General features: G+C 63.1%; 53 protein-coding genes and 1 pseudogene (1 of these 54 only partly in view). 25 read left to right on the forward strand and 29 right to left on the reverse strand.

Annotated elements, in window-relative coordinates; genetic code table 11:
- Positions 1-686: 686 nt before the first annotated feature.
- Positions 687-2,282 (reverse strand): S10 family serine carboxypeptidase-like protein, encoded by a 1,596-nt coding sequence (locus tag JQ609_RS05635; RefSeq protein WP_212272320.1) that lies wholly within the window; start codon positions 2,280-2,282, stop codon positions 687-689.
- A 320-nt stretch (positions 2,283-2,602) separates the two neighbouring features.
- Here JQ609_RS05635 and JQ609_RS05640 point away from each other — a divergent pair, with 320 nt between their 5' ends.
- The 5 genes from JQ609_RS05640 to JQ609_RS05660 all read left to right on the forward strand — a co-directional run bounded on the left by JQ609_RS05640 (position 2,603) and on the right by JQ609_RS05660 (position 7,776).
- Positions 2,603-3,265 (forward strand): hypothetical protein, encoded by a 663-nt coding sequence (locus JQ609_RS05640; RefSeq protein WP_212204936.1) that lies wholly within the window; start codon positions 2,603-2,605, stop codon positions 3,263-3,265.
- 25 nt (positions 3,266-3,290) lie between these two features.
- Positions 3,291-5,444: an adenylate/guanylate cyclase domain-containing protein gene (locus JQ609_RS05645; protein WP_409411167.1), complete on the forward strand. Its 2,154-nt coding sequence runs from the start codon at positions 3,291-3,293 to the stop codon at positions 5,442-5,444.
- A 122-nt stretch (positions 5,445-5,566) separates the two neighbouring features.
- Complete coding sequence (locus JQ609_RS05650; protein ID WP_212204934.1) at positions 5,567-6,346, forward strand: NAD kinase; 780 nt, start codon at positions 5,567-5,569, stop codon at positions 6,344-6,346.
- Between the two features lie 280 nt (positions 6,347-6,626).
- The gene (locus tag JQ609_RS05655) at positions 6,627-7,172 is read left to right on the forward strand and encodes a response regulator (protein ID WP_212036134.1); all 546 of its coding nucleotides are present in this window, start codon (positions 6,627-6,629) and stop codon (positions 7,170-7,172) included.
- Positions 7,173-7,197: 25 nt separating this feature from the next.
- On the forward strand, positions 7,198-7,776 hold the full coding sequence (locus tag JQ609_RS05660) for an Hpt domain-containing protein (protein ID WP_212204932.1): 579 nt from the start codon (positions 7,198-7,200) through the stop codon (positions 7,774-7,776).
- 106 nt (positions 7,777-7,882) lie between these two features.
- On the opposite strand, the gene JQ609_RS05665 is transcribed toward JQ609_RS05660, so the two are convergent.
- Positions 7,883-9,049, reverse strand: a complete 1,167-nt coding sequence (locus JQ609_RS05665) for a DUF2336 domain-containing protein (RefSeq protein WP_212272322.1) — start codon at positions 9,047-9,049, stop codon at positions 7,883-7,885.
- A 261-nt stretch (positions 9,050-9,310) separates the two neighbouring features.
- Here JQ609_RS05665 and JQ609_RS34905 point away from each other — a divergent pair.
- Positions 9,311-9,451, forward strand: a pseudogene (locus JQ609_RS34905) (caspase family protein); the annotation flags it as partial.
- A gap of 294 nt (positions 9,452-9,745) precedes the next feature.
- On the opposite strand, the gene JQ609_RS05675 reads toward JQ609_RS34905, so the two are convergent.
- Positions 9,746-10,774, reverse strand: a complete 1,029-nt coding sequence (locus JQ609_RS05675) for a transglycosylase SLT domain-containing protein (RefSeq protein WP_212272323.1) — start codon at positions 10,772-10,774, stop codon at positions 9,746-9,748.
- 124 nt (positions 10,775-10,898) lie between these two features.
- Positions 10,899-12,086: a CaiB/BaiF CoA-transferase family protein gene (locus JQ609_RS05680; RefSeq protein ID WP_212272325.1), complete on the reverse strand. Its 1,188-nt coding sequence runs from the start codon at positions 12,084-12,086 to the stop codon at positions 10,899-10,901.
- Positions 12,087-12,343: 257 nt separating this feature from the next.
- On the opposite strand from JQ609_RS05680, the gene JQ609_RS05685 reads away from it, so the two are divergent.
- Positions 12,344-13,327: a tripartite tricarboxylate transporter substrate binding protein gene (locus tag JQ609_RS05685; protein WP_212272328.1), complete on the forward strand. Its 984-nt coding sequence runs from the start codon at positions 12,344-12,346 to the stop codon at positions 13,325-13,327.
- A gap of 76 nt (positions 13,328-13,403) precedes the next feature.
- Here JQ609_RS05685 and JQ609_RS05690 read toward each other — a convergent pair whose 3' ends face one another.
- Positions 13,404-13,709: a DUF1330 domain-containing protein gene (locus JQ609_RS05690; protein ID WP_212272330.1), complete on the reverse strand. Its 306-nt coding sequence runs from the start codon at positions 13,707-13,709 to the stop codon at positions 13,404-13,406.
- Between the two features lie 1,561 nt (positions 13,710-15,270).
- Between JQ609_RS05690 and JQ609_RS05695 the strand changes: the two genes are divergently transcribed.
- Positions 15,271-15,714, forward strand: coding sequence for an SgcJ/EcaC family oxidoreductase (locus JQ609_RS05695; RefSeq protein WP_212272332.1), 444 nt, complete (start codon positions 15,271-15,273; stop codon positions 15,712-15,714).
- A 74-nt stretch (positions 15,715-15,788) separates the two neighbouring features.
- Here the strand turns inward: JQ609_RS05695 and hisI are convergent, their stop codons facing one another.
- A complete protein-coding gene (gene hisI, locus JQ609_RS05700) occupies positions 15,789-16,238 on the reverse strand; it encodes a phosphoribosyl-AMP cyclohydrolase (RefSeq protein WP_212272334.1) in 450 nt (149 codons plus the stop codon).
- A 67-nt stretch (positions 16,239-16,305) separates the two neighbouring features.
- Positions 16,306-17,010 (reverse strand): GTP cyclohydrolase I FolE, encoded by a 705-nt coding sequence (gene folE / locus JQ609_RS05705; RefSeq protein ID WP_212272337.1) that lies wholly within the window; start codon positions 17,008-17,010, stop codon positions 16,306-16,308.
- A 234-nt stretch (positions 17,011-17,244) separates the two neighbouring features.
- Between folE and JQ609_RS05710 the strand changes: the two genes are divergently transcribed.
- The 3 genes from JQ609_RS05710 (at position 17,245) to JQ609_RS05720 (ending at position 18,602) form a co-directional block, all read left to right on the forward strand.
- Positions 17,245-17,688 (forward strand): iron-sulfur cluster assembly scaffold protein, encoded by a 444-nt coding sequence (locus JQ609_RS05710; RefSeq protein WP_212204895.1) that lies wholly within the window; start codon positions 17,245-17,247, stop codon positions 17,686-17,688.
- A gap of 230 nt (positions 17,689-17,918) precedes the next feature.
- Positions 17,919-18,176, forward strand: a complete 258-nt coding sequence (locus tag JQ609_RS05715) for a type II toxin-antitoxin system prevent-host-death family antitoxin (protein ID WP_212272339.1) — start codon at positions 17,919-17,921, stop codon at positions 18,174-18,176.
- A 111-nt stretch (positions 18,177-18,287) separates the two neighbouring features.
- The gene (locus tag JQ609_RS05720; RefSeq protein ID WP_409411168.1) at positions 18,288-18,602 is read left to right on the forward strand and encodes a type II toxin-antitoxin system VapC family toxin; all 315 of its coding nucleotides are present in this window, start codon (positions 18,288-18,290) and stop codon (positions 18,600-18,602) included.
- 16 nt (positions 18,603-18,618) lie between these two features.
- On the opposite strand, the gene JQ609_RS05725 is transcribed toward JQ609_RS05720, so the two are convergent.
- A complete protein-coding gene (locus tag JQ609_RS05725) occupies positions 18,619-19,533 on the reverse strand; it encodes a hypothetical protein (RefSeq protein WP_212272340.1) in 915 nt (304 codons plus the stop codon).
- Positions 19,534-19,829: 296 nt separating this feature from the next.
- Between JQ609_RS05725 and yidD the strand changes: the two genes are divergently transcribed.
- Positions 19,830-20,219: a membrane protein insertion efficiency factor YidD gene (gene yidD, locus JQ609_RS05730; RefSeq protein ID WP_249127688.1), complete on the forward strand. Its 390-nt coding sequence runs from the start codon at positions 19,830-19,832 to the stop codon at positions 20,217-20,219.
- Between the two features lie 16 nt (positions 20,220-20,235).
- Here yidD and JQ609_RS05735 read toward each other — a convergent pair whose 3' ends face one another.
- A complete protein-coding gene (locus JQ609_RS05735) occupies positions 20,236-21,417 on the reverse strand; it encodes a hypothetical protein (RefSeq protein ID WP_212272748.1) in 1,182 nt (393 codons plus the stop codon).
- 86 nt (positions 21,418-21,503) lie between these two features.
- Positions 21,504-22,877 (reverse strand): APC family permease, encoded by a 1,374-nt coding sequence (locus JQ609_RS05740; RefSeq protein ID WP_212204889.1) that lies wholly within the window; start codon positions 22,875-22,877, stop codon positions 21,504-21,506.
- 331 nt (positions 22,878-23,208) lie between these two features.
- On the opposite strand from JQ609_RS05740, the gene JQ609_RS05745 reads away from it, so the two are divergent.
- Both JQ609_RS05745 and JQ609_RS05750 read left to right on the forward strand, forming a co-directional pair.
- Positions 23,209-24,510: an alpha/beta hydrolase gene (locus JQ609_RS05745; RefSeq protein WP_212272342.1), complete on the forward strand. Its 1,302-nt coding sequence runs from the start codon at positions 23,209-23,211 to the stop codon at positions 24,508-24,510.
- Positions 24,511-24,667: 157 nt separating this feature from the next.
- Positions 24,668-25,006, forward strand: a complete 339-nt coding sequence (locus tag JQ609_RS05750; RefSeq protein WP_249127689.1) for a GrlR family regulatory protein — start codon at positions 24,668-24,670, stop codon at positions 25,004-25,006.
- Between the two features lie 4 nt (positions 25,007-25,010).
- Here JQ609_RS05750 and JQ609_RS05755 read toward each other — a convergent pair whose 3' ends face one another.
- Positions 25,011-26,918: a caspase family protein gene (locus JQ609_RS05755; protein WP_212272344.1), complete on the reverse strand. Its 1,908-nt coding sequence runs from the start codon at positions 26,916-26,918 to the stop codon at positions 25,011-25,013.
- Positions 26,821-27,762, reverse strand: coding sequence for a hypothetical protein (locus JQ609_RS35725; protein ID WP_312014805.1), 942 nt, complete (start codon positions 27,760-27,762; stop codon positions 26,821-26,823). The genes JQ609_RS05755 and JQ609_RS35725 overlap by 98 nt, the downstream gene beginning before the upstream one ends.
- A gap of 156 nt (positions 27,763-27,918) precedes the next feature.
- Between JQ609_RS35725 and thrS the strand changes: the two genes are divergently transcribed.
- A complete protein-coding gene (gene thrS / locus JQ609_RS05765; protein ID WP_212272346.1) occupies positions 27,919-29,964 on the forward strand; it encodes a threonine--tRNA ligase in 2,046 nt (681 codons plus the stop codon).
- Positions 29,964-30,173, forward strand: coding sequence for a hypothetical protein (locus tag JQ609_RS05770; RefSeq protein ID WP_212272348.1), 210 nt, complete (start codon positions 29,964-29,966; stop codon positions 30,171-30,173). The genes thrS and JQ609_RS05770 overlap by 1 nt, the downstream gene beginning before the upstream one ends.
- Here JQ609_RS05770 and JQ609_RS05775 read toward each other — a convergent pair.
- Positions 30,170-30,541 carry a type II toxin-antitoxin system HigA family antitoxin gene (locus JQ609_RS05775; RefSeq protein WP_212204872.1) on the reverse strand — a complete coding sequence of 124 codons (372 nt, stop codon included), beginning with the start codon at positions 30,539-30,541 and terminating at the stop codon, positions 30,170-30,172. The two genes, JQ609_RS05770 and JQ609_RS05775, sit on opposite strands and share 4 nt — an antisense overlap.
- 11 nt (positions 30,542-30,552) lie before the next feature.
- Positions 30,553-30,855: a type II toxin-antitoxin system HigB family toxin gene (locus tag JQ609_RS05780; protein WP_409363364.1), complete on the reverse strand. Its 303-nt coding sequence runs from the start codon at positions 30,853-30,855 to the stop codon at positions 30,553-30,555.
- A 172-nt stretch (positions 30,856-31,027) separates the two neighbouring features.
- On the opposite strand from JQ609_RS05780, the gene JQ609_RS05785 reads away from it, so the two are divergent.
- Positions 31,028-31,591 (forward strand): nitroreductase, encoded by a 564-nt coding sequence (locus JQ609_RS05785; RefSeq protein ID WP_212204870.1) that lies wholly within the window; start codon positions 31,028-31,030, stop codon positions 31,589-31,591.
- Between the two features lie 4 nt (positions 31,592-31,595).
- On the opposite strand, the gene JQ609_RS05790 is transcribed toward JQ609_RS05785, so the two are convergent.
- The 4 genes from JQ609_RS05790 to JQ609_RS05805 all read right to left on the reverse strand — a co-directional run bounded on the left by JQ609_RS05790 (position 31,596) and on the right by JQ609_RS05805 (position 36,008).
- Positions 31,596-34,082: a bifunctional diguanylate cyclase/phosphodiesterase gene (locus tag JQ609_RS05790; protein WP_212272350.1), complete on the reverse strand. Its 2,487-nt coding sequence runs from the start codon at positions 34,080-34,082 to the stop codon at positions 31,596-31,598.
- Positions 34,083-35,129: 1,047 nt separating this feature from the next.
- A complete protein-coding gene (locus tag JQ609_RS05795) occupies positions 35,130-35,519 on the reverse strand; it encodes a response regulator (protein WP_312014806.1) in 390 nt (129 codons plus the stop codon).
- Between the two features lie 43 nt (positions 35,520-35,562).
- Complete coding sequence (locus JQ609_RS05800) at positions 35,563-35,757, reverse strand: hypothetical protein (protein ID WP_212214325.1); 195 nt, start codon at positions 35,755-35,757, stop codon at positions 35,563-35,565.
- Between the two features lie 62 nt (positions 35,758-35,819).
- Positions 35,820-36,008, reverse strand: coding sequence for a hypothetical protein (locus tag JQ609_RS05805; RefSeq protein WP_212214328.1), 189 nt, complete (start codon positions 36,006-36,008; stop codon positions 35,820-35,822).
- Between the two features lie 288 nt (positions 36,009-36,296).
- On the opposite strand from JQ609_RS05805, the gene JQ609_RS05810 reads away from it, so the two are divergent.
- Positions 36,297-36,461, forward strand: a complete 165-nt coding sequence (locus tag JQ609_RS05810; protein WP_212272352.1) for a hypothetical protein — start codon at positions 36,297-36,299, stop codon at positions 36,459-36,461.
- Positions 36,462-36,635: 174 nt separating this feature from the next.
- A complete protein-coding gene (locus JQ609_RS05815; protein ID WP_212272354.1) occupies positions 36,636-38,906 on the forward strand; it encodes a lytic transglycosylase domain-containing protein in 2,271 nt (756 codons plus the stop codon).
- 46 nt (positions 38,907-38,952) lie between these two features.
- Here JQ609_RS05815 and JQ609_RS05820 read toward each other — a convergent pair whose 3' ends face one another.
- The 9 genes from JQ609_RS05820 to JQ609_RS05860 all read right to left on the reverse strand — a co-directional run bounded on the left by JQ609_RS05820 (position 38,953) and on the right by JQ609_RS05860 (position 48,440).
- The gene (locus tag JQ609_RS05820; protein ID WP_212272355.1) at positions 38,953-39,924 is read right to left on the reverse strand and encodes a tripartite tricarboxylate transporter substrate binding protein BugD; all 972 of its coding nucleotides are present in this window, start codon (positions 39,922-39,924) and stop codon (positions 38,953-38,955) included.
- Between the two features lie 129 nt (positions 39,925-40,053).
- Positions 40,054-41,295 carry a threonine synthase gene (locus JQ609_RS05825; protein WP_212272357.1) on the reverse strand — a complete coding sequence of 414 codons (1,242 nt, stop codon included), beginning with the start codon at positions 41,293-41,295 and terminating at the stop codon, positions 40,054-40,056.
- 136 nt (positions 41,296-41,431) lie between these two features.
- Complete coding sequence (gene lpdA, locus JQ609_RS05830; protein ID WP_212272358.1) at positions 41,432-42,853, reverse strand: dihydrolipoyl dehydrogenase; 1,422 nt, start codon at positions 42,851-42,853, stop codon at positions 41,432-41,434.
- Between the two features lie 123 nt (positions 42,854-42,976).
- The gene (locus tag JQ609_RS05835) at positions 42,977-44,347 is read right to left on the reverse strand and encodes a pyruvate dehydrogenase complex dihydrolipoamide acetyltransferase (protein ID WP_212272360.1); all 1,371 of its coding nucleotides are present in this window, start codon (positions 44,345-44,347) and stop codon (positions 42,977-42,979) included.
- Between the two features lie 2 nt (positions 44,348-44,349).
- Entirely contained in the window at positions 44,350-44,655 is a 306-nt protein-coding gene (locus JQ609_RS05840) for a DUF5076 domain-containing protein (RefSeq protein WP_192739539.1), read from the reverse strand.
- A gap of 6 nt (positions 44,656-44,661) precedes the next feature.
- The gene (locus tag JQ609_RS05845) at positions 44,662-46,062 is read right to left on the reverse strand and encodes a pyruvate dehydrogenase complex E1 component subunit beta (protein ID WP_212272361.1); all 1,401 of its coding nucleotides are present in this window, start codon (positions 46,060-46,062) and stop codon (positions 44,662-44,664) included.
- A 50-nt stretch (positions 46,063-46,112) separates the two neighbouring features.
- Positions 46,113-47,159, reverse strand: a complete 1,047-nt coding sequence (gene pdhA, locus JQ609_RS05850) for a pyruvate dehydrogenase (acetyl-transferring) E1 component subunit alpha (RefSeq protein WP_212272363.1) — start codon at positions 47,157-47,159, stop codon at positions 46,113-46,115.
- A 216-nt stretch (positions 47,160-47,375) separates the two neighbouring features.
- Complete coding sequence (locus tag JQ609_RS05855; RefSeq protein ID WP_192739542.1) at positions 47,376-47,693, reverse strand: septum formation initiator family protein; 318 nt, start codon at positions 47,691-47,693, stop codon at positions 47,376-47,378.
- 195 nt (positions 47,694-47,888) lie between these two features.
- Positions 47,889-48,440 (reverse strand): NADPH-dependent FMN reductase, encoded by a 552-nt coding sequence (locus tag JQ609_RS05860; RefSeq protein ID WP_212214354.1) that lies wholly within the window; start codon positions 48,438-48,440, stop codon positions 47,889-47,891.
- 262 nt (positions 48,441-48,702) lie between these two features.
- Between JQ609_RS05860 and JQ609_RS05865 the strand changes: the two genes are divergently transcribed.
- Positions 48,703-49,803, forward strand: a complete 1,101-nt coding sequence (locus JQ609_RS05865) for a S1C family serine protease (protein ID WP_212214356.1) — start codon at positions 48,703-48,705, stop codon at positions 49,801-49,803.
- 63 nt (positions 49,804-49,866) lie between these two features.
- Here the strand turns inward: JQ609_RS05865 and JQ609_RS05870 are convergent, their stop codons facing one another.
- Entirely contained in the window at positions 49,867-51,003 is a 1,137-nt protein-coding gene (locus JQ609_RS05870) for a zinc-binding dehydrogenase (RefSeq protein ID WP_212272364.1), read from the reverse strand.
- 275 nt (positions 51,004-51,278) lie between these two features.
- On the opposite strand from JQ609_RS05870, the gene JQ609_RS05875 reads away from it, so the two are divergent.
- Positions 51,279-52,715 (forward strand): hypothetical protein, encoded by a 1,437-nt coding sequence (locus tag JQ609_RS05875; RefSeq protein ID WP_409411165.1) that lies wholly within the window; start codon positions 51,279-51,281, stop codon positions 52,713-52,715.
- Positions 52,716-52,717: 2 nt separating this feature from the next.
- Here the strand turns inward: JQ609_RS05875 and eno are convergent, their stop codons facing one another.
- Positions 52,718-54,001, reverse strand: coding sequence for a phosphopyruvate hydratase (eno, locus tag JQ609_RS05880; RefSeq protein WP_212272365.1), 1,284 nt, complete (start codon positions 53,999-54,001; stop codon positions 52,718-52,720).
- A gap of 178 nt (positions 54,002-54,179) precedes the next feature.
- Here eno and JQ609_RS05885 point away from each other — a divergent pair, with 178 nt between their 5' ends.
- The 4 genes in view from JQ609_RS05885 to JQ609_RS05900 are tightly spaced (at most 56 nt apart) and all read left to right on the forward strand, a layout consistent with a single transcriptional unit that may run on beyond the window.
- Entirely contained in the window at positions 54,180-55,172 is a 993-nt protein-coding gene (locus JQ609_RS05885) for a lyase (protein ID WP_212272367.1), read from the forward strand.
- Positions 55,169-55,543 carry a cytochrome c family protein gene (locus JQ609_RS05890; RefSeq protein ID WP_212214364.1) on the forward strand — a complete coding sequence of 125 codons (375 nt, stop codon included), beginning with the start codon at positions 55,169-55,171 and terminating at the stop codon, positions 55,541-55,543. The genes JQ609_RS05885 and JQ609_RS05890 overlap by 4 nt, the downstream gene beginning before the upstream one ends.
- Before the next feature lie 56 nt (positions 55,544-55,599).
- Positions 55,600-56,052 carry a preQ(1) synthase gene (gene queF, locus JQ609_RS05895; RefSeq protein WP_212272368.1) on the forward strand — a complete coding sequence of 151 codons (453 nt, stop codon included), beginning with the start codon at positions 55,600-55,602 and terminating at the stop codon, positions 56,050-56,052.
- 31 nt (positions 56,053-56,083) lie between these two features.
- Positions 56,084-56,394, forward strand: the 5' portion of a protein-coding gene (locus JQ609_RS05900; RefSeq protein ID WP_212272370.1) for a hypothetical protein. Its footprint extends 658 nt past the window's final position; the window shows 311 of its 969 coding nt (coding positions 1-311); it begins with the start codon at positions 56,084-56,086; its stop codon lies off the right edge, out of view.

Consider the following 56,394-nt stretch of genomic DNA (forward strand, 5'->3'; position numbering starts at 1 on the left):
CTTATGCCGTGATCTCCCCGGAGACGAGTTCTTGGTTGACTCCGTCGCTGCCGTTCCCGCTTGCGCTTCTCCGACAGCTTGACGCCTGCAACGGGCGCCAGGACCACACGGTTTTGCCGTACGCTTATCCACGCCGTCGTCTCAGCGTAAACCAGCGTCCACCGCAACCCGTCCAACGTCCGTGACGACGGCCGACGCCCTTCTGACCAGGACGGGATGGCGATAGATGCGCACTGATTTGGGTCGGCCGACAACAGAAATATTTTTGATTTGCAGAATTTTTCTACTTGACACGGTTTCCGTAAATCGGAAGTGATTTGCCCGTCGGGTTGTTTTGTCGCATACCCATGCATAAACGAAAAAAGGGCCGCTTGAATGAACAAGCGGCCCAAGTCTAGGGAGGAAACGCCCCAAAAGAGGGCAGCGACAGCGCGAGGCGCCGCCGCACAGTGCATGTAGGTACTAAAATGCGCCGATCAAGATCGGGGACTCACGCTTCGTGCGGATTGTCCACTCGGTCTCTCAAGAAGAATTATGGTGACGCACAGGCGTCATTGCGAACGAAGCGAAGCAATCCATACCGCGCCAAGCCGGCCCATGGATTGCTTCCTCCTTCGCTCTTCGAGCTACGGCGGACAAGTCGTCGCTTTCGCTCCTCGCAATGACGGCAAGTGGCGAAGGTCCCCTCACTTCATCACCGCCTGCACCTCGCTGCGAAACGCCTGCCGTGCCGCATCGCGTGAATAGAACATGTGGCCGCCGGGATAGACCACGAGTTTGACACGGTTCGGACTGGCGAAGGCCGGCAACCCGTCGAGGATGATCTTCGAGGCAAAATACGGCGTGGCGAGATCGAACAGGCCGTGCCCGACCAGCAATTTCATCTTCGGGTCGAGCGCGAGAATCTGCCGCAATTGGGAAACCGACTCGGCAGGTCCGCGGCCGAAATCCCAGGAACTGAGGACGCTGCCGTTGAGCAGATGGTACGAGCCGTCCGGCCGCCAGTTCAGCTTGCGCGTGGTGAGATCGACGGCGGCGCTGGTCAGGGGCGCCATCAGCGAATCCCCGGACGGATCGCCGAAGTGCGAGGAGTCCGAATCCGGATAGGGATCGAAGCCCGACACCGACGCGTCATAGCGTCCGGTCACCCGGCCGTTGCGGCGGTCGAACTCCCGGCGGAATTCGCCGACCTCGAAGCGTCCGGCAAGCCGGCGGCTCACGGCCTGATCGATGCCGGTCAACGACGCGACCTTGTCGGCGAGCCGGTTGGTGGCCTCGGTGTCCGCCTGCCCCTTGAGCAGGTCGCTGACAAATTCGCTGCGCGCGTAGCGTTCAACATCGGCGAGATCGGCCCATTTCACCGGACCCTTCGCTTCGCGCGCCACCGCGGCCATGGTGGGAAGCCGGTGGACATATTGGAGCTGGCTGGAGCCGGAAAATTCGCGGTAGTCGAGCAAGGGAGAGACGAGGATCAGCCCGCGCACGCCGACGCCCTGCTGGGTCTGCAGGTTGCGGACGATCTTCGGGCCGCGGATGCCGCCATAGCTTTCGCCGGTGACATATTTCGGCGACAGCAGCCGGTCGTATTTTTCGAGCCAGCGCCGGATCACCAGCGCGATCGAACTGACGTCGCCATCCAGGCTGAAGAACCGCTTGCGCGCGTCCTCACCCGTCGCGACGAAGCGGCTATAGCCGGTGCTCACGGGATCGATGAAGACCAAATCAGTAAAGTCGAGCCAGGTCTCGGCATTGGGCACAAGCTCGGGCGAAGCGGAAGCAATCGCGCCATCTCCTGTAATCGACAGCCGCCACGGTCCGGCAGTGCCGAACTGCAGCCACGCCGATGATGCGCCCGGCCCGCCATTGAACAGGAACGTGACTGGCCGCGTGCCGCGATCGGTGCCGTCGAGCTGGTAGGAGGTGTAGGCGATGTCGGCCTGCGGCTCGCCTTTTTCGTCGAACAGCCGGATCGAACCTGCGGTCGCGGTGAAAGCCAGCGTGCGCCCGGGCAGCGCCAGCGTCTGTTTGGTGGTGGAATCCGGCGGTAGCCGGTGCTGATCGGAAACCGGTTGCGGCGTGGCGGCGTCGCCGCGCCGTCCGCCGCCCTTCTGTCCCTGCGGCGGTTGCGGCGGGAGCGTTGGCCCCGGCGTCGGCGTCGCGGCGGGTTGTTGCTGCGCGGCCGTCGGGCTTGCGTCCTGGGCGCGCACGCCGGCCACGCAAGACAGCATGACAAGCGTGATGGCGAGTTGCATATGACGCCGCGCGGTGAAGCGAAAAGCCATGACGTCCAGCTCCCTCTCACTTGCTCCCGGCCACTTGCTCCCTGCGCCGCGCGGTTGCGCCGCGGATTTCAGCCTGGGATGGCGACAGAAGAGCTGTGCTACAACAGGACGAAACCCGCTGGCATCACAATCCCGACAGTATTGCGTGAAAGCAATCCGCATGGGGCTTGATCCGCCGCATCGCCATGGTTGTCCTCGCCAACCGTTAGGTGATATCGGTCGGTTCCGCCCGCGGACCCGGCCAATTATTTTGATTCATCCATGAAACCATTTTGGCGCTGGCGAGACTAAAGAACCTGCGCTTTCCAATGGGGACCAAAATGAAACGTGCGATTGTTGCCTGCCTCGGCCTGCTGACGCTGGCTTCTCCCGCCGCGGCGGATTCACCGGTTGCGGTGGTCGAGGACATCAAGGGCAAGGTGACCGGCGCCGAATTCATGGACTATGTGACGGCCAGGTCCGTCATCAAGATCGCCGACGGCGGCTCCGTCGTGCTCAGCTATTTGAAGTCCTGCCGGCGCGAGACCATCAGCGGCGCCGGCACCGTTGTCGTCGGCAACGAGGAGAGCATGGTCGATCAAGCCGTCCTCAAGGCAGAGAAGACGAACTGCGATTCCAACCAGGCCAACGCCACCACCAAGGACACCAGCGCCGTCGCCGCCACCCTGCTCCGCAGCGCCAAAACCGCTTCGCTGCCCGAGCCGCAGCTGACGATCTACGGCGCCTCACCGTTCGTGCAGGCCAAGGGCCGCGGCACGCTGGTGGTGCGCCGGCTCGACCTCGCCGGCGAGCGTCACCAGATCGCGCTCGGCGGCACCCAGCTCAAGGGCAAGTTCGTCGATTTCGCCGGCGAGAACGTCGCCCTGGTCCCCGGCGGTCTCTACGCCGCCTCGTTCAAATCGTCGGAAATCGTGTTCCGGGTCGACGCGCAGGCAAAGCCCGGCGCGACGCCGATCGTCGGCCGGCTGCTGCGGCTGGAATAGTCGTGCCGGACCTCCGCGCTTGAGAATCAGGCGCAGCACGCGCAACCAGATGGTGATCGCCGCCATCGCGCTGGTCTGCGCGGCGGCCTCGGTTTCTCCGGCGGTCAGGCCGATCCGCGGGCTCTCGCTCGATATCCTCACGGCGCTGCGCTGGGAGGTGTTTGGCCGCAGGCAGGATCCGGCGGCCTCTCCGACGGTCGTCATCGCGATGGACGAGGAAAGCCTGCGCACCGCCCCGTTCAAGGGCTCGCCGATGCTGACCTGGACCGGGGAGATCGGCCGCGTGCTGACCGCGACCCTGGAAGGCGGCGCCAAGGTCGCCGGCTTCGACGTGGTGATCCCGACATCGATCGAGCAGTCGGAGATCCCGTTCGGCGAGAACATGCTGGGCACGAGGGTGCGCGGCTTCGACCGCGATTTCCTGCGCGCGCTGGCCGGCGCGACAGTCAATGGCAAGGTGGTGCTGGGGGAAACGCTCGGCGGCAACCAGCCGGTCAGGCCCTCGGCCGGACAGCGCATCGCGGTGCGGCAGCAGCAGAACATCCGCCCCCTCAACGTTCATACCGACCATGACGACGTGGTGCGGCGCATGCCGCTGACGTTCCCCATCAACGGCGCGAAGGTGCCTTCGATGGCGGTCGAGCTGGCGGCGCGCGCGATGGGCGCGGCTCCCGAATTCGACAAGAATGGCCGGATGACACTCGGTGGTTACCGGATCCCGGGCCGGGTGCCGAATACGCTGACGCTGAATTTCGAGGGCGGCGCGGCCGACATTCCGACGTTCTCGTTCGCCGACCTGCGCAACTGCGCGGTCAAGGACGACAAGGACTATTTTCGGCGCTGGTTCGACGGCAAGGTCGTCATCTTCGGCACCGTTCTCGATATCGAGGACCGGCGCATGACGTCGAAGCGCTTTGCAACCGGCATCGAGGGCGCGCGCACGCCGCGCTGCGCGGAGGGGAGCACGCCGGTCTCCGCCGCCTTCAGGACCAGCACGATCGCCGGCGTCTATATCCACGCCACCGCGGTCAACAACCTGATCTCGCGCAATGCAGTGGTTGAACCGGGGCCGCTGTCGCGCTTCCTGATCGCGGCTGTATTCGCGGCGCTGGCCGCCATTGCCGCGTGGCAGCTCAGACCGCTCGTCGCGGCGACGGCCTGGGCGGTCATGGTCGTGGCCGGCATCGCCGGCGCCACCCTCGCCTTCAACCACGCGCTGGCGCTCCCGGTCGCCGAGCCGTTGCTCGCCAGCCTGTTGGCGCTGGCCTCGACGATCGGTTTCCGCTTTGTCGTCGCCGACAAGGATCGCCGCCTGCTGCAAAAGAGCTTTGCGCTGTACCTTGCCCCGCACGTCATCAACCGGATGCTGTCGTCGAACAAACTGCCGGAGCTCGGCGGCGAGACCCGCGAGGTGACGGTGTTCTTCTCCGACATCGAAGGGTTTTCGCTGATCGCCGAAAAGATGTCGCCGGACAGCCTGATGGAGCTGATGAACGAATATCTCTCCGCGATGACCGACGTCATCGAAAGCCATGGCGGCTATGTCGACAAATATATCGGCGACTCCGTCGTGGCCGTGTTTGGCGCGCCGGCCGACGATCCCGACCATGCCGCCAATGCGGCGCGCGCCGCGCTGGACTGCTGCACAAGGTTGGCCGAGCTCAACGCTTCCTCGGCGCTCTTTCACGAACACAGACTGGCGCAGCGGATCGGCATCAATTCCGGCGAGGCGCTGGTCGGCAATTTCGGATCGCGGCGCCGCTTCAATTACTCGGTCATGAGCGATGCGGTGAACCTCGCCTCGCGGCTGGAGGGGGCTAACAAATTCTACGGCACGACCGTCATCGCTTCGGAGACGACGGTTGCCCTTGCCGGCGACGCTTTCGCCTGGCGCGAACTCGACGCTATCAGAGTCAAGGGACGCAACCAGGCGCTGAAAATCTACGAACTGCTGGCGCTCTCGACCGGGCTTGGCGCATCCCGGCAGGCGCTGATCGCCCATTACGCCGACGGACTTGCGCATTGGCGGGCCCGGGAATTCGAGCTTGCCGCAACATGCTTCGAGCGTTCGGCTGAGATCGACCGGCCGGCAGCGCTGTTCAGGCAGCGCGCCCGGGAGTTGGCTGAAAATCCGCCTGACAAGGATTGGGACCCGATCCGAACCCTGCAGGAGAAATAACCGCTCCGGCCCTTCGGTTCAGGTTACCATCCCGGGCGTGGCGCCCTTCCATCTCGACAAGCGCCGCCAAGGTGTATAGACGAGCGCGGCGCAATCCGGCGCCACCATGAGCCCGTAATCCGATGGCCAGCCCCAAGCGATATGACCGCATCGCCTTCGTTGCGAGCGCTTCCGCCGAGGCGCAGGCGGCACTGGCGGAGTTGGTCAGCCTTTATGGCAATCACGACCCGGATACGGCCAATATCCTGGTGGCGATCGGCGGCGACGGATTGATGCTGGAAACGCTGCACCGGTACATGCGGACCGGCAAGCCGATCTACGGCATGCATCGTGGCACCGTCGGTTTTCTGATGAATGAATTCTCCACGCACGATCTGCATGCGCGGCTGGCCGCGGCGCGCGAGTCGCTGATCAACCCGCTGTTGATGCGCGCGACCGATATTCACGATCAGGTGCATCTGCATCACGCCATCAATGAAGTGTACCTGTTTCGCCAGACCTATCAGGCCGCGCATGTGCGCATCCTGATCGACGAGCACGAACGCATGGCCGAACTGATCGCCGACGGCATTCTGGTGGCGACGCCGGCCGGCTCCACCGCCTATAACCTCTCGGCGCAGGGACCGATCCTCCCCATCAATGCGGCGCTGCTGGCGCTGACCCCGATCAGCGCGTTCCGGCCGCGGCGCTGGCGCGGCGCCCTGCTCCCCAATACCGCCTTCGTGGTCATCGAAGTGCTCGAGGGCGGCAAGCGTCCGGTCGCAGCCGTGGCCGACCATGACGAAGTGCGCGACGTCCGCCGCGTCGAGGTGCTGTCCGACAAGTCGATCTCGATGCGCATGCTGTTCGACCCCGGCCACAGCCTGGAAGAGCGCATCCTGCGCGAGCAGTTCGGGCATTAGCTGTCGTCCCGGCCTTGAGCACAGATGCGCAATTGCGCATCGGGGGACCCATACCGCGTTGTGCTATCGGTTGAAGCGAGGTGGCTCACGCCTTCCGCAACAACAACGTTCGGTGGCTATGGGTCCCGGCTCAAGGCCGGGACGACGTGCTGATAGAGCGGTGACTAAGCTGCCGCCAGATCCCCCGCCGCCCCCTTTCGCAACCATTCGTTAACCGGCCCCGCGATATGGTTAACGCCGGGTGTACCGTGTTGCCCGGTATGCGCTTTAGGGCCGGACCATGTATCGCATCGACTTCAACAAGCTGCGGTTTCTGATTTGCGACGACAACCCGCATATGCGCCGCATCCTGCGGACGCTGCTGCACTCGTTCGGCGCGCGCGAGGCTTATGAATCCGAGGACGGCGCCACCGCGCTCGAAATGTACACCCATTACGTCCCCGATATCGTCATCACCGACTGGGCGATGCCGATCTTCGACGGACTCGAACTGGCACAGATGATCCGGCAGCCGGACTCCAAGGGCAACCCCTACGCGCCGATCATCATGCTGACCGGCCATTCCGACAAGCGCCGCGTGACGGTCGCGCGCGACGCCGGCGTCACCGAATTCCTGGCCAAGCCGATCTCGGCGAAGGGGCTTTATCAGCGCATCCTCAACGTCGTCGCCAACCCGCGGCCGTTCATCAAGACCAAGACCTATTTCGGACCGGACCGCCGGCGCAACACCAACAATGCCTATATCGGCCCCGAGCGCCGCATCGGCGGCGAGATGGAAGTGATGCAGCAGCCGTCGCTGCTCGACAAGGCGCGATCCAGCGTCTAACGCGCGAAACCGCTAAGGAACCGTCATGGCGAAGGAAAAACCCGGGAAGCTGGAGGTCACGAGCTTCGCCGATCACCACGTGATCACGCAGCCAAATCCCTTGCGCAAGGTGCTGCTGCGCGTTCCCGAATCCGACCTCGACGATCCGGTCGGACGTGCCGAGAAAGCGCTGGCCGGGCTGTCGGGTGAATTCAAGAACTGGATGACGATCGAGGCCGACCGGCTTTCCGCCGCGCACGCCGCCATCCTGCGCAGCGGCTTCACCGACGACGCCCGCGAAGAACTGTTTCGCGCCGCCCACGACATCAAGGGGGATGCTGCGACATTCGGCTTTCCTTCCGCGGGCGCCGCTGCCGAGAGCCTGTGCCGCATCATCGAACACGCGCCCGATCTCGACCAGGTGCCGTCGGATCTCATTCGGCATCACATCAACGCCATTCAGGCCATCGTCCGCGAGCGCACCAAGCTCGACACCGCCGCCACCGCCGGCGTGCTCAGCCGTTCGCTGCGCGGCATCGCCGACGAATTCTTGACCCACGCCAACCGCGACCGGCCCGAGCATCTCGAAGCGATTTTGGCGCCGAGCATTATTCCGGTGGAGTGAGGCTTCCCGTCATTACGAGCGAAGCGAAGCAATCCATCGGGCCGCATACGCGGAAAGATGGATTGCTTCGTCGCTTACGCTCCTCGCCATGACGGTGAGGCGCAGCCTACGCCGCAATCAGATCGTGCGTGATCGCGTCCTCGGCAACGAGCTCGTCGCAGAACATGCGGGCTTCCTCGCGCGCCGATTCCGTCGCAAAACGGCGCAGCAGGATCAAGAGCGGTTCGGCGGCCTTGCGGTCGGTCTCGCAATGGGTCAGCACGCGCTCGACCATGCGGCGGCGCAGGCGCGCCGCACCACCTGGCGTGTCGACAAAGCCGGTCTCGTGGCAGACCTCGAGTGCGATCCGGAAGGCGGCGAAGGTGGATTCCGGCAGGCCCGCGCGGATCAGCAGCGCCTGCACGCTGGCGCCGCCGCGATCGTGCAGCAGCGCGGTGACGCGGGCATGCGGCAGGCCGGACAGTTCGGCCAATGATGCGTCGAACAGTTCGAGATTACCTGACAATAGCGCGCGCAGGATCAGGCCCGCGGTGAGCTGGCCGGTGGCGCGCAGATGCTGCACCAGGCCCTGCATGTCCTCGCCGCGCGAACGCGCCGCGATGTTCACGGTCGAACGCTCGCGCGCTTCGCTGGCGAGCCGCCCTGCCCGGTCCGGGCTCAGCCAGTTTTTCGCGACGACGAATTGCGCCAGCGTGTCGGACAGCTTGGCGACCAGCGCCATGCGCGTGGCGGAGGGCAGTCCCTCCAGCACCAGCATCGATTCACGTATCGCGGCGAGATGGCCGTGACGCTCGACGATGCGGTCCCAGGAAAAAGGCGCCAGCTCCGCATAGGCGTTCTCGATCAGCTCGAGGGCGGCGGCCGGCGAGCCGACTTCGGCGATCGCGGCGGATACCGATGGCGGCAGATTGACCCGGCGGGCGATCGCGCATTGCGTGTCGCTGTTGCCGGTCGCGACGATGTCGACGAGGTCGGCGTCGATCAGTAGCGGGGAATGTTCGAGCACCGGCAGCGCGATTGAAGCCTGGTCGAGCGCGAGCGCCTGCACGATCGCGGCGGGCGCTTCGGCGCTGCGCGAAAACACCTGCGACATCGCCTGGCGTACCAGCGGGGATGGATCGTCGAGCAGCATCAGCAGCGCGCCTTCAGCGGCGGCGCGGTCGTCCTCGGTGAGATCGGAAATCAACCAGGCCCGCGCCAAAGACCGCGTCGCCTCTGCCCGCTCGCCTGCCGGAGCGGTACGTATCCAACTGATGAACTGCCGAACGATCATGGTCTAGCCGGCCTACGCAACCCGAAACGACACCGTGACGCGGTGCCACTGTCATAGAAAATAAACCATGACGCTTAACAAAGGGTTCACCATAAACGTTTGGGATTATTGACGTTTCGTTAAGGGAACTCGCGCGCGCGGCCGGACTGTAGATGATCGGCACCGCTGGCGCTACCGTCGAAACCGCCCGGGTGCCGCGTTCTCTTGATGCGAACCATCTCGACACCAGGCGCCAATCCTTGCCTAACTACTCCCTCGTAGGCGCAAATCGATCTCGACAAGTCGGCGTTCGATCGCGCGATCCAGACTTTTGGTAACGAGCTCACCGGCGCCGATGTCGCGCTGTTCTATTACGCCGGCCACGGCGTGCAGGTCCGCAATGTCAATTATCTGGTGCCGATTTAGGCCAATGCGCCGCAAGGACAAGGAGAGATACGTCAAGAACTGGCCGAACCGATCGTACCGGCTGTTGATGGATACGATACGAACTTCGTGCGACTCCACGCGATCAGTTTGCCAGATCAGCGGCGCGCTGGAATTCAGCCATTCCAATCCATCGAACGGCAAGAAGTCCTCAGGCACCGCGTCGTTCGAATACGGCATCAGGTTTAGCCCCGATGGCGGCAAGATATTTTATGAGCAGGGCAAGGCGCTGTCGGCGCAGAGGTAGCTCAGCGGTCTGTGTGCTGAGCAGCCTTAGCTGCTGAACGTGCCGTTGCGATCGCTGAACAGATCAAGCCGGCCGGGCGCGCGGACTTCCGGCTTCTGTCCCGATATCGACGGTGTCGCTGACGCCACCGTCGTCAGCGAAGAACCCCTGCCCCACAATTCCTGCACCGCCGGCGAAATCGGTTCGCTGCGTGCGCCGGCCTGGAACAGCGAGCGGAAGATCGGCTCGGGCTGCGCTGATGCGGTCTGCGAGGTCGCGGCGACCGGCGCCACGCTGCGCGAATCCGGGAAGCTCGACAGGTAGGCCGCGTTATCGATCGCAGGCGCAGCCGGCATCGCTTGCGAGGCGCTCGCGACGGTGATGCGACGCGGCAGGTCACCGCCGACCGCCGCCATCGCGGTGCGGGTGGCCGGCGAACTGGCCGCGCTGGCGTAGCGCGAGTTCAGCACCGAATAGACTTCGGAGACACTGCGGCCGCGGCCCGAACGATCGTAGAAGATCGAGCGGTTGGCCTCGGCGGCGGCCGGAAACATCTGCACCGCGGAAGCCCGCGGATTGTCCTCGGCGCTCGAGATCAGTTTTCCCGCGCCGCCGACGCCCATGAAATGCGCCATATAGAGTTCGGCGTCGCTCGGGCGGCGGCCGATCTTGCCGGTGAGCTTGAAGCTGTTCGACTGGGTCAGCACCCCCGCCATCGACGAAGCGGCTTGCGGATCGTCGCGCAGCTTCATGATCGCGGCACGCGCGGTCGGGTCGCTGACCGAATAGCTGCCGGACGGATTCCTGGTGATGGCGTCGGCATATTTGCCGTAGCCGAACTGGCTGCCGGCTTCCTTGACGGTGCCGAGCCAGGTCTGGTCGATGAACTGAAACAGCCCGCGTGCCGACGAGGTAGTCGCCGCCGCCTTCGGGTTGAAGTTGGATTCCATCTTGGCGGTGGTGAGCAGGTATTCGAAGCTCGCACCGGTGGTCGAGGCGGCCTGCTTGATCGAGCCCGCGATCTTCGTGCGCGTGGGATCGACACCTGCCGTGGCGTTCAATGTGTCGACCGACATGTTTCCTGGTGCCCCGCTCCCCGCGAAACGACCGCGCGGCCTAAAGCGAAAATCGCAATCAGCGCCCAATACGGCGCCACACTGGAACAGTTATGGTTAATGGGAGGTTAAGGCGACCTATCCGCTAAATGACACCGCCTTGTCGAAGCGCCGCAATTGCCGCCGGGTCATAGCCGAGCTCGGCCAGGACCAGATCGGTATGCTCGCCAAGCATCGGCGGGCGCGCCGCGATTTCCCCCGGCGTTTCCGACAGCCGGACGGCAGCCCGTACGACCGGTGCGGGCACCGGCAGGCCCGGATAATCGACGTCCTGCATGAAGCCGGCGGCGCGGATATGCGGATGATCCAGCGCCTGTTGCGGGCTGAGCACCGGTCCTGCCGGAATCATCGCATCCCCCAGCGTGTCGACGGCTTCCTGCGTGGTGCGCTCGGCGCACCAGCGCGCCATCCGTTCGCTGATGACAGCGCCGTTGTCGCCGCGCTTGATGTCGTCCGCAAAGCGCGGATCGCTTAGCCACTGGTCCTCTTCGCCCATCAACCTTGCCCAGCGGATGAACAGCGGATGACCGGTGACCTGGCACAGCACCCAGCCGTCCCGGGTGCGGTAAATGTCGGCCGGCGCAGCGGTCTGGCCGAGATTGCCGGTCGGAACGCGATTGGCCTTGATCACGGCCTGCTCGATCAACGTTGCGTTGGTGAACGACAACGCGGTTGCAAGCAACGCGCCCTCGACGATCTGCCCGCGCCCGGATTTACCGCGCTCGATCAGAGCGGCAAGCGTGCCGAACGCACAGTGCAGCGCGGTTCCGAAATCGACCCAATTCACCGCGGCCCGGTAAGGCGGGTCGCCGGCGCCGGTCATGTATACCGAACCCGACATGACCTGCCCGACACCGTCGAAGCCGACGCGGTCGGACCAAGGCCCCGGCCCGCCGAATGCAGTTGCCGTCGTAAGGATGATGTCGGACTTGATCGCTTTCAATGAATCGTAATCGAGCTTCATCGCGCGCAGCGTCTGCGGCGGCAGGTTGGCGACGACCACGTCCGCAGTTGTAACCAGCCGACGCATCACCTCCTGCCCCTCCGGCTTCATCGGATTGAGCGTGATGCACTTCTTGTTTCGGTTGATCTGCAGAAACAGTGCGCCTTCGCCACCTTCGCCGACCGGTGCCACAAACCGATCTTCGCTGCCGTCACGCTTCTCCACGCGAATGACCTCGGCGCCAAACTCGGCCAGCAGTGTCGCGCAATACGGTCCCGCGATATAGCGACCGAAATCCAGGACGCGCACGCCCTCCAGAACTCCCCTCATCGAACTTTTCCCTTATGTTTGCGCCAGATTACAGGGAATGATTTCCGCGACAAGGCGGCCAGCCGGTACGTCAACTTTTGATTCTAAGCAGACACAATCCACGGTGCGGAATATCAGTGCGACATCCACGACCTTCGCTTGATTTACATCGCCGCTATACTCGGCCGCCAGGCCAAAGCGGGGAGTTCTGAGCTACTTCTCAACCCCGCTTAGTCTTCGCATTCGAACGATAGAAAAGAAAACAACAGGGCAGGAAAATGAAAAAGCTGACGCGGCGAACGTTCGTGACTGGTTCGGCGGCGATATTGTGCGCCCCGTCCGTGAAGACCGAGGCGCAAACCGCGTGGCCCGCACGCCAGATTCGTATTCTCGTGCCGTATCCGGCGGGCGGCCAGACGGATGGCATCGCGCGGGCCTTCGGTGACTATCTGGCGCGGCAGGTGGGAAAGACGGTCATCATCGAAAACAAGGCCGGCGCAGGCGGCGTCATTGGCGTGTCGGAAGCGAAACGCGCAGAACCGGACGGCACCACCATCCTGTGCACGATCTCCTCGTCACTCATCCAGAACCGGCTTACGGTGAAGGACCTTCCCTACGATCCCGAGAGAGACTTCATTTATCTGACGATGGTCAGCGGCGCCGGGGGTCCGGTGGTGGCGGCGAAGAAGACGGGAGCAAAAAATCTTCGAGAGTTCATTGAATATGGAAAAAAAGTCGGCAGCCTGAACTGGGGATCGTACGGCGTGGGTTCGACGCCGCACGTCCTCATAGCGACAATGGCGAAGCAATACGGCATTCAATTTCAGGTCGTCCAATACCGCGGCGAGGCGCCGATGTGGAATGACATCGCGGGACAGACGCTGGATGGCGCCGCAGGAAGCTATGCCGCGGCAGCCCCCGTCATACAGGCGGGAACCGGAAACCTGATCGGCGTGGTAGGCAGCCGCCTGCCACCCTATCCGGACACGCCTACAATGACTGAACAGGGCGCCGTCGGCGACTTCTACGACCTTCGCGCATTCACCACTTTTGCCGTACCAACCGGCACACCGCAGGATATCGTCCAGCGGATCTCGGAGCTATTGATCCAGGCCGGATCCGACTCCAAGGTCCAGCAGATGCTGAACAACTTTCTGCTGAGTTCCCCAGCCAATCTCGAAACGACGGCTCGCATTTTCAAGCGCGACAGTGATGTGATGCTCGGTATCCTGCGCGACCTTGGCGTCAAGCCATCGGAGTAATTGCCGACTGGTCGACGAGACCGCCTGAGCGCCTGTCGTGTCCGCTTCGGGCACCAACAGCGGACATGAGCACAGTTCATGTAGGCTGGGGTCCTTCGTAGCCTTCGGTAATCACCATATCCCAAACTGACCGGCCTTCGCGTTCCTTCATCGCGGCGACATACTCGGGCGATCTGTAGCAGTCCAATGCCGCGCTGTAGGTCGGAAATTCCACGACTACCACGCGGGACCTAGGTTTGCCCTCTTTTGGTTTGACCTTGCCGCCGCGCGCAAGGAAACGTGCGCCATACTTGGCCAGCGCCTTGGCGTTCGCTGATATGTATCCCTTGTAGCCTTCAGCATCGGTTACATCCGCGAATACAACCCAGTAGCCCTTTGGCATATCGCCCTCCATTAGCAGTAGCGCGGCATTTCAAGGCAGTTCCTCGTTACTTTCAAGATCGATCACCGGGACGATCGGATCTCTTGACGCCCCATGTCCGCTCTGGGGCACGAAGCGGACATGATCCGAGTCCGACTTGAGTCCGGTTACGGACGAAGTTCGGAAATCGAATTTCGGGGCGGTTATGTCCGTTGATGACCCGAACCGGACATTCCACAATTCGCAGTGGCCTGCTATGAATGTTGGATGCGTGAGTACTTAATATGGCTGCTCTTGATATCGAGCTGCGCACTAGCGCGCGCCGACGACCTAAAGACTGGCAGGCCGACGCCGCCGCCCGTCGTATGCGAGGAGCCACAAACTTCAATCTCGCTCTGCACCAAGCCTTGCAATACTTGGGCAAAATCCCAGCCCGACTTTCGATACTCGTTCGAAACCTGCGTTGCTGATTGCCGGAAGCAAAAACCCTGCGTCGGTCGATGAGGCGTAGGTCCGCTCTTGGCACATCGCGTCGCTTAGTGCGGTGCAGCGCGACGTCCGGAGTTGGGGCTAAAGCCGACTTGCCGGTTGAACGCCCGGACTTCTCAGTTTGACCCGAAGCGGACATCGACCAACAATCCGTTAACGGCGGGAGGATGTTTGCGACCATTAACGCGAATGATTTTTCAAGCATGGCGTGTCAATCATGCTCGGCCGGGTATGCTCACAAATAACGAGTGACGGAGCACGAAGTTGCGAAAGTGGCTCGGATTGTCAGTCATGCTGTGCGTTGCGGGAGTATACTGCGTACCCGTTTTGCTCACGTATATCACGAATGGCGAACAGGACCAATGCACGTTCGGTCCAGTGTCGAACGCACGGTATCGCGCCTACCTACAGCAGGCAACGGTGCTGTCATCAGAGACGCCCGGTAGGTTTTCGTGGGATGACCTGAAAGCTTCGGCCCGTTTCGATGGGCTGTTTGAAAAGATGATAGATGGCAACCCTTCTGTCTATGAGAGGGTGGCTGCATCGCACGCATTGCTTCGTTCGTTCGGGGCTCAATATCGAAACACCAACGGTATGCGTCCGGCCCCTTACGAAACGGTTGCAAGTAAGGGCGGGTTTGTCAGTTTCACATATTACCTGAATGTCAATCGGCTGGGCCTCTTCCACCCTCTTTTACCGTTCGTTCGGACGACGTATGTCTCTGCACATTTGACGGGGCCGGGTAATTTCCATCGCGAACCGGTTCCTTCAGTTGCAGGGGACATTCGCTTTCGCGTGAACTACCCCGTGGTCGACAACACTCGCCCTCTCGATGATCGCGCGCTAGAGAATTGCCCACTCGTCCCAGATAAAGCCCTGTCCGATAGCTTTTCCCGAATAGCGAAGTAGAACGGCAAGTCTGCTGATGGCACTTTTCGGACCTATGCGACTGATCTGACGATGTCCGTTCACGATGTCAGAGCGGACCTCACCGGTGCCAGTGCCGACTTCCGCAAATTGACCCACAACGGACGGCGAGCAGTCTAGCCAAATCACTCCGAGCGATGCTCGTTCGGTGCTCAGAGGTGATCCAATGCCAACAATCAACAACGGGGCAGTCGCAGAGGTCAAAGCCGTGCTGGACGGGTGGGAAGCTGCCTGGAACGCTTCGGACATGAACGCTATGTGGCAGCTCGCGACGGATGACATTCATTGGGTCAACGTCGTCGGGATGCATTGGCGGGGAAAAGCAGAAGTACAAAAAGCGCATCAGGTATTTTTCGATCTACTGTTCAAGAATAGATCGTGCAAACTCGAAGAAATTGAAAGCGTTGAGACATTGCCCGGCGGGGCTTTCGTTGCGGTCGTACGCTGGTCGATGGGCGGCTATCGACGGCCAAATGGGGAAATGAGACCGCCGGGCAAGGATCGCATGTCGCTAGTCCTGGTCCCCCGGGGCGAAGGTTTGGCCATCGCGCATGGCGCGAACGTGCCTATCGACGAGGCGGCGGAGGCACACAACCCGATCAAGCGTTAGCCGCAGCACGCGGCCCAAACTCCATGCTCACGATCGTGGTTATGGATTCCTGTCTCTCGCTGCGCAACAACGGATCATTTTCGATACACCGCGTTCGGGTCAAACAGCCGGTCCGCATCGACAAACGACAGCTGCGCGCCGCCGTCGCTCGCCGTGACCGCGCGATAGAAGCACGACTGCCGGCCGGTGTGACATGCCGCGCCGTGCTGCTCGACGCGAATCCAGATGGCGTCCTGATCGCAATCCATCCGCATCTCGACCACGCGCTGGGTGTGTCCGGAGCTCTCGCCCTTGCGCCACAGCGCCTTGCGGGAGCGGCTGAAGTACCAGGCCTCGCCGCTGGCGATGGTCTTGCGCAGCGCCTCGTCGTTCATGTGCGCGACCATCAGCACGTCGCCGGTCGCAGCATCAGTCGCCACGCAGGTCAAAAGACCCGACGCGTCGAATTTGGGCTGGAACGCCAGCCCTTCCTCGCGGTCGTTGATATCTGCGGGTGTGGACACGGTGGGCCTCGCAAATTCCATAGCGTTTTCGAGCGAAGTGGATACCGGTTCGCGTGAAGAAAACGCGTCAAAAAAATGGAAAGCGAGGTTACCGGCTCGTTCCTCGCACCATGGACAGGAAACGCGCCTGCTCCGCCGGATTGTCGCGGAACATGCCGGTATAGCGGCTGGTGAAGGTCATCGCACCGTGCTTGGCGACGCCGCGCACCGACATGCAGGTATGCTCCGCCTCGATCACGACGGCAACTCCGCGGGGCTTGAGCACCTCGTCGATCGCGGCGGCGATCTGCGCGGTGAGATGCTCCTGCGTCTGCAGGCGGCGTGCGAAGATGTCGGTCAGGCGTGCGAGCTTCGACAACCCGACGACCCGTTCGACCGGCGTATAGGCGATATGCGCCTTGCCGTAGAACGGCATCATGTGATGCTCGCATTGCGAGGTGAATTCGATGTCGCGGATCAGGACGAAATCGTCATAGCCCGCGGTTTCACCAAACGTGCGGTCGAGCACTTCGGCCGGGCACTGGTGATAGCCCTGGTAGAGTTCGTCGAAGGCCTCGACGACCCGGCGCGGGGTGTCGAGCAAGCCCTCGCGGCCGGGGTTCTCGCCGATATAGCTGAGCAGCGTGTGCACGGCCGCTTCGGCCTCGGCGCGCGACGGGCGTGGCTGATCGGCACGGACGGCGGCGGCCAGGAATTCGGCGGGATCGAGTTCGGCGGGACGGGTGTCCGGCGCCACGTCAGGCGATTTGACCTCAGTCTTGCTGGGGCGAAGCGATTTGATCAATGCGTCCATGTCTTCTCCGTTCGACCGGTCCTTCAGACCGGAGTGTCACCGGGCAGACGGGGCGGGTTCGCCGCCGGACGCCTGAATCCCCTTGATCCTAGCACCACCGGGGTAGAATTGGCTTCCAATCAGGCCGCCGTGGCGACATGGACGGACTGTATTTCCGCCATGACCGTCCATATATAGGACGGTGAAACCCTGCCGCCAAGGGCACTCCCGCCCGGGGGCCCGAGACCTTGCTCCATGCTGAACGACATTTACAACAAGCGCATCATCGAGTTGGCCGGCAATATCCCCCGTCTGGGCCGCCTCCCCGACCCCGACGCCAGCGCCACCGCCCATTCCAAACTGTGCGGTTCCACCGTCAAGATCGACCTCAAGATGGACGGGCCGGTCGTTTCCGACTTCGCCCATGACGTGAAGGCCTGCGCGCTCGGACAGGCCTCCTCCTCAATCATGGCGAGCCATGTCATCGGCTCGACCGCGAGCGAGCTGCGCGAGTTGCGCGAGACCGTGCGCAAGATGCTGAAGGAAAACGGCCAGCCGCCGCAGGGCAAATGGGCCGACATCGCGCTGCTCGAACCGGTGCGCGACTACAAGGCGCGGCATGCCTCGACCATGCTGACCTTCGATGCGGTGGTCGATGCGGTCGGCCAGATCGAGGCCAAGGCGAAGCAGCCGGCGTAGGCGCAGCGGTACGCCGTCCCAAAACACCACTGTCATGCTCCGCGAAAGCGGGGCATCCAGTACGCCGGGAATTCTCGATCAACTACAGACGCCGCGGCCTACTGGATCATCCGCTTTCGCGATGACACCATTTGGCGTGGTTTACTTCGCGGGCCGGCGCCGGCGCGGCGGTGCCCGTGGACGGCTCCAATCGTATTCTGGCTAGAAATTCTAGCTAGTGAGACTGAGGCATGGCCCAGCGCAGTTGGTCGGTACAGGATGCGAAGAACCGCTTCAGCGAGGTCGTCGAGGCCGCGCGGCGCGTGCCGCAGACGGTGACCAAGCACGGCAAGCCCGCCGTAGTCGTGGTGGACGTCGTGGAGTACGAGCGCTTGCGGCACCTCGAACGTGCCCAGGCACCGTCCTTTGCCGATGCGCTGCTTGCCATGCCACAGGACGATGGCGACTTTCCGCGCCGCAACGTGCGCTTGCGCGACCTCGATCTCTGATGTTCCTGATCGATACCGTTACGCTATCCGAGCTGCGCAAGCGCAAGCGCGATCCGATGGGTTGTCAAATGGTTTGAACGACAGCGGACAACCGATCTCTTCCTCAGCGTCATCAGCATTGGCGCAATTGAGCGCGGAATTACGCGACAGCGCACGACCGACCCACGCTTTGCGGGCGCTCTTGCAGAATGGCTGGACCGAATCCTAACCCTCTACGGCGAGCGGGTCGTGCCATTCGACCTGCGAACGGCGCGGCGCTGGGGCGCCCTGAGCGCCGCTCTCGGCAATGACAGCGCCGATCTCATGATCGCGGCGACGGCACTCGAACACGGGCTCACCGTCGTAACGCGCAATGTATCGGATTTCGAGCCTTCCGGCGTCGCCGTCATCGATCCGTGCAAGCGCGCGCAAGGTGCGCGATCCTGACCATGACGGGATAGATTTACTTCTGCGGCTGAGCCGGCGCCGGCGCGGCGGCGCCGCCGGTCGGAACCGCGGCTTCTGTCGCCGCGACGCCACCGGTGGGAACCGAAGCTTCGGCGGTCTTGGTCGACTTCGCCGGCTGTACCGTCGCCCGCTCCTCAACCGAGGAGCTGACAAACCGATCCTGCGTCGGCTTCGACTTCAGTTCGGCAACCGGCGTCGACGAGTCACGCGGCAGCACGTCGGCCACGGCGTCGGTCGTGATGAGATTGGTCAGGCGCAATTCGGCCGCCGACAATTTGTGCAGATCTTCCCACGGCGGCACGCTCAGCGCGAGCGACAACAGATCGCCGGTTCCGCCCATGTCGAAGGTGAACTTGGCGAGCCGGCCGATGTCGCGCTCAACGATCATCAGATCCTGCGCGGTGTAGCTCGCCGCCTTGGCGTCATCGGCGCGATCGCCCATCCAGATCTGATGCACGCGGACATGCGAGGCCGGCGACACATAACGCGTCTTGCCGGACAGCAGCAGGAACACGCACATCGACTCGCAATAGGCTTCCGGAACGACATGGGCGCGTTCGCCCTGCGCCGTCTGCGTGCGCACGGTGGTGCCGACCGTCGTCAGCGCGCCGAGGGCACGGAACCTGCGGCCGAGCGCAATGGAATCATTGACCGACCCGCCGCTGGAATCGAGCACGATGGTGGCGCCGCCAAGCTGGCGATCGCGCGCGAACTCTTCGAATGCCTTGGGACTGTCCGCGGTGACGATGCCGACGGCGGAGACCCAGCCCTTGCAGTCCGGCTGGCATGCGACCCACTTGAAGTGCATCGGCAGTTTGCGTTCTTCGAGGGACACGCCGGCGTGCGCCGAGTTGACCGGCGTGGTGATCGCGCCAGGCAATGCGATACAGAGGGCGGTGGCACCGAGCATGGCCAAGCCGCGAATTTTAGCCGACGTAACAAACCTCAATTTGGTTCCTTCCCCCAAGCCCTATCGGCGAGCAACGGCAATGGCCCCACTTCAACGCCACATGATTCTGTCATACCGGCGTTATCAAAAAGGTAACCGTGCGCCCTGCGAGCGTCCATAGTACCTTTGCTGCATCGCCAATAAACCATCGGATAGTTTCCAACTGTGGCGTAAATATCTGCGTATGTTCAGTTCCTTACCGTGGAACCCCGCAAGAGTACGGAGATCGTTCGGCAAGCCATATGGAACAGTCATTCATGCCGTCATCACAGTGCACAAGATCACATTGCACAAAATCACAATGCATAGATTGTGCCACGACGGTCCGGCGCTTGCCCCGCAACGCGGGGCGCGGGCTGATCTGGATTTACCGGCGCACGCTGTCGCCGCTGGTCGGCTACAACTGCCGGCACCTGCCGACCTGCTCGGTCTATGGCGACGAGGCCATCGAACGCTTCGGTCTTTGGGGCGGCGGATGGATGACGCTGGCACGGATCTTACGCTGTCAGCCCTGGGGGACGTCCGGGATCGACAACGTCCCGCTCGCAAAGCCGCCGGGCGCGCGATGGTATCTGCCGTGGCGCTACGGCCGATGGCGCGGCGTCAACGCGCCGTCGTTGCGCGCTGGCGAACACGACACATTGTGAATCAACCCGGACGGAGCTAGCGCCAGAAGAAGAAGCCGCCTCTCGGCTGCGGTTCGATCGGCGCCGGCGGACGCGGCTTTCTGGGACGCGGTGGCGGCGGTGGTGGCGGCTCGGCCGATGACGTCGTCTCCTGGCTGCCAGAGCCGTCGTCGGGCAACCTGACCGACAGCAGCAAGTTCGATTCATGCGTGCGCCAGCGATAGCCGATACCGAAATCCATCGGCTGCGCGCGCCTGAACAGCTCGGCATAGGATGGCTGATATCGCCCCGGGAACTCGTCGATCGGGCCGGCATAACGGCCGAACGGAAAGAAGCGCCATTTCTTCGGGCTGTAGTAGTGAAGCGGAACGCCGGAATCGTCCTGGATGATGGTGGCGCTGTTGGCGAGGATGTAATCGCGCACCGTGGTGAAATTGCCGGAGTGCAGCAGATAGGACGCGCTCTTGATCAGGCTGTTGCCGGGCGCCAGCGTCGAACAGAATTTCAGGAAGCCCGTGACCTTGACGCCGGAATTGGAAAGATCGGTCGAGAAATAATACAGCGTCTTTTCCGCGCCGTCGCTGCCGGCGAAGACGATGCGCGTGCCGCGCACCGCGTTCGGCCCGGGGTTCTCGTTGCCGAAATACGCCGCGCCCTTGTCGTCCAGCGCCACCGGCGTGACGCTGCGGATGGTCTTGCCCGAGCGCGCCAGAAACACATAGAGGACCGGCAAGGTGCCGTTGATCTGGCCGGCACTCAGATCGGTCTTCATCTGCTTGGTGATGAAGAAGCTGAAGCTCAGGATCGAACTCAGCGAACGCTCCACGCTGTAGAGCGCGGCGCCAACACCGCCGCGCGGCAGTCTCGTCAGATCCGGCACCGAGCCCGTCGGCTCGAGCGCGCTCAGCACGTAGGTCGTCGCCTTCGAATAGAACGCGTCGGCGTAGAGGAAGTCCGGCCCCGAGAACATGTAGAACATGGTCGGCCGCGGCGCCGCCAGGTTGCTATCCGCCCAGGCGCGGATCTTCGACAATTGCCGTTGCTCGAGCTGCGCGAACGCATTGTCGAAGAATTTGGCGTGGCGCTGCCAGGCCGGCTCCCTGGTCAGCGGCATCAGCGGCGAGTCGGCCGAGGGCATCATGCCGGCGAGAAACCTGGCGGTATCGTCGGCGGTTGCCGGATCGGCGGCGCGCGCGGGCAGCACCACCACGAACAACATCGCGGCCACCAGCGCCGCGATTCTCAACGGGGCAATTCTCACCGAAGCAATTTTCAACGAGGCAATTTTCAACGAAGCACGCATCTTCATTCGCTGCCCGCAGACGCGGCCACCGGGCCTTGATCGGCCCGCTTGCGGAAAACGGCGTAAATCAGAAGTCCTGACAGCATGATCAAAACACCAAGGAACACGCGCAGCGGTTGTTCCGTCAAGAGATAGTACATCATGAAGCCGGTCACGAGCAGGAATACCAGCGGGGTGACCGGGTATCCCCAGGCGCGATAGGGCCGCGGCAGGTCGGGGTGCGTGATACGCAGCTTGATGACGCCGAGCACGGTGAAGAACGAACAGAACAACAATGCGAACTGGATGAATTCGAGCACGGCTTCAAAACTGCGCGTGAACAGCATCAGGTTCGCCACCGTCAGCTGAAACAGAATGGCCCAGGCCGGCGCGCCGCCGGTCGACCGGCGCGCGAACGCGCGCAGCACCGGGATGTCCTCGCCCATGGTCATCATCACGCGCGGTCCGATCCACATCATCGCGCTGATCGAGGAGATCAGACCGAAGCAGATCATGGCGCCGACGATGCGGCCGCCGAACTCGCCGAAGATGTAACTGCCGGAGACGCGGGCAACGTCGAGCTGGCCCGCCAGCTTGTCGATCGGCGCCGAGTGCAGGAACACCGCGTTAAGCGCCACATACAGCACCAGCACGATCAGCGTCCCCGCCAGCATCGCGCGCGGCACGTTGCGCTCCGGATCGTGCACCTCGCCAATGATGTAGGTCGCCGCATTCCAGCCCGAGAACGAATACATCACGAATACGAGGCTGATCGCGAACGGCGCGCTGACGATGTGGGAGAAGTCGGACGCGGACGGCGCGAACGACAACGGCTGCGGCGTCGCCATCAGAAACCCAGCGACCAGGAAGGCCACGATCAGCAGCACCTTGAGGATGGTCGCGATCAACTGGAAGGTGCTGGAGTGCCTGACGCCGGTGAGCTGCACCAGCGACACCAGCCAGACAACGCCGACGGCGAGCGCCAGCGGCGGCGCGTCCGGAAAGACCGATTTGCCGTATTCGCCGAACGCCATCGCGGCGAGTGCGACGGGTGCGGCAAAACCAACGGTGGCCGACACCCAGCCCGCCACAAAACCGAAGGCCGGGTGAAAGGCGCGGCCGAGAAAGTTGTACTCGCCGCTCGAGCGCGGAAACATCGCCCCCAGCTCGCTATAGGCAAACACCCCGCACAGCGCGACGATACCGCCGACGGTCCACAGCAACAGGATCGAGAAGCCGGAAGGGATGTCCTTGACCTGAAAGCCCAGGCTGGTGAAGACGCCAACGCCGACCATGTCGGCAACGACGATGGAGATCGCTACCACGACCGAAATGGTCGAGCCGCCGCCGGGACGCGGGCCGGACCATGCCGCGCTGCCCGTTTCTGATGCCGCCATTTCGACCGTACCTTCAGCGCCGCGCGCCTGAACCCTCATGGTGCAAGCTGGAGCTGCCCAATTCAAGCAGCGTTAACAATGATTTAAACCGGGTAACGATTTAGGTATCTAATTACCAAAGGGCGCTGTTTTGACTTTCCCAGTGCACCCTGACATTGCGAAGACAAGATGGCGGGGCTCACAATCAGGACACGATTGGATGGTCTCCTTGCGGACTTCCGGATGTGGGGAGTTTTCTCCGGAAGCTTAACGTCGCCTAAACACGATCGAGGTACGCCGGTTAACGGTGGATCTTGGGTGGTTCTCAGGTGGTCCTTGGGGCACGGGGTGGATGGTCGGAGCGGATCCGAAATTCCAGATACATCATCGCGCGAACCGGGTGATTTCCCCGGCGACGCAGCGCGATGCCCAGCCCCGGCATGCCCATCCTCGTCGTTGGCACTGGATCGCGGCCGCTTCGCTTTTTGTACCCCTGTCGTTCGTGCTGGTTCAATGCGGCAAGGCGCCCAGCGCGGACATGCTGGCCGCGAACGCCCACGCCGCCACCGGCGACAGTTTTGAAGACCGCTTCCCGCAGCCGCAATTCGCCGACCGTTTCCCGACGCCAAGCGAGAGCCTGGTGCAGCAGGTTGCGCTGGCCCCAGCCCCGTCTCAACGCAAGGTGCGGACCGAGCCGGTCAGGGTCGCCTCGCTCAACCCCACGCTGACGCTTCCGCGCCAGAGCGAGCGCGAAGAACTGACCACGCTGGTCAGCATGAAATCCTCCGCCTTCCCCTATTTCGGCACCAATCCGCGCTCCGAGGCGCCGTTCCTCAACATCACCAAGGGCGATCGCAAGGGCCATCGCAGCTATGGCGGCCGGGTCTATTGGCAGGATGAGACCTACAATGACAGCCGCGTGCTGGTGCACGTCCCCGAGACCTTCGACGTCCGCAAGCCCGGCGTGATCGTGGTGTTCTTCCACGGCAACGGCGCGACGCTGGAACGCGATGTCCGCGACCGCCAATTGGTGCCGCAGCAGATTTCGGATTCAGGCGTGAACGCGGTGCTGCTGGCGCCGCAGCTGGCGGTGAACGCTGCCGATTCCAGCGCCGGCAAGTTCTGGCAGCCCGGCGGCTTCAAGCGCTTCATGGATGAATCGGCGACCCACCTCGCCCGCCTCACCGGCGATCCGAAATCGGCACAGGCGTTCGCCAACATGCCGATCGTCATCGTCGGCTATAGCGGCGGCTTCCTGCCGACCGCCTGGAGCCTCGACGTCGGCGGCGCAACCAACCGCGTCCGCGGCGTGTTCCTGCTCGACGCCGTCTATGGTGAACTCGACAAGTTCGCCAGCTGGATCGAGAAGAACCGCACCGGTTTCTTCGTCAGCTCCTACACCCGCTACACCAAGCGACGTGACCAGGAACTGATCGGGATGCTGCGCGACAAGGGCATCACCGTCACCGAGAACATGGACGGGCCGCTGCGTCCCGGCAGCGTCGTGTTCGTGCAGACGCGCGATGGCATTACCCATCGCAACTACGTTACGCAGGCCTGGACCGAGCATCCGGTCAAGGATGTGCTGGTCAAGATGGCGGCTTCGCCGCAGCTGACCCGGATCGCCAGCGCGCCGTCGCCCGCGAACCGGTAATCGGTCGCTTCAGCGAGGCTTCTTCGCTGATCCTTCCCATCATACCGCTGAATTCCACTGATCGAATCGTGATGTTGATGGCCCGACGATTTAGGGCGCGCAGCATTGTTCGACGCAGCCCCGCACCGTAGGGTGCAGCCATTAGTGGATACAACTTTTGGGGATCATTTTGCAGGACGGCTTATACAAGGTTGAATTTCATACGGTTCATGGAACCGGCACCGGCGTGATTTACGCCATCGGCGGCAAGCTTCGGGGCGGCAATTCGGCTTTCGCGTTCATCGGCAATTACACCGACAAGGGCGACGGCATTCTGGCCAAGGTCACCACAGAGCGTCACAACCCCGATCCGGCTTTCAAGCCGCTGTTCGGCACCGACATGATCACGCTGACGCTGAAGGGGGCCGACAACGGCGCCATGGTCGACTTCGAAGGCACCTCGCTGCAATTGCCCGGCGTCACCTTCAAGGCCGTGCTGACGCGGATGGCGGATTAGGGACTCATCGGGCCACGAAGAAAAAGTCTTCGCGTCCGGGCAGCGAGCCATACGTGTAAGGCTCCTGGCGTCCGGCGGTCGCTTCCATCACGTCATCGCGGACGAGGCGGAACAGCTTGTTGATCTCGACGCCTGGCGTCGCGATCCGCTGCACGACCGCGACCGCGAACGGCGAATAGTCCCCCTCGCCGTCCAGCGCGGTCTCGCCATGCTTGGCCGCGTAAACCACCAGCGATGCGCCCTGCACCTTGACCTCGCCAAGCCCGCGGCCGACCGAACGCGTCTTGGCGCCGCGCGTGTCGCCTTCGTTCGAAGCCGGCGCCGGCGCTGCGGCAACCGGCGTCGGGCTCGATGTTGCCGAATTCGCAAACGGGTTGTCCCGGCAGGCATCGAGCATCACGAGCCTGAGTTTCTTTGCGCCGTCGATGGCCGCCATCACCTGATCCAGCGGCATGGCCTCGAACAGGGCGTCGCGGCTGGATGCCAGTTTGGCATCGACCGGTATCAGGTAATTGACGCCATTCACCTCGATGCCGTGGCCGGCATAATAGACCATCGCCCAGTCGGACTTGTCGGCGGCCGCTGCAAACGTGCGCAGCGCCTCGGTCATTTTCTCGCGCGTGACATCGATGGCGACCGTTACGCTGTCGAAGCCGATTGCACGCAATGTGCCCGCGATTTTTTCGGCGTCACGGCCTGGGTTCTCGAGCGCCCGTACCGATTTATAGGCGGAGTTACCGATGATCAGTGCGGCCCGGCGGCCTTGCTTTGCAGCCGTAGCCTTGGCCGCTGCGGGTGCCACGACGGGTATCGCAACAGCCGGGGTCGGCACCGAATTCGTCGAGGCCGCCCTGATCGGGACCGGAAGGATGGTCGGCTGCGGCACGCCGGAGGAAAGCGCCGCAAGACGCGCCTCGGCCGTATCACGCGCAGATTTCGACAGGTCACCCCGGCCGGAATTTTCGCTGATCGACAGCGCCGTTCGGAACTCGGATTTTGCGCGCTCGAGATCGCCGGTGCGCTCGAACGTCAGTCCGCGGCCGGTGAGTGCCGGCGCGAAGTCCGGTTCGATCCGGATCGCCTGGTTGAAGTCGGAAAGCGCCCGGTCATATTCGCCCATGTAACGCAGCGTCTCGCCGCGCAGTGTCAAGCCAAGGGCGATGCCGGGGCCGCCGGCGTAAAGCTCAATGGCGCGGTCCTGGTCCTGCAAGGCACGCTCGAGGTTTCCGGTGCGACGCCAGGCGTCGCCGCGGTTGGCATAATATTTGGCGTTCTTGGGCGCGAGCCTGATCGCCACGCCAAAATCGGCTGCGGCCTTTTCATACTCCCCCATCGTCTTCAGGATCAGCGCCCGGTTGTTGTAGGCCGAGGCGCGATAGGGATCGTTGTTGATCAGAGCGATCGAGCGGTTGATGTCGGCAAGTGCCGCCGCGTGATCGCCCTTGTCGCTGAACATGTTCGCACGCTGGTTATAGACCGCGGGATCACGGGGCAGGATCGCAGCGGCTTCGTTCAGCACCTCGATGCCGCGATCGAAATCGCCCTTGCAGTGCTGCCAGTAGTACGAGATCCACAAATGCAGATCGTAATAGTCGGAACTCTTCTTGGACGGCGAGACGTCCTTGGCGCGCATCAGGTCGGCAAACGCGGCGTCGCATTTCTTCTGGTTGAGGAGGCTTTGCGCACGGTACGACAGGGCCAGCGCCAGCTGCTTTGGCGACCGGCTGGAGTCGATCAGGATCGTGCATGCCGCGACGCGGTCGTCCAGTTCGCTGATGCTTTTCAGCGGACCGACCTTGCAACCGTTTGGGCGTTCACGCGCGATTACCTTGTCTGGCGACGCCAGCCCCACGGCCGCGAATTGAAGCGCCACCAACGCGGCGCAGGCCGCGATCTTGCCCTTCCCCACCATCGTCCCCCTCGGATTCCCCACCACGAGAGAAGCACGCGAACCCGGTCTTGTCACGATGCGCGGTGTGGAACTTTGGCGTTGTGCCCGCTTGCACACGCGTCAGCGCGGCGCGACGCCCTCGCGCGCTCCGATCGCCTGCACGGTGGTTTTCGGCGGCGGACAGGTCGCCAGCGATCTCGCGGGTCGTCGCACCGAGGATGAGATAGGGACACGCCGAGTTGCAGCTCGCGCCGCGGGTCCAGAGATCGCCGTGGAGGACGCGGCCTGATTGCTTCAGCTTGAGGCAGACATCGCCGTTCTGCGCTTCGAAGCCGCACTCCCTGACCACCGTCCGCGCCACCCTGGCGATAGCGGACTTTTCGCGCAGCATCGCGCCCATCGCCACCGCCTGGTCCAGATTGCCGCCGGGCGAGGCGAAATAGATCGGCAGGTTGCGATCCCTGACCTGCCGCAGGCGCGCCGCCGCGGCCACATCGATCTTGCCCTCGGCCGCAATCCAGGTGTCGCAGCCGGGGCCGCATGCATCGGGCGCGCCCTTGACGACATAGAACACCATCTGTGCCGCCGGAACTGCGCCCGGCGCAGGCCTCGCCGCGGGCACAGGCCGCGCGACAGGAGGAGCCGCCAACGCCGTTCCTGCGATCAGGATGAAGGTTACGGCCAGAATTGCGCGCAGCGTCATGGGATCAAGAGAGACGGGCAAACATCTTCGAAACAACCAGCAAGCCATCACTACCAACTTCATGCGACGGCAACCAGTGGATGCAACAGAATTCTGTCCGATCAGGGCGCCAAACGTCAAATACGTGGCGCGAATGGCCGATCGCCATATGACGTTGGTCATGCGGGCCTCTGGTGGCGTCCCCGACCGTTCATCGCGGGTCCGATCGGGCCGCCGATTTTCTTGATATTGCCCGATTGCAGGAGCCGAATCCCCTGCTATACCGCCTGTTCCCGCTTACCTGCGCTCGTTCGCAGGAGTGAGCTTTAGGAGACGCCAATGCCTGACAGCAATGCACCCGCACCGGGATTCCAATTTGGCCTTGCGAACTTGAAACCGGCCGAACCCGTGCAAAAAATCACCCTCACCTTCCCCGATGGCGCCAGGCGCGAATTTCCTCAAGGTATTACCGGGCTCGAGATCGCCAAGGGCATCTCGCCGTCGCTGGCCAAGCGCACGGTCGCGATGGCGCTCGATGGCGTGGTCGCCGACCTCAACGATCCGATCTCGGGCGATGCCAGGATCGAGTTCGTCAACCGCGACGACCCCCGCGCGCTGGAACTGATCCGGCATGACGCCGCCCATGTGCTGGCCGAAGCGGTGCAGTCGCTGTGGCCGGGCACGCAGGTCACCATCGGCCCGGTGATCGAAAACGGCTTCTATTACGACTTCTTCCGCAACGAGCCGTTCACGCCGGAAGATTTCGCGGCGATCGAAAAGAAGATGCGCGAGATCGTCGCGCGCGACCAACCCTTCACCAAGGAAGTCTGGTCGCGCGAGAAGACCAAACAGGTGTTCCGCGACAAGGGCGAAGCCTTCAAGGTCGAACTGGTCGACGCCATTCCCGGCGACGAGCCGATCAAGATCTATTTCCAGGGCGACTGGTTCGATCTCTGCCGCGGGCCGCACATGACCTCGACCGGCAAGGTCGGCAACGCGTTCAAGCTGATGAAGGTCGCGGGCGCCTATTGGCGCGGCGACAGCAACAACCCGATGCTGACGCGCATCTACGGCACGGCGTTTGCGAAGCAGGAAGACCTCGACCTCTATCTGAAGCAGATCGAGGAGGCCGAGAAGCGCGACCACCGCAAGCTCGGCCGCGAGCTTGACCTGTTCCACTTCCAGGAGGAAGGCCCCGGCGTGGTGTTCTGGCATCCGAAGGGCTGGACGGTGTTTCAGGCGCTGATCGCCTATATGCGCCGCCGCCTGACCGGTGACTACAGCGAGGTCAACGCGCCGCAGATCCTCGACAAGGTGCTGTGGGAGACCTCGGGCCACTGGGACTGGTACCGCGAAAACATGTTCGCGGCGCAATCGGCCGGCGACGAAGCCGAGGACAAGCGCTGGTTTGCGCTCAAACCGATGAACTGTCCCGGCCATGTGCAGATCTTCAAGCATGGCCTGAAGAGCTACCGCGACCTGCCGCTGCGGCTCGCCGAATTCGGCGTGGTGCACCGCTATGAGCCGTCGGGCGCGATGCACGGCCTGATGCGCGTGCGCGGCTTCACGCAGGACGACGCGCATGTGTTCTGCACCGAGGCGCAGCTCGCCGACGAGTGCCTCAAGATCAACGACCTGATCCTGTCGACCTATGCAGATTTCGGCTTCGAGGGTGAGCTGACCATAAAGCTCTCGACCAAGCCGGAGAAGCGCGTCGGCACCGACGAGATGTGGGACCACGCCGAGCGCGTGATGGCCACCGTGCTGTCGGAAATTCAGGCCAGCGGCAGCAACCGCATCAAGACCGCGATCAATCCCGGCGAAGGCGCGTTTTACGGGCCGAAGTTCGAATACGTGCTGCGCGACGCCATCGGCCGCGACTGGCAATGCGGCACCACGCAGGTCGACTTCAACCTGCCGGAACGGTTCGGCGCGTTCTACATCGACGCCGACGGCTCCAAGAAGGTGCCGGTCATGGTGCATCGTGCGATCTGCGGTTCGATGGAGCGCTTCATCGGCATCCTGATCGAGCATTTTGCCGGCAACTTCCCGCTCTGGCTGGCGCCGGTGCAGGCCGTCGTCACCACGATTACTTCCGAAGGCGACGAATACGCGAAGGTGGTCGCTGCGGCGGCGCGGCGCGCCGGCCTGCGCGTCGAAATCGACCTGCGCAACGAGAAGATCAACTACAAGGTCCGCGAGCATTCGCTGGCGAAAATCCCGGCCCTTCTCGTCGTCGGCAAGAAGGAAGCCGAGACCCATTCGGTCTCGGTCCGCCGGCTCGGCAGCGAAGGCCAGAAGGTGATGCCGACCGACGAGGCGCTGGCGGCGCTGGTCGAGGAAGCCACCCCGCCGGACGTCAAGCGGGCCAGGCTCGAGACCTGATGACCGACGAGCAGGAGCTTCCGGCCTTTCCGATCCGGGCTTACCAGTTGATCCCGGAACCCAACCGGCCGACGGTGGTGGCGCTGGCGATCGAAACCGAAGAGGGCCACAGCCTGTTCCTGGCGACGCGGGAGATCCTGGAAGACCTCGGGAAGGATATTCTGGAGCGGGCGGCGAAGATGCCGGCGAAGCGGGCGCCGCCGATTTAGGCAGCCTTGTTCTGCCCGATCTTGATCAGGGATTCGGCGGGAATGCCGAGTCCCTCGTGCAGCCGTCTAATCATGTTGAGCGTGAGTTCGCGCCGACGATTTAGCACTTCGTGCACGCGATTCCGGCTGCCGATAAAAGGGATGAGATCGCGCGGCTGCAAGCCGCTTTGTTCCATGTGATACCTGATCGCCTCCACAGGATCCGGCAGATCGAGCCGGTAATGTTTACGCTCCCACGCTTCCACCAACGTGACCAGAACATCTAGCCGATCACCCTCGGGTGAATTGCGCCGGGCACTCATCAACCCCTCGATCTCCTTGAGCACGCGGCGATAGTCACGATGGGATTTAATGGGCGCTATATCCATAATCGGAATCCTCAAATGCTTTGCGCATCGATCGAGTCGTGCTGCCGATGCGTGCCGATGAACCTGATATAGACGACGCGATAGGGATAGTTGATCCAGACCACGATACGATATTTGTTACCGGCGATGTTGAAGACAGCGCGGCCATCCTTGAGAATGCTGGCGCTACGGATGTCCCGCTTGACGTCCGCCGGCTTCGCCCAATCCGCCTGCCTCACCTGGCGAAACCACGCCATGACCGGCTCGCGGGCGTCGGCAACATCCGCGCTTCGCCCGAGAAAATTCTTGATCGTGCTGAGCGCTATCACTCTCACCGCCTGAATCTTATCATAGTCCCACCTTGGGACCAAGACTTTTGTCGCGAGCCGTCCGGCCGGTCATCCTCGCCATTCTGATCACAATCGGTCTAAAAAGGCCTTCACCAGCCTCGTCGGCTTCCTATCTACGTGATATCCGGTCGCCAACTCTTGCAACGAAAGCCTCATCGTGCCCGACGCCCTTGAACTCCTGAAACTCCGCCGTTCCGTCAAACCGCGCGAGATGAGCGGCCCCGGCCCTTCGGCCGCCGAACTCGAGACCATCCTGACTATCGGTTCGCGCGTGCCGGATCACGGCAAGCTGACGCCGTGGCGCTTCATCGTGTTCGAAGGCGATGCCCGCGCCCGCGCCGGCGACGTCATCGCAGCCGTGTTCGCGCGGAAGAATCCGGGCGCACCGGCGGCCGATGTCGAAATGGAGAAGCGCCGGCTGATGGATGCGCCGCTGGTCATCGCGGTGGTGAGTTTTGTCAAACCGCACCCCAAGGTGCCGGCGTGGGAGCAGGAATTGTCGGCCGGCGCCAGCGCCATGAACATCGTCACTGCGGCCACCGCGCTCGGCTACGGCGCCAACTGGCTGACCGGCTGGTTCGCATTCGACCGCGACGTGCTCGAAGGGCTCGGCGTGAAGCCGGACGAGAAGCTTGCCGGCTTCATCCATATCGGTACGCCGTCAAAGCCCGCCGAGGACCGCCCTCGCCCCGCACTATCGGATATCGTGACGCGGTTCTGATCGCTCACGCCGCCTTCGAGGCCCGCGGACCGAATCCGGATAACAGCGCTGCAACCTCGGAGGCCGGTCTCGCCGCGCTGAACAAAAAGCCCTGCACCTCGTTGCAGCCTTCGGCGCGCAGCCAGTCGAGCTGGTCGGTGGTCTCGACGCCTTCGGCAGTCGTGGTGATGTTGAGGCTGCGGCCAAGGCCCGAGATCGCCCGCACGATCGCGACGCAGTCGGACCGCTGCGCCAAATCCTTCACGAAGGAGCGGTCGATCTTGATCTTGTCGAACGGAAAGCTCCGCAAATAGCTCAGGCTGGAATAGCCGGTGCCGAAATCGTCCATCGAGATGCTGACGCCGAGTTCGCGCAGCTGGTGCAGGATCGCCAGATTGGCTTCGGTCTCGGCGAGGAACACCGACTCGGTGATTTCGAGCTCGAGCCGCCGCGGCGACAGTCCGGAATGCGCCAGCGCCGAAATCACCGCCTGAACCAAATGGCGGCTGCGGAACTGCACCGGCGACAGGTTGACGGCGACCTTGATATCCGCCGGCCAGTTCATCGCCTCCGAACACGCCTCCCGCAACACCCATTCGCCGAGTGCGACGATCAGGCCGATGTCCTCGGCGACCGGAATGAACTCGGCGGGCGAGACCATGCCCTTGTCCGGATGGCGCCAGCGCAGCAGCGATTCAAAGCCGCTGATCCGATTGGCGGCGATGTCCACCAGCGGCTGGTAATGCAGTTCGAACTCGCCATGGGCAAAGGCCCGCCGCAGGTCGCGCTCCATGTCGCGGCGCTTCTGCGCCTGCCGGTTCATCTCGCGCTCGAAGAAACGGTGAACGCCGCCGCCGTCGGACTTGGCCTGGTACAGCGCCATGTCGGCGTTGCGCATCAATTCCTCGCAGCTCGCCCCATCACCGGGTGACAGCGCAATGCCGATGCTGGCGCCGACGATGACCTCGATCCCGTCGATATCATAGCCGACACTCAGCACGCCGATCAGCCGGTCGGCAAAATCGCTGGCCTCGGTCGGCGAGACGTCTGCAGGCAGCACGATCGCGAACTCGTCGCCGCCCAGCCGGGCGACGAGATTGTCGCCGCGAACCTCGGACCGCAGCCGCTCGGCCACCGCCTTCAGCAGGCGGTCGCCGATCGGATGACCAAAACTGTCGTTGACGTTCTTGAACAAGTCGAGATCGACGCACAGCACCGCCACCCGCTTGCCCGCGGGCTGGCTCCGCTCCAGTGCGAGGCGAAGGCGATCCTGGAAGAAATCCCGGTTGGACAGATTGGTCAGGCCGTCATGATGCGCCATATGGGCGATCCGGGCCTCGGCCTTGCGGCGCTCGGTGATATCGACCACGGCGACCAGATAGCCGTCGCGGCCATCGAATGCGACCCGCCGTCCGAATGTCAGCACATGGATTTCGCTGCCGTCGGCCTTGAGATGCCGCCAGTCGCGGCCTGAATCGTAGACATCGCCGACCTGCTGCAGCGCCTGGCTGTGGGTGGCCCATTCGTCCTGCGGCCAGATCTGGCGCAGCTGCATTTGCAGGAACGTTTCACGGCTATAGCCGTAATGCTGCACGGCCGCGTCATTGACGCTGATGAACCGGGTCGTCTCGGCGTCGAACACCCACATCGGCATCGGATTGTTGTCGAACAAGAGACGGAACGAGACCTCGCTTCGCTTGAGCGCCGTCACGTCGGAGAGCGTCAGCGAGAGCATGTCGCCGAACGCCGTGACGCCCAGTCGCAGGCTGCGATCGTCGCGGTCGATCTCGATCTGGCCGCCATCGTCGCAAGCGACGATGTCGCGCAACTGGCGGATCACATCAGGCGCGCACAACAGGTTTCCCCCGGCGCCGAGCCTGCGCCACAACAGCGCGGCCAGCGGCTGCTCGAGCAGACGGGCCGCGCCCTGATTGAGATGGACGATTTGGAAGTCGGCCGGCTGGCCGGCGGCATCGCGAATGGCTGCCAGCGACAGCACGCCCTCGTCGGTCGCGGAGAAGATCGTATCCAGCAGATTATACTGGGCGTCACGTTCGTTGACATAGGCCCCGACCAACGTGCCGCCCCAGCGCGACGAGGTCGGCAACGCCAGCACGTCATAGGTCCGCACCAGCCCGTCGCGCACGCAATGTGCCGACGCGAGATACGGACGGCCATTTTGAAGCGCACTCGACGCCGCCTCGCCGAGCGCGGTCGCGCAATCCGGCGGCAAGTCGCTCAACGGAATGTCCCATCGGTCGTCGTTGAACCATTGCTGAATGTAGCGGCCGCTGCGCGACAAACCGAGCGCGTCGTCATCTTTCCTGAGCAAGACGATATGATCGGCCAGCCGACCGAGACTGCCGAGCATGACATCTTCATATCGCGGCAGTGCCTCGCCCGGCCGCAACGCGGCCTTCCATTTGCGCTGCAGCACCGGAACGTCGTCGAACATCTCCGTGTTGAATTTCCCCGGCTTTCCGGCCGACTTCTTTTTGTTGGTCGCAACCATGACCGCCCCCGCTACCCGAACTTCATCCCGTGCGCATCCCAATGCAGCCGGGTTTAATGCCGTGTAAAAATTGCGGAAGCGATGCACCGATCCGGCGATTATGACAGTTTTAAGTTGTGCGATGGTTAGTGCGCATTAGAAACTATGACAGTTGAGTGATGCTTGCTGCAGGTAGGATGGGTGGAGCCAACGGGTCGCGCGAATGCGCGCCCGATGACAGGCTCCGCGAAGCAATCCATCTATCCACTCGCTGAGGCATGGATTACTTCGCTTCGCTCGCAATGATGGCACCTGAGCTCCAGATGTGGCTTCGCCTTCTCGCGACGCGACGCGCCCGAGGTTTGCTGGTAATTTTCGCACCTCTCAAAAGAGAGGGCGCAGGGAATGCCGGATGCGCGCTGCACCCGCGGTCTCGCGTGCGGTTTGCACAAAACAAGGTGCACACGAGCATACAGGGCAGCGGAGAACATCCGACATTCCCTGCGCAGTGGCTTTACCGCTTATGCCGTGATCTCCCCGGAGACGAGTTCTTGGTTGACTCCGTCGCTGCCGTTCCCGCTTGCGCTTCTCCGACAGCTTGACGCCTGCAACGGGCGCCAGGACCACACGGTTTTGCCGTACGCCTATCCACGCCGTCGTCTCAGCGTAAACCAGCGTCCACCGCAACCCGCCCAACGTCCGTGACGACCGCCGACGCCCTCTGAGTGGGACGGGATGGCGATAGATGCGCACTGATTTGGGTCGGCCGACAACAGAAATATTTTTGATTTACAGAAACTTTCTGCTTGACACAATTTCCGTAAATCAGAACTGATTTGCCCGTCGGGTCAGTTTGCCGCACATTACCTGCCGTCAGCGCGATATGGCACATTGACCGTGCGATGAAGACCTATGGAATGATGGTCAATCTCACTTCGGAGCAGGAACGGCTGGCCAGGGACAACGTCGCCAAATTTCTCGAAGGCAAAAGCGCTTCGATGAACGCACGCTGGCCGTCGAGGGCCTCAAATATCTGAAGGGCCGTCCCTCAGGGCGGCGCGAGCCGATCTAGTTCAGGACGGCGTCGAGCAACTCGTCTGGCAGAAAGGGTTTCATCAGGAAGCGCGTATCCTGCGGAATGTAAGGTGGGCCGCGTCCGGACACCATCACCACGTTCAAAAGGGGGAACTTGCGTTTGGCGTACTGCGCCAGCGCGACGCCGGACATATCGCCCGCAAGATTTACGTCCGTTACCAGGGCCCGCAGTTCAGTGCCGGTCGCAACCAGCACGAGTTCGGCCGCCTCCGCGCTCGCGCACTCGACCACTTCGAGGCCTTGCTCTTTGAGCAGGTCAGCCAAGAACGCCCGCTGCAACGGGTCGTCTTCCACAACAAGAGCAATAAAATTCATCATGGCGGCCTCTTGAGTATTCAATCCCGGAAAGCGGTTATTGTTCAACCGGCCCTCGCCTGGCCACCCGATCGGCCGCGATCGTGCTGGCTTAAGGGTTCCCCGATGTATCGCGGTTTTGTTCGACCGCCCTTATCGCCACGTTGGTAAGCCGCATGCGACTGCGCACACCTGCACGCCAGGCGTCCGCGATGGCGTTTGCGGCCACGGTCTGCGTCTCCCGGAATTCGACAGCCTGCTCGGTGCGAATGAGATAGTCCATCGCGATGTTGAGCGCGTCGTCCATCACATTATCGAATTCGCCAAACCGCCAAGGGTACATGGGACGAACCTGAACCGGAGATATTCTCATCCTTGAAGGCCACCACGCGTCGTGCCTGACGCCGGGCTGTCGATCTTCTCCAGCCTCTCGGCGTCGGCGTCGTACTGTTTGGACAATTCTTTCAGTTTCACCGAGGCCTCGAGGTCGCTCATCGTCAGCGCGAGGCGGCCTGCTCGTCGGGCTTGCTCTCGGAGATCTTCGCTTTGCTTGCTCATCTGAGCTAACCCTGAGAGTCCGCTAACCGACACAAGGGTCATTCGTTCCGGGGCGACCGCATCTTCTGTTTTTGGGGAGCAGCCAAGGAAACGGCCCCAGTGGGAGGGGTTAATGGCTGGGGCCGCCATTCCGCATCGGACGCAAATCAGCGGTAATCGCCCGATGGACTAAACCAAGTTCCGTGGGAAATGTTGGTTCCACATCACGGCGGCTTGTTCTGCTTCTGGGAACGCAGCCCGGCCCGCTCCGGTTTTATTCGTGGGGCAGCAAGACACTGGTGTGCTGCCATGTGGACCTCGCTATTGGCGCTTTCCGCCGCCGCCATCGTCCTACCGGCAATCGTGGTCGTTGGCCTGTTCCGGCTTGCGGCCTTGAAGCGGCCCGGCGACCTGAAGGCCCCGTCCCAGGCGGACGAATGGGCCTCCTCGCACGAACTGCAGACACCTAAATAGGTCAGCCGCCCTGTTGGATTCCATCGACCTGCGGGTTCCATCTGCCGCGCGGTTTCCCGCGCGCTGTTGCGCCGATGCGACAATTGATTAATCGATCTCGTGCTACCTCTCGGACGGCTCGGGCCGCACGCGACGTGCGATTCTTGGTTTGTGACTCATGGGGAGCACCATGGAATGAACCGTTGCTTGCGCTCACTGTCCTGTCTTCTCGCCGCAACCGCGCTCGCCCTGTTCGCGCCCGAGGCGACGGCGCGGACCAATCCCAAACAGCAACCCGCCAAAAAAACGCACGATGCGAAGAAGCCGCACGATGCGAAGAAAACGCTCGATGCGAAAAAGGATGCTGGTCCGCCACGCACCGCTGCGGCCGAAAAGCGCCGCCATGCGAAACTTGCGAAGAACGCGAAACATGCCGACGCGAAGAAGAAGTCAAAGCGTGCAAAGGACGCCCCCGCTCCCAAGGAGACTGCCAAGGAGACAGCCAAAGAGACCGTTCCGGCACTGACCGGCGATCTCGCGCTGGTGAAGGAAGCGATCAATCTCGCGCGCAAGGCGAAGACCGACGAGGCGACCGCGACGCGCAACAGGATCGCCGATCCGGCCGCCCAGAAGCTGGTCGAATGGTTCATCCTGCGCCACTCCGAGACCACGGCGAATTTCAGCCGCTATGCCGCCTTCATCGCCGCCCATCCGGAATGGCCGAGCGCGGCGCAGCTGCGCCGGCGGGCCGAAGCGCGGCTGTGGCAGGAGCGCGCCGATGGCGCCAAGGTGCGGGGCTTCACCGGTGAGGCGCCGATCAGCGCCAGGGGCAAACTGGCGCTCGCGCGCGTCAAGCTCAGTGAAGGCGATCGCGACGGCGCGGGCCGGCTGGTGCGCGACGCGTGGCGTTCGGACGAATTGTCGGAGCGCGTCGAACCCGACGTGCTGGAGCAGTTCCGCGACCTTCTCACCCGCGACGATCACCGCGCGCGGATGGACAAGCGCATCGGCGCCAAGGATCTCGCAGGCGCGAAGCGCGCCGCCAAACTCCTCGGCGACGACGACCTGGCGATCGTAAAGGCCTGTGCCGCGGTCAGGGGCAAATCGAACAAGGCCAAGGAAGCGCTTGACGACGTTCCGGCGGCGGCGCGCGCCGATCTCGGCTACACGCTGTGCCGGATACAGTGGATGCTCGCCGAGAAGCGCATTGACGACGCGGCGCGCCTGATGCTGGCCGCCTCGCCGGAAACGATGGCGCTGCAGGACACCGATCAATGGTGGCGCGAGCGGCGCTCGCTCGCCCGCAAGCTGCTCGATGAAGGTAAGTTCCTGACCGCCTACCAGGTCATCCAGCCCGCGGCGCTGGCGGCGAATGAATACTACCGGTCCGACTACCACTTCATGTGCGGCTGGATCGCCCTGCGCTATCTCGATGAGCCCGTCAGCGCGCGGGCGCATTTCGCCCGCATCGACGAGGGCCAGGCCAATCCCACCGTGCTGTCGCGGGCACATTACTGGCGCGGGCGGGTCGCCGAAGCCCTTGGCGACAAGGACATGATGCGCACGAGCTATGAAGCTGCCGCGCGCTACCCGACCGCCTATTACGGCCAGCTCGCGCACGCCAAACTTGGCCGCGACAAGATCGAATTGCGCCCGCCCTCTCCGGCGCTCGCGTCGGCCGGCGCATCGAGCGTCGACGAACGCGTTCGCGCCGCCGACATGCTCTACGAGATCGGCGAGCGCGACGTCGTGCTCTATTTCGTCACCGATCTCGGCGAGCAAAGCTCCAATGTGGCGCTGCTCGAAGCGCTCGGCGAACTCACCGGCCGCCGCAACGATGCCCGCGCGATGCTGCAGATCGGAAAACCCTCGCTCGGCCGCGGGCTGGCGCTCGACCATTACGCGTTCCCGACCATCGGAATTCCGCCGCACAAGCAGATCGCGCCCGAGATCGAGCACAGCATGATCTACTCGGTGGCGCGCACCGAGAGCGCGTTCGACCAGCGCGACAAGTCTCACGCCAATGCGGTCGGACTGATGCAGATCACCCCGGAGGCCGGACGCGATACCGCCAAGCGCTTTGGCGTCAAATATGATTGGGACCGGATGGTTTCCGATCCCGTCTACAACACCCAAATGGGCGCCGGCGAACTCAGCGCGCTGCTCCGCGAATACAAGGGCTCCCACATCATGACCTTCGCCGGCTACAACGCCGGTCGCGGCCGGGTCCGGGACTGGATCAAGGCGTATGGCGACCCGCGCGATCCCAAGGTCGATCCGGTCGACTGGGTCGAGCGCATTCCGTTCTCCGAGACGCGAAACTATGTCCAGCGCGTGATCGAGAATCTGGCGGTCTACCGCGTCCGCTTCGACAGCGGCACGGCGATGGCGGCGAAGAGCGGCGAGCGCGTCGCGACGCAGGAGACGAATGCGGCACCGGCGGCTCCGGCAAGCGCGGCGCAATAGACTCTCTCACCGTCGTCCCGGCCTTGAGCCGGGACGACGAGGATATTCAATCCACCTTCACATTGGCGGCCTTGATCATCGGCCACCATTTTGCGATTTCCGCCTTCTGCCACTCACCGAGCGCTTCGGGCGTCAGCTTGTCCTTCGGCGTCATTTGCAGGCCAAGGTTTTCGAGCTGCTTGCGCACCGCCGGATCGTTCAACGCCTCGACGGCCGCCGCGTTCAACTTGGTGACGATTTCCTTCGGCGTACCCTTCGGCACCCACAAGCCCGACCACAGCGTCATGTGAAATCCGCGCAAGCCCGCTTCTTCGGCAGTCGGAATGTCGGCGGCGGATTCCGAGCGCTTGGTATCGGTGACGGCATAGCCGCGGATGGTTCCGGCGCGCACCTGGTTGATCGAATTGGAGAGCTGATCGACGATCATATCGATCTGTCCGGCGACGAGGTCGTTCATGGCCGGCCCGGTGCCGCGATACGGCACATACTGCAGCTTGATGCCAGTGACGTTCTCGAAATAGAGCCCGGCGATGTGACTGCCCGATCCGGCGCCGGCGGTGCCGGTCGCCGCCGGCTCGGGCCTCGCCTTGAGCCACGCCAGCAATTCGCCCAGCGATTTCGCCGGCACCGCGTTCTTGCTGACGACGATCATCGTGTTGCTCGGCAGAAGCACCACCGGCTCGAGATCGGTGACGAGGTCGTAGCCGAGCTTGTTGTAGATCGCGCCGTTGGCCACGTGGGTGCCGAGATGGCCGAAGCTGATGGTGTAGCCGTCCGGCGGTGACCGCACCGCGCGGCCGACGCCGATCGAACCGGCGGCACCGGTGACGTTCTCGATCTGGACGACCTCGCCGAGCGTCGTCTTCATGCGCTCGGCCAGGATTCTCGCCATCACGTCCGACGGACCGCCGGCGGAGAACGGCACGATGATGGTGATCGGACGCGAGGGGAAATTCTGCGCTGACGCGGCGCCGCCGAACGCCAACACCGAAAGCGCAGCCAGTAATAATTTTCGCATCAACCCCTCCCCTCAAAAACGTTTCACCGTCATTGCGAGCGGAGCGAAGCAATCCATTGGGCCGGAAAGTAGGTGTGGATTGCTTCGTCGCTACGCTCCTCGCAATGACGTCCTATAGTTTCGCACGGCTTAAAATTGCGCGTAGTCGATCGGCTGATGTCGATCGAGCGTGCGCGTGACCGGCGGCAACGGATACTTAAGCCCTGTCGCGCAATTGAACAGCATCACGCGATCATTCTTCGTGACGCGGCCGTCGGCAAGGCTTTCCTTGTAGGCAGCATAGGTCGCCGCGCCCTCCGGACACAACAAAAAGCCTTCCTCGCGCGCCACTTCATTGAGCGCAGCAGAAATCTTCTCGTCATCGACCGCGATTGCAAAGCCCTTGCTCTCGCGGACCGCGCGCAGGATAAGAAAATCTCCGACCGCCTGCGGCACGCGGATGCCCGATGCAATAGTGTGGGCGTCTTCCCAGCGCGGCGCGTGCTCGGTGCCGTTCTCGAAGGCACGGACCATCGGCGCGCAGCCCGACGCCTGCACCGCCACCATCCGCGGACGTTTTGAACCGATGAAGCCGACGGCCTCGAGTTCGGCAAAGGCCTTCCACATCCCGATCAGGCCGGTGCCGCCGCCGGTCGGATAGAAGATCACGTCGGGCACGTCCCAGCCGAGCTGTTCGGCGAGTTCGAGCCCCATCGTCTTCTTGCCTTCGATCCGGTACGGCTCCTTCAGGGTCGAGGTGTCGAACCAGCCGGCCTTTGCCTTGCCCTCGCCGACGATCTTGCCGCAGTCGTCGATCAGGCCGTTGACCCGATAGACCGTGGCGCCCTGCAGCTCGATCTCGCTGACATTTACTTCCGGCGTATCGGCCGGGCAGAAGATCGTGGTCTTGATGCCGCAGGAGGTGGCGTAGGCGGCGAGCGCCGCGCCGGCATTGCCGTTGGTCGGCATCGCCATGTGCCTGATGCCGAGTGCCTTGCCCATCGACACCGCCATCACGAGGCCGCGCGCCTTGAACGAACCAGTGGGAAGCCGGCCCTCGTCCTTGACGATGATCTCGCCGCCGCCGAGCTTCTTGCCGAGCTTTGGCAGCCGGATCAGCGGCGTCGTCACCTCGCCGAGGCTGACAATGTCAGTCACCTTGCGCACCGGGAGCATCTCGCGGTAGCGCCACATGTCGGCCGGCCGCTGCGCCAGCGCGTCCTTGGTCAGCGCTTTCTTCACGCCGGCAAGATCGTAGCGCACCAGCAGCGGCTTGTTCGCCTTGGAGAGATTGTGGATCTGGTCGGCGGGATAATGATCGCCTTCCATCGCGCATTCGAGATGGGTGACGAACGTCGGACGCTCGATGGTCAGGTTGTCGTTTTCTTTCACGGGCTTTGTTCTTTCTTCTTGCGACGACGGCATTTGGTTCTCTGCTGTCATTGCCGGGCTTGACCCGGCAATCCATCCCTTGAATCAAGTGCTTTCGTTTTTGATGGATGCGCGGGTCAAGCCCGCGCATGACAAGCTATATGTTCAGCACGCGGCCATAGGCATCGAGCACCGCTTCCTTCATCATTTCAGACAGCGTCGGATGCGGGAAGATGGTGTGCATCAGCTCTTCTTCCGTCGTCTCCAGATTCATCGCCACGACGTAGCCCTGGATCAGTTCGGTGACTTCGGCGCCGATCATGTGGGCGCCGAGCAACTGGCCGGTCTTCTTGTCGAAGATCACCTTGACGAGGCCCTGGTCCTCGCCGAGCGCGATCGCCTTGCCGTTGCCGACGAACGGAAAACGTCCGACGCGGATTTCGCGGCCGCCCTCTTTCGCTTTGGCCTCGGTGAGGCCGACCGAGGCGACCTGTGGGTGGCAATAGGTGCAGCCGGGAATGAGGTTCTTGTCCATGGCGTGCGGATGCAGGCCCTTGATCGCCTCTATGCAGACCACGCCCTCATGCTCGGCCTTGTGCGCCAGCATCGGAGGGCCTGCGACGTCGCCGATGGCGTAGATGCCGGGCACATTGGTCTTGCCATAGCCGTCGATCACGACGCAGCCGCGATCGGTTTTGACGCCGAGCTTTTCCAGACCGAGGTTTTCGATATTGCCGACGACGCCGACCGCGGAGATCACGCGATCGACCTCGATCGACTGCGTCTTGCCCTTGCCGTCATCCAGCGTCGCGACCACGCTGTCGCTCTTCCTCTCCAGCTTCGTCACCTTGGTGTTGAGAAGAATCTTGATGCCCTGCTTCTCGAACGCCTTCTGGGCGAGTTTGGAAATCTCGGCATCTTCCACCGGCAGCACCTGCGGCAGCACTTCGACCACGGTCACGTCAGCGCCCATGGTGTGGAAGAACGAGGCGAACTCGATTCCGATCGCGCCGGAGCCGACCACCAGCAGCGACTTCGGCATCTTGTCCGGCACCATCGCCTCGAAATAGGTCCACACCAGCTTCTTGTCGGGCTCCAGCCCCGGCAGGACGCGCGGTCGCGCGCCGGTGGCAAGGATGATGTGCTTGGCCTGATAGGCGCCCTCACCCAAGGTGCCCTTCGGCGCCTCGACCGCGGATTTCTTCACCGTGACCTTGCCCGGCGCGTCGATCGAGGCGTCGCCCCAGATGATCGAAACCTTGTTCTTCTTCATCAGGAAGCCGACGCCGTCATTGAGGCGTTTTGAAACCCCGCGCGAGCGCTGCACCACCGCCTTCGGGTCGTAGGACACTTTCTCGGCCGACAGGCCGTAATCCTTGGCGTGCTGCATGTAGTGGTAGATTTCCGCCGAGCGTAACAGCGCCTTGGTCGGGATGCAGCCCCAGTTCAGGCAGATGCCGCCGAGATAGGATTTCTCGACGATCGCGGTCTTGAAGCCAAGCTGCGCGGCGCGGATCGCCGTAACATAGCCGCCGGGCCCGGAGCCGATGATGATGACGTCGAAGGAAGTGTCGGCCATGCGCTCATTCTCATCATTCAACCGGACTATTCGCTTCCGTCATTGCGAGGAGCACTTGCGACGAAGCAATCCATGTTTCCGGTGGTGAAATGGATTGCTTCGCTGCGCTCGCAATGACGGGGGTCACACCATCATCATGACGGGGTTTTCGATCAGCCGCCTGAAGGCGCCGATCAACTCGGCGCCGAGCGCGCCGTCGATGGCGCGGTGGTCGCAGGACAGTGTCGCGCTCATCACATGCGCGGCCTCGATCTTGCCGTTGCGCACCACCGCCCGCTCTTCGCTGGCGCCGACCGCGAGGATCGTCGACTGCGGCGGATTGATCACGGCCGTGAAATGGCTGATGCCGAACATGCCGAGGTTGGAAACGGACGACGTACCGCCCTGATATTCCTGTGGCTTGAGTTTTCGCGTCCGCGCGCGGGCAGCGAGGTCCTTCATCTCGTTCGAGATGGTCGACAGCGACTTGCTCTCGGCATTGCGGATGATCGGCGTAATAAGGCCGCCGGGCATCGCCACGGCGACGCCGACGTCGGAATGCTTGTGCTTGACCATGCCGGCTTCGGTCCAGCTGACATTGCAATCCGGCACCTGCTGCAGCGCGACGGCGAGCGCCTTGATGACGAAGTCGTTGACCGAGAGCTTGTAGAGCGGCTTCTTCTCCTTGTCCTTGGGAGCAGCCGCATTGATCTGCTCGCGCGCCTCGAGCAGCCGTCCGATGTCGCAGTCGATGGTGAGGTAAAAGGTCGGAATGCTCTGCGTGGCCGCAGTCAGGCGCTGAGCGATGGTACGGCGCATGCCGTCATGCGGCACGATTTCGTAGGAGCCTTCCTCGAACAGCGCGAGGATTTGCTTATCCGACATCGCGGGCGCGATGCTCGGAGCGGCGCCAGGCGCGGCCGCCGGCGCCTTGAGGCCCTTGCCGGATTTGGCCTCCGCGACGTCGCGCGCGACGATGCGGCCGTGCGGACCCGAACCGTTGATGCGTCCGAGTTCGATGCCAGCTTCCTTGGCGAGACGCCGGGCGAGCGGTGACGAGAACACGCGGGCGTGGCCATTGGCTTGAGGGGTTGCGGCTGGCGGGGCGGAAGCCGCCGCCTGCGGCGCGGCAGCCTGTGTCGGCCCGGTTGCTGCGGGCTTCGGCGCGGGCGCCGCGGCAGGCGCCGGTGCGGCTGCAGCAGGTGCGGCAGCGGGCGCAGGTGCGGCTTTTGCAGCCGGTGCAGGCGCGGCTCCGGCGGCCTTCACATCCTCGCCATCGCCGGCCAGGACCGCGATGATGTCGTTGACGGGAACGTCCTGCGTGCCTTCAGGCACCAGGATTTTGGCGATCGTGCCCTCGTCGACGGCCTCGACTTCCATCGTCGCCTTGTCGGTCTCGATCTCCGCGATCACGTCGCCGGACTTGACCTTGTCGCCCTCTTTCTTGAGCCACTTGGCAAGGTTGCCCTTTTCCATCGTCGGCGACAGCGCGGGCATCAAAATGTTGATCGGCATTGTCAGTGACCCTGTTGCGACCGCAGCGTGGTATTACCCACGTCGGTCGGCCGATTGATCTCGGCTTCGAACATTTCGACGATACGCGCCAGCGCCTCGTCCTCGGTGTGGCCGCTTTCGCGCGCATAGGCCCTTGCGGCATGGCGCGCGATATCGACCAGCAGCAGGCCCCACATATCCGGCTCCTCGAACGCCCGCTGGAACGCGATCGAGAGCCCGCCATCGACCACGAAGGCGCGCAGCACTTCGATTGCGTCGTCACGGCCGATGACGTCGGGCGGTAAGGGTTGCTCCTTGGGACCGGCCATCGGAGCCTACCGGTATGAAACGGCTTTGGCGGCGGCGACCACCTCGGCGACATTGGGCAATGCGAGCTTTTCCAAATTCGCCGCATAGGGCATCGGCACGTCCTTGCCCGACACCCGCGCCACCGGCGCATCCAGATAGTCGAAGGCCTGCTCCATGATGCGGGCGGCGATCTCGGCGCCGACGCCGCTCTGCTGCCAGCCCTCCTCCACCGTGACCGCGCGGCCGGTCTTCTTGACCGAGGCGATGATGGTGTCGGTGTCCATCGGCCGGAGCGTGCGCAGGTCGATCACCTCGGCCTCGATGCCTTCTTTTGCCAACTCATCGGCGGCCTTGAGCGCGTAGCTCATGCCGTTCGACCAGGAGATCAGCGTGACGTGGCCGCCGGAGCGGACGATCCGCGCCTTGCCGATCGGGATCACGTAGTCGTCGAGTTTCGGGACTTCGCCGGTGTGGCCGTACAGCATCTCGTTTTCGAGGAAGATCACCGGGTTGGGATCGCGGATCGCGGCTTTCAGCAAGCCCTTGTAGTCGGCGGCCGAGAACGGCGCGACGACCTTCAATCCCGGAATCTGCGAGTACCAGGCCGAATAATCCTGGCTGTGCTGGGCGGCGACGCGGGAAGCTGCGCCGTTGGGGCCACGGAACACGATCGAGCAGCCCATCTGGCCGCCGGACATGTACAGCGTCTTGGCCGCCGAATTGATGATCTGGTCGATCGCCTGCATCGCGAAATTGAACGTCATGAACTCGACGATCGGCTTCAGGCCGGACATCGCCGCGCCAACGCCGACGCCGGCAAAACCATGCTCGGTGATCGGCGTATCGATTACGCGCCTGGCGCCGAATTCCTGCAGCAGGCCCTGCGTCACCTTGTAGGCGCCCTGATACTCGGCGACCTCTTCGCCCATGATGAATACGTCGGGGTCGCGCCGCATCTCTTCGGCCATCGCGTCGCGCAGCGCTTCGCGGATGGTCTGGGAGATCATCTCGGTGCCCTCAGGCACTTCCGGATCGGGCTCGGCCACGGCAGCGGGCGTCGCGGTCGCCTGCGGCGCCGAGATCATCGGCTTGCCTTCGCCGACCGGCGAACGGGATTCTTCGACTTCCTTCGCGACACTGGGCGCGGGAGCTGGTGCTGCCTTGCCGAGATCGGCAGCGCTTTCGCCATCGGCTAAAATGGTCGCGATCGGCGTGTTGACCGCGACGTCGTTAGTGCCTTCCGGGATCAATATCTTGCCGAGCGTGCCCTCATCGGTCGCCTCGACTTCCATCGTCGCCTTGTCGGTTTCGATCTCGGCGATGACATCGCCCGACTTGATCGTCTCGCCTTCCTTCTTCAGCCATTTCGCAAGGTTGCCCTTCTCCATGGTTGGCGAAAGCGCAGGCATCAATACTTGAATGGGCATATCGGCTCCCGAAATCACTCTTTAGTTTTGTTCTGCGCGTGGCTTGATTATCAGCGGTACACGTCGGTCCAGAGCTCGGACGCATCGGGCTCGGGATCGTGCTGGGCGAAATCCGCCGACTCATTGACGATCTCGCGCACTTCGGCGTCGATGGCCTTCAATTCCTGCTCGGTGACCTTGGCCGCCAGCAGGCGATTGCGCACCTGCTCGATCGGATCCTGGTCGTGGCGGACCTTTTCGACCTCCTCGCGGGTCCGGTACTTCGCCGGATCCGACATCGAATGGCCGCGGTAGCGATAGGTCTGCATTTCCAGAATGAACGGCCCCTTGCCGGCGCGGCAATGGGCCACCGCCTTGTCGCCGGCGGCCTTCACCGCACGCACGTCCATGCCATCGACCTGTTCGCCGGGGATGTTGAAGGAAATGCCGCGCTTGGAGAAATCGGTCTGGGAGGAAGAACGCGTCACCGACGTGCCCATGGCATAGCGGTTGTTCTCGATGATGTAGATCACCGGCAGCTTCCACAGCTGCGCCATATTAAAACTCTCGTAGACCTGCCCCTGGTTGGAGGCGCCGTCGCCGAAATAAGCGAGGCTGACAAAATCATTGCCGCGGTAGCGGTTGGCGAAGGCGAGCCCCGTCCCGAGCGAAACCTGCGCGCCGACGATGCCGTGGCCGCCGTAGAAATTCTGCTCCTTGCTGAACATGTGCATGGAGCCGCCCTTGCCCTTGGAATAGCCGCCCTGGCGTCCGGTCAATTCGGCCATCACGCCCTTGGCTTCCATCCCGCAGGCCAGCATATGCCCGTGATCGCGGTATCCGGTTATGACCTGATCGCCCTTTTTCAGGGCCATCTGCATGCCGACCACGATGGCTTCCTGGCCGATATAGAGATGGCAGAAGCCGCCGATCGCACCCATGCCGTAGAGCTGGCCGGCCTTTTCCTCGAAACGGCGGATCAGCAGCATGTCCCGCAGGGCTGCCAGTTCCTGCGCCTTGGTGAATTCCGGTGGAGAGCTGAAGCTTTTCTCTTGACCCTTCTCTTTCCCATTTTCCTGCCCTGCTTCCTTGGTGACGGTTTTTTTGGGTGCGGCCATGGCAATTCCGGATGAGAGAGAAGGATCAGCCTCTCTAACCCAACTCAAACCGCCGTGAAAGGATTGCGTGCGCTCGGGAAAATATTGCTATGCCGCAGTGCAACGCGGCGCGACATTTTTGTAATCGATATCGCGAGATTTTGAAATTTGCGGAATCCGGCCGGCCGTCATCCCGGCGTAACAGTCGGGGCGCGCGAGCCGCAAGCAGCCTGAAAGTCAGTTCGGCTTGAGGACCTTGATCAGGTCGCGGGGGTTGGCGTAGTCGAGCTGGAAGCGTGCGCGCTCGTCCAGCATGTCGGGGTCGACCCGGTCTGAGCGGAGCAGCGAAACGCGCTGCTCGCCCTGGGCCCGTTCCCGCTTCAGCCGCGCCAATTCGGACGTCAGCGCGATGATCTCCTGATCGAGCTCCTGCCGCGCGTTGAGCCCGTATTTGCCGGTATAGGCGTTGACGCCGAAATAGCCGACCATCAGCGCCGCCATCGTGTAGAGGGCGAGCCCGGTCAGTATCGATTTCAGTCGGGTGCGGGAGACCATGGCGCCAAGATGCGACGGTCAGGTTAACGGAAGCCTAAGATGGCCGACGCGGGGCACAATTGGCGCCCCGTCATTGCGAGCCACCGGGTCGCGCGAACGCGCGCCCGATGACAGCCTCCGCAAAGCAATCCATGGCGCGGCATAACGGACAGATGGATTGCTTCGCTTCGCTCGCAATGACGCTGAGAGTGCAGCCTAGCCGTTCTGCTTTTCGATAAAGGCAGCGAACGCATCGATATACTGCTGCAGCGTCTTCTGCAGCGTTTCCTTGGTGAGGGCGCCCTTGTCGTCGAAGGCGTCGCCGACGCCGTTTAGGTAGATCTCGGGCTGACCGAGAATTGGCCCCGAGATGCCCGGCAGGATGTTCTGCAGATGCTTGGCCGCGCTGACGCCGCCGAGCGCTCCCGGCGAGTTGCTGACGATGCCGACCGGCTTGCCGAGGAACGAGCTCTTGCCATAGGGGCGCGAGCCGACGTCGATGGCGTTCTTCAGGACGCCCGGGATCGAGCGGTTATATTCGGGCGTCACGAACAGCACGCCGTTCGACTTCTGCAGTTTTTCGCGGAACGCGAGCCAATCGGCCGGCGGCGCGGCTTCCAGATCCTGGTTGAAGAAGGAAATGCCTTCCAGCGTGGTGACGTCGAGCTTCAGCGAGGCCGGCGCGAGCTTGGCCAGGGCATTGGCGATCTTGAGAGAAAAGCTCTCCTTGCGGAGCGAGCCGACGATGGTGACGATGCTGTGAGCCATTGGAATTCCCTTTTGAAGCTGAAGCGCCGGCGCTCACTTACGCCACATCGACACAAGGATGCAAGTGCATGAAATGAGCAATTCTGGAAACGCAGCGTTCGCATAATGCTTGTGGATCAAGAAAAAGTGCTTGAGCCAACGCTGAAAGAGCATCTGCCCGGGGCACACATCTTGCGGATCGGCGCGGAGGAACCAACTTGGCCGACGAGCCTTATGAATGCAATCTCAGCGCCGATGGCCCCGTCGGCTTCGGAGTGAATTCATGCCCTCGCGTTTTTTCCAGGCGGCTATCGTCGTCCTGATCGTGCTGCTCGCCGCTCTGGTCGGACAGCCTTATCTCGACCGGCTGCTGTTCGCGGCCACCACCCCGCGGCCCGTGACGGCGAGAAGTGATCTTGCGGAAGCCGAGCGCGCGACCGTCAGCCTGTTCGAGCGGGTATCACCCTCGGTGGTTCAGGTCGTCGGCGCCGGCCCCGGTGCCGGTTCGACGGATCTCGAGGGCGAAGCCGGACGCGAGCAGAGCGGCACCGGCTTCGTCTGGGACGGCGCCGGACATATCGTGACGAACAATCACGTAGTTGCCGGAACCAGGGATGTTGCGATCCGCTTCGCCAGCGGCGAAGTCGTTGGCGCCTCGATCGTGGGAACGGCGCCGAACTACGATCTTGCGGTCGTCAGGGTGCGAAGCACCCGTAACCTGCCCAGTCCGATCGTGGTCGGCAGCTCCGCCGACCTGAAGGTCGGCCAGGCGGCCTTCGCCATCGGCAACCCGTTCGGCCTCGACCAGTCGCTCACCACAGGCGTGATCAGCGCCTTGAAGCGGCGGCTGCCGACCAGCGCCGGCCGGGAAATCGGTAACATGATTCAGACCGATGCTGCGGTTAATCCCGGCAATTCCGGTGGCCCGCTACTCGATTCCGCAGGACGCCTGATCGGCGTCACCACGGCAATCATTTCTCCGTCCGGCTCCAACGCCGGCATCGGATTCGCCATTCCGGTAGATACCGTGAACCGGGTCGTGCCTGAACTTATCCAGAAGGGACGCGTTCCGACTCCGGGCATCGGGATCGTCGCTGCCAACGAGGCCGTCGCAACCCGGCTCGGCATTGAAGGCGTCGTGGTGGTGCGGGCAATGCCGGGCTCGCCCGCCGCAACAGCCGGATTGCGCGGCATCGACCAGGTCGCGGGTGAACTCGGCGACATCATCACCAGCGCCAACGGAAAGCCGACCCGGCGGCTGTCCGATTTGATCGAGCAGCTCGAGGCCGTGGGCGTCGGGCGGGAGATCGAACTTTCGGTCAAGCGCGGCGATCGATCGACGACCGTTCGGGTCAAACTCGAGGACGTCGGCCGGTCCGGCTAGGCCGCCAGCAGGCGGCCTGCCCTGCGCGCTGTGAAAACGTTGAAACTTCCTAGCCCTCCACCATTACCCCTTGCTCGGATTGATCAGGAATTTCTCGCCGGTGGCGCGCTTGTTGTAGACGTCGATATTGGCGAGATCGAGCGTCTCCTGCAGCGACACCACCTTGGTGTAGTGACTGGCAAACGTGGTCTTGAGTTCGGAGGCGACGCGCTGGCGCAATTTGCCGATGTCGGCCGGGCCGATCTTTTGCAGGAACGGCGTGAGCAGCCAGCCGCCGACCGCCCAGGTCAAGCCGAACGCGCGGCTCAACTCGGTCGGACCGGTGTTCAGGCTGCCGTAGATATAGACCTGCTTAAACACATTCGAGCCGTAGCGGCTGTATTCCTTGGCGGTCTTGTTGGCCGCCGTCTCCATGCAAGTGAGGATTTGGCTCGCAAGCTTGCCGCCGCCGATGGCATCGAACGCGATCGTGGCGCCGGTCTCCACCAGCGCATTGGTGAGATCGTCCATGAAGCCGTCAGCGGTGGAATCGACGACATATTTGGCGCCGATCTTGTGCAGGATATCCGCCTGCTCCTTGCTGCGCACGATGTTGACGAGGCCGATGCCGTCATTGATGCAGATCTTGTTGAGCATCTGGCCGAGGTTCGAGGCGGCGGCCGTATGCACCAGCGCCTTGTGATTTTCGCGCCGCATGGTCTCGGTCATGCCGAGCGCGGTCAGTGGATTGACGAACCAGGACGCGCCGTCGGCAGCGGTGGTACCGGCGGGCAGCTCCATCACGTCCCTCACCTTCAACGTGCGATACTGCGCGTACATCGCGCCGCCGATCATCGAGACCGTCTTGCCCATTAGCGCCTTGGCGGCATCCGACGATCCGGTTCGGATCACGGTGCCGGCGCCCTCGTTACCGACCGGCAGCGACTGATCAAGCCGCGCCCCCATCATCCGCATCACGGCTTCCGGCATTTTTGCGGTGACGACCGGCTGCTCCTTGGTGCCGGAGACCTTGGCCGTCGACATGTCGGCAGGGCCAATCAGGAGCCCGAGGTCGGACGGATTGATCGGCGAGGCCTCGACACGAACCACGACTTCATCGTCGGCCGGTTCTGGCGTCGGGACACTGGCCAGCGATAGCTCGAGTTCACCGCTCTTCTTCAATAGCGAACGCAGTTGCAGCCCGGTCTTGCCGTCACTCATGCTTACTTCCTCCCTGCCGGCGGTTCGGCGTCGCCGATCCGCGCTTTGTGTCAGCGATATGGTCGCGGCCAGCGGTGATGTCCACCGGTATCAGCAATTTCAATCAAATTGTGCGCCCGAACCAAGGTCGAAGGGCGCGTTGCACGCCGGCAACAGTTCCCGGAAACCGTGCTGTAACAACCGTTTCCGCCCTTGCACGCCCACATTGTGAGCCGAAACATTGGCGGTGTCGCGTGCTTAGCTGTGAACTGACTCGAGCCTTGGAGGCTGGAATCATGAACCCGCGTCGGCTTGCCACCGAGATGTGGCCCACGCTCGTTTTCACGGGCGGACTTGTGGTGTGGTTTGCCGTCGTCGGATTGACCGGCAACCAGAACGTCAGCGCGACGCGCGTCGTAGACCGCCTCGCACCATCTCTTGCCGCCAACGCCACCTTGGTGGCCGCACCGCGGGCATCCGCGATGGGCCATCCAGCCGTTACGACAGGCAATCCGATCATCAAGCGTGCTGACACGGCAAAGGCCGCCGAACTTGTGGCGGAGGTCGCGATCGACGCCGCAGTTGTCCCGGACAAGAAGCAAACCATCGTCGTGGCCGCGCTGGGCGATCCGGCGGAAATTCTGTCGCCGTTAGTCCCAACCGTCCAGCGGCCAACCGCAAGCACGGCCAATCCGGAGGTGGCCGTCGCCGACACAGCCGCGCCGGACAAGCAGCAAACCATCGTCGTGGCCGCGCTGAGCGATCCGGCGGAAATTCTGCCGCCGGTAGTCCCAACCATCCAGGGGCCAGCCGCAAGCACGGCCAATCCGGAAGTGGCCATCGCAGCCACAGCCGCCCCGCAGCAAACCATCGTCGTGGCCGCGCTCAGCGATCCGGCGGAAATTCTACCGCCGGAAATCCCAACCATCCCGGCGTCAACCGCAGGCATGGCCGCCGCCGCAACGACGCCCGGCCGCGTCGAGCTTGTCGGCGAGTGTCAGGTGGCCGAGGCCTGCATCGACCAATTTCTGTGGGCGCTTTACCAGCGGACACCCAAGGAGGACACCACCAAGGAGCGCGAGCTCAGGAAAGTGACGGTCAAGCGGAAGGGCAAACTGGTGACGGTCACCAGAAGCTTTACCAAGCTCGTCGACAACGATTTCACCTGGAAGGATCCCAAGGCGGCGGAACGAGTCGGCATGCCGATGATGGACTACGTGATCGGCGGCATGGATCGCAGCTTCAAGATAAAGCTGTTTCATACGCTCTACGCCGCAGAGGCCGCCGGACTGCGACCTGGTATCACCAGCGCCTTCCGCGACGACTACCGTCAATCGATCGCAAGCGGCCTGAAGGCGGCGGCCAACCGGTCGTTTCACGGCGGCAGTCTGCGCGGCGGCTATGGCCGCGGGCTTGCCGCCGACATCGTGAGCGTCAACGGCGCCAACCGCGCGCAGCGATGGGCTTCCACCGAAGCGCTCTGGAAATGGGTCGACGCGAACGGAAAACAGTTCGGGATCGGCAGGCCGTATCTCGCCTACGATCCACCGCATGTCGGCCCGATCGACGGCCCGGAATACGCGTCCCGCCGTGGCGGAACGAAGGTCGCGGCCGCCAATGTGAAGAAGCGGCAGAAGCAGGTCGTTCAGGCCAAGTCCGGCACGGCGAAGCGCCAGGTCGCCGCGAAACCGCCGAGCAGCAAGCCGGCCAGCCGGCTTGCTGCAGCGCGCTAGCTTTACACCAGCGCCTTCAGCGCTGCCCGCCCCGCGTATTTCGCCTGTGCGCCGAGCTGCTGCTCGATGCGCAGCAATTGATTGTACTTGGCGGTGCGGTCGGAGCGCGCCAGGGATCCGGTTTTGATCTGGCCGCAATTGGTGGCGACCGCGAGGTCGGCGATGGTGGAATCCTCGGTCTCGCCGGAACGGTGCGACATGACGGAGGTGTAGCCGTACTTGTGCGCCAGCTCGACGGCGGACAGCGTTTCGGTCAGCGTGCCGATCTGGTTGACCTTGATCAGGATCGAATTGGCGCGGCCGTTCTTGATGCCGTCGGCGAGCCTTGTAACGTTGGTGACGAACAGATCGTCGCCGACCAGCTGGCACTTCTTGCCGACGAGGTCGGTCAATTCCTTCCAGCCGTCCATGTCGTCTTCGGACATGCCGTCCTCGATCGTGACGATCGGATAACGCGCGACGAGGTCGGCGAGATATTTCGCCTGCTCGGAGCGCGAACGGGTCTTGTTCTCGCCGCCATAGACGTAATTGCCGTCCTTGAAGAACTCGGTCGCGGCGCAATCGAGGCCCAGCATGACGTCGCTGCCCGCGCTGTAGCCGGCCTTGCCGATCGCGCTGACGACGAATTCGAGCGCGGCATCCGCTGACGGCAGGTTCGGCGCGAAACCGCCCTCGTCGCCGACATTGGTGTTGTGGCCGGCCTTCTTCAGTTCGCCCTTCAGCGTGTGGAAGATTTCAGCGCCGCAGCGCAGCGCCTCGGCGAAACTCGCCGCCCCCACCGGCAGGATCATGAATTCCTGGAAGTCGATCGGGTTGTCGGCGTGCACGCCGCCATTGATGATGTTCATCATCGGCACCGGCAAGGTGCGCGCCGAGGTGCCGCCGACATAGCGATAGAGCGGCATGTCGAAGGATTCCGCAGCCGCCTTGGCGCAGGCCAGGGAAACGCCGAGGATGGCGTTGGCACCTAATCGGCTCTTGTTGGGCGTGCCGTCCAGATCGATCATGATCTGGTCGATCTGGACCTGTTCCTCGACCGGACGGTCGGCGAGCGCCTCGAAGATTTCGCCGTTGATGGCCTCGACCGCCTTCTGAACGCCCTTGCCGAGGTAACGCTTCTTGTCGCCGTCCCGCAGTTCGACCGCCTCATGGGCGCCGGTGGAGGCGCCAGAAGGCACCGCGGCGCGGCCGATCGAGCCGTCTTCCAGCACCACATCGACTTCAACGGTGGGATTGCCACGGCTGTCGAGGATTTCGCGGCCGATGATGTCGATGATGGCGGTCATGTCTTGCACTTTCCTGGATGGTTCCGGGGCTGGATTTGGGCGCGTCTTACACGGCGCGCAAGCAAATGTGAACGGCTAGTCTGGTGGCTTCGACTGACGGGCCAATGTGGTAAGACTATGCTGATCCAGGGTTGATCTTCGCGTCCAAACCTTCTCGTTCAAGAACCGGGGTAACGCAATGAATCGCCGCCAGTTTCTCAAAATTTCCGCTGCCGGAATTTTAGCCACGCCTGCGCTTGCACGGCTTGCGGATGCCCAGGAGAGCCCGTTCCGCGTCAAATATTATCCGGTCGCCGCAGGCATGGGCTCGCGCGACGTCACGCCGGCGCCCGATGGCACAATGTGGTTCTGCGGCCAGCGCAACGGCACGCTGGGGCGGCTCGATCCGCGCGATGGGTCATACAAGCTGGTCGACCTCGGCAAGGGCGCCGCTCCCCATGGCGTCATCATCGGCCCCGATGGCGCGCCGTGGGTCACTGAAGGTGGGCAGAACGCGATCGCCCGCGTCGATCCGAGCGATCACAAGGTGACGCTGTTTCGCCTGCCCGAGAACGAGGCCTATGCCAATCTCAACACCGCCGTGTTCGACAAAAGCGGCATCTACTGGTTCACCGGCCAGTCCGGCATCTATGGCCGGCTCGACCCGAAATCGGGCGACATGACGGTCTTCAAGTCGCCGCGCGGCCGCGGCACCTATGGCATGACCATCACGCCGAAGGGTGACATCTGGTACGCCTCGCTCGCTGGCAATCACATCGCGAAAATCGATCCGGCAACCGGCAACGCCACCGTGGTGGACCCGCCGACGCCCAATCAGGGCGCGCGCCGGGTGTGGTCGGACTCGAAGGGCCGGATCTGGGTCAGCGAATGGAACAGCGGCAACGTGTCGATGCACGATCCTTCTGATGGCTCCTGGAAGGCCTGGAAGCTGCCCGGCGACAACCCGCGCACCTATGCGGTCTATGTCGACGACAAGGACAAGGTCTGGGTCACCGATTTCGGCGCCAATGCGATCGTGCGCTTCGATCCCGTGACCGAGAAATTCAATGCGTTCCCGAGCGACAAGGCCGGCGCGAATGTGCGGCAGCTCGACGGCAAGCCCGGCGAGACCTGGGGCGGCGAGTCCGGCACCAACCGCCTGGTCGTGATCCAGACGATCGCGCCTGCGTGAAATGGTTCGCGTTCCTGTTGCTGCTGCCGATGCTGGCTGCCGCCCCCGCCTCGGCGGACGAAAACGGCGCGCGGCTGTTCGCGCCATGCCGGGCCTGCCACAGCCTTGATCCCACCGAGCGCGGCCTGCCCGGCCCCAATCTTGCCGGCGTGGCCGGGCGCGTGGTCGGCGGCGATCCGGCGTTCGACTATTCGCCGGTGCTGCGCAAGGCACGCGATGATGGTTTGCGCTGGGATGTGCCGCGTCTGGAAAGCTTCCTGGCCGATCCCGCCGAGATGTTTCCGGGGCTGTGGATGTCGATGCGCGGGATCGAGGATGCCGCCGAGCGCAAGGCGCTGGCGCAGTTTCTCGCCAACCCTGCTTCGCGCTGACGGTTGACGGCCAAGCCTGATGCGTCCATGTCAGCGGTCGCAACAGGACGATCATCATGGCGAAAAAATCATTGCAACTCGGCCGCGCCGTGGAATGGCCCGACAGCCCGGAAAAAGCGACGCTGGACCGCGTGCCCAATCCGCAAAAGGACACCAATTATCTGGTGCGGTTCACGGCGCCCGAATTCACCTCGCTCTGCCCGGTGACGGGACAGCCGGATTTCGCCCATCTGATGATCGATTACGTGCCGGGCCAGTGGCTCCTGGAATCCAAATCGCTAAAACTCTATGTCGCGAGTTTCCGCAATCACGGCGCATTCCATGAGGACTGCACGGTCTCGATCGGCAAACGGATCGCGATCGAGATCAAGCCGAAATGGTTGCGCATCGGCGGCTACTGGTATCCGCGCGGCGGCATCCCGATCGACGTGTTCTGGCAGACCGGCAAACTGCCCAAGGGCGTATGGGTCCCCGACCAGGGCGTCGCGCCCTATCGCGGCCGGGGTTGAACCTAACGGCCGGTAGTCCCGACAACCGCCCATGCGAAAGCCACTCGCCGCCTTCATCCGACTTGCCGCCGCTTCGTGCGTCCTCGGGGCGTTTGCAAGCGCCAACGCCGCGCCTGCCTCGCCCGAAGACCGCTACATCGCAGCCCGCGACGCCGCGATCGCGAAAATCACGAAAATGTACGCGGACAAGAAGGACGACGAGGCCTTCAAGCTGACGGAATCGCTGCGCGCTGACCTCTTGGCGAAGCTCGCGCCGATCGTCGCCGAATCCGCCCGCAAGGGATTTGGACCGGCCAGGCTCAATCTCGATGCCTTATCCAAGGGCGACATGGGCTTTGGCCT

This window comes from Bradyrhizobium sp. AUGA SZCCT0169, assembly GCF_018130085.1.
Taxonomy (GTDB): domain Bacteria; phylum Pseudomonadota; class Alphaproteobacteria; order Rhizobiales; family Xanthobacteraceae; genus Bradyrhizobium.

What these genes read in the sequence shown, in the direction of transcription:
- JQ609_RS05635 (WP_212272320.1), bottom strand. Translation starts at nt 2,282, where the DNA reads ATGGCTTTTCGCTTCACCGCGCGGCGTCATATGCAACTCGCCATCACG.
- JQ609_RS05640 (WP_212204936.1), top strand. Translation starts at nt 2,603, where the DNA reads ATGAAACGTGCGATTGTTGCCTGCCTCGGCCTGCTGACGCTGGCTTCT.
- JQ609_RS05650 (WP_212204934.1), top strand. Translation starts at nt 5,567, where the DNA reads ATGGCCAGCCCCAAGCGATATGACCGCATCGCCTTCGTTGCGAGCGCT.
- JQ609_RS05655 (WP_212036134.1), top strand. Translation starts at nt 6,627, where the DNA reads ATGTATCGCATCGACTTCAACAAGCTGCGGTTTCTGATTTGCGACGAC.
- JQ609_RS05660 (WP_212204932.1), top strand. Translation starts at nt 7,198, where the DNA reads ATGGCGAAGGAAAAACCCGGGAAGCTGGAGGTCACGAGCTTCGCCGAT.
- JQ609_RS05665 (WP_212272322.1), bottom strand. Translation starts at nt 9,049, where the DNA reads ATGATCGTTCGGCAGTTCATCAGTTGGATACGTACCGCTCCGGCAGGC.
- JQ609_RS05675 (WP_212272323.1), bottom strand. Translation starts at nt 10,774, where the DNA reads ATGTCGGTCGACACATTGAACGCCACGGCAGGTGTCGATCCCACGCGC.
- JQ609_RS05680 (WP_212272325.1), bottom strand. Translation starts at nt 12,086, where the DNA reads ATGAGGGGAGTTCTGGAGGGCGTGCGCGTCCTGGATTTCGGTCGCTAT.
- JQ609_RS05685 (WP_212272328.1), top strand. Translation starts at nt 12,344, where the DNA reads ATGAAAAAGCTGACGCGGCGAACGTTCGTGACTGGTTCGGCGGCGATA.
- JQ609_RS05690 (WP_212272330.1), bottom strand. Translation starts at nt 13,709, where the DNA reads ATGCCAAAGGGCTACTGGGTTGTATTCGCGGATGTAACCGATGCTGAA.
- JQ609_RS05695 (WP_212272332.1), top strand. Translation starts at nt 15,271, where the DNA reads ATGCCAACAATCAACAACGGGGCAGTCGCAGAGGTCAAAGCCGTGCTG.
- hisI (WP_212272334.1), bottom strand. Translation starts at nt 16,238, where the DNA reads ATGGAATTTGCGAGGCCCACCGTGTCCACACCCGCAGATATCAACGAC.
- folE (WP_212272337.1), bottom strand. Translation starts at nt 17,010, where the DNA reads ATGGACGCATTGATCAAATCGCTTCGCCCCAGCAAGACTGAGGTCAAA.
- JQ609_RS05710 (WP_212204895.1), top strand. Translation starts at nt 17,245, where the DNA reads ATGCTGAACGACATTTACAACAAGCGCATCATCGAGTTGGCCGGCAAT.
- JQ609_RS05715 (WP_212272339.1), top strand. Translation starts at nt 17,919, where the DNA reads ATGGCCCAGCGCAGTTGGTCGGTACAGGATGCGAAGAACCGCTTCAGC.
- JQ609_RS05725 (WP_212272340.1), bottom strand. Translation starts at nt 19,533, where the DNA reads ATGCTCGGTGCCACCGCCCTCTGTATCGCATTGCCTGGCGCGATCACC.
- yidD (WP_249127688.1), top strand. Translation starts at nt 19,830, where the DNA reads ATGCCGTCATCACAGTGCACAAGATCACATTGCACAAAATCACAATGC.
- JQ609_RS05735 (WP_212272748.1), bottom strand. Translation starts at nt 21,417, where the DNA reads ATGTTGTTCGTGGTGGTGCTGCCCGCGCGCGCCGCCGATCCGGCAACC.
- JQ609_RS05740 (WP_212204889.1), bottom strand. Translation starts at nt 22,877, where the DNA reads ATGGCGGCATCAGAAACGGGCAGCGCGGCATGGTCCGGCCCGCGTCCC.
- JQ609_RS05745 (WP_212272342.1), top strand. Translation starts at nt 23,209, where the DNA reads ATGGTCGGAGCGGATCCGAAATTCCAGATACATCATCGCGCGAACCGG.
- JQ609_RS05755 (WP_212272344.1), bottom strand. Translation starts at nt 26,918, where the DNA reads ATGGTGGGGAAGGGCAAGATCGCGGCCTGCGCCGCGTTGGTGGCGCTT.
- JQ609_RS35725 (WP_312014805.1), bottom strand. Translation starts at nt 27,762, where the DNA reads ATGACCAACGTCATATGGCGATCGGCCATTCGCGCCACGTATTTGACG.
- thrS (WP_212272346.1), top strand. Translation starts at nt 27,919, where the DNA reads ATGCCTGACAGCAATGCACCCGCACCGGGATTCCAATTTGGCCTTGCG.
- JQ609_RS05770 (WP_212272348.1), top strand. Translation starts at nt 29,964, where the DNA reads ATGACCGACGAGCAGGAGCTTCCGGCCTTTCCGATCCGGGCTTACCAG.
- JQ609_RS05775 (WP_212204872.1), bottom strand. Translation starts at nt 30,541, where the DNA reads ATGGATATAGCGCCCATTAAATCCCATCGTGACTATCGCCGCGTGCTC.
- JQ609_RS05790 (WP_212272350.1), bottom strand. Translation starts at nt 34,082, where the DNA reads ATGGTTGCGACCAACAAAAAGAAGTCGGCCGGAAAGCCGGGGAAATTC.
- JQ609_RS05800 (WP_212214325.1), bottom strand. Translation starts at nt 35,757, where the DNA reads ATGGACGACGCGCTCAACATCGCGATGGACTATCTCATTCGCACCGAG.
- JQ609_RS05805 (WP_212214328.1), bottom strand. Translation starts at nt 36,008, where the DNA reads ATGAGCAAGCAAAGCGAAGATCTCCGAGAGCAAGCCCGACGAGCAGGC.
- JQ609_RS05810 (WP_212272352.1), top strand. Translation starts at nt 36,297, where the DNA reads ATGTGGACCTCGCTATTGGCGCTTTCCGCCGCCGCCATCGTCCTACCG.
- JQ609_RS05815 (WP_212272354.1), top strand. Translation starts at nt 36,636, where the DNA reads ATGAACCGTTGCTTGCGCTCACTGTCCTGTCTTCTCGCCGCAACCGCG.
- JQ609_RS05820 (WP_212272355.1), bottom strand. Translation starts at nt 39,924, where the DNA reads ATGCGAAAATTATTACTGGCTGCGCTTTCGGTGTTGGCGTTCGGCGGC.
- lpdA (WP_212272358.1), bottom strand. Translation starts at nt 42,853, where the DNA reads ATGGCCGACACTTCCTTCGACGTCATCATCATCGGCTCCGGGCCCGGC.
- JQ609_RS05835 (WP_212272360.1), bottom strand. Translation starts at nt 44,347, where the DNA reads ATGCCGATCAACATTTTGATGCCCGCGCTGTCGCCGACGATGGAAAAG.
- JQ609_RS05840 (WP_192739539.1), bottom strand. Translation starts at nt 44,655, where the DNA reads ATGGCCGGTCCCAAGGAGCAACCCTTACCGCCCGACGTCATCGGCCGT.
- JQ609_RS05845 (WP_212272361.1), bottom strand. Translation starts at nt 46,062, where the DNA reads ATGCCCATTCAAGTATTGATGCCTGCGCTTTCGCCAACCATGGAGAAG.
- pdhA (WP_212272363.1), bottom strand. Translation starts at nt 47,159, where the DNA reads ATGGCCGCACCCAAAAAAACCGTCACCAAGGAAGCAGGGCAGGAAAAT.
- JQ609_RS05855 (WP_192739542.1), bottom strand. Translation starts at nt 47,693, where the DNA reads ATGGTCTCCCGCACCCGACTGAAATCGATACTGACCGGGCTCGCCCTC.
- JQ609_RS05860 (WP_212214354.1), bottom strand. Translation starts at nt 48,440, where the DNA reads ATGGCTCACAGCATCGTCACCATCGTCGGCTCGCTCCGCAAGGAGAGC.
- JQ609_RS05865 (WP_212214356.1), top strand. Translation starts at nt 48,703, where the DNA reads ATGCCCTCGCGTTTTTTCCAGGCGGCTATCGTCGTCCTGATCGTGCTG.
- JQ609_RS05870 (WP_212272364.1), bottom strand. Translation starts at nt 51,003, where the DNA reads ATGAGTGACGGCAAGACCGGGCTGCAACTGCGTTCGCTATTGAAGAAG.
- JQ609_RS05875 (WP_409411165.1), top strand. Translation starts at nt 51,279, where the DNA reads ATGAACCCGCGTCGGCTTGCCACCGAGATGTGGCCCACGCTCGTTTTC.
- eno (WP_212272365.1), bottom strand. Translation starts at nt 54,001, where the DNA reads ATGACCGCCATCATCGACATCATCGGCCGCGAAATCCTCGACAGCCGT.
- JQ609_RS05885 (WP_212272367.1), top strand. Translation starts at nt 54,180, where the DNA reads ATGAATCGCCGCCAGTTTCTCAAAATTTCCGCTGCCGGAATTTTAGCC.
- queF (WP_212272368.1), top strand. Translation starts at nt 55,600, where the DNA reads ATGGCGAAAAAATCATTGCAACTCGGCCGCGCCGTGGAATGGCCCGAC.